Here is a 53,161-nt window from a genome sequence, read left to right on the forward strand (position 1 = left end):
CGACGTGCTTCCCAGCGAGGCCGCTCTGACGAGGGAGTACGGCGTCTCTCGCTGGACCGCCCGGCAGGCCCTCGTCGTGTTGGAGGGTGCGGGACTGATCGAGACGCGTCAGGGCAGGGGGCGCTTCGTGAAGTGAGCCGGCGCCGGTAGCCTCGACGCGTGAAGTCCGTTCCATGGTGGCAACAACTCGCCGAGCACCTGCTCGCAGAGCCGCTTCCGCGCCGCTGGGCGCATACTCAGGGAGTCGGCCGTAAGGCCGAGGCCGTTGCGCACGTCGTTGACGACGCGGCTGATCTGCTGATCGCTTCCGCGTGGCTGCACGACATTGGCTACGCTCCCAAGCTTGCCGCGACAGGTTTTCATCCGCTCGACGGAGCCCGCTTCCTCCGTGACACCGAGCACGCCGACCCCCGCGTGTGCGCGCTGGTCGCCTACCATTCCTGCGCCCATATCGAGGCCCGCAACCGCAGCCTCGGCGCGGAGCTCGCCGCAGAGTTCGAACCTGTCGATGGGCTGCTCGCCGACGCGCTGATCTATTGCGACATGACCACAACCCCGGACGGCGAGCCGGTCAACGTCGAAAAGCGGCTGGCCGAGATCCGTTCGCGCTACGGCCCCACAGATGTCGTCACCGAATCCATCACCGAGGCGACCCCGCACATCGTGGATGCGGCACGGCGCGTCGAGACCCTCCTCGTCAGATGACCGAGCGCCGCGACCGGACGAGCTTCCCCTGCTCGTCGCGGTTCCAGTGGCAACCGGCGCTGTCGAGAAACTCGATCTCCACCGGCTCCGGCTCGACGTACGAGCGCAGCCATTCGCTCGGTGCGGGACGGCGTACGGTCTGGCCGGGCGGGACGAGGCCGATGAACTCGGTACCGGACTCTTCGCCGGCCGGCGCGGGCAGCGGGAGGTCGACCTCGTATATGGGCATGTCACTCGCGTTGTGGACGTGCAGCGCCAGATCTCGGGTGCCGTCGTCGCGGCGGTACGCCTCGACCCACGCGCTGACTCGCGCCGCCTGAGCACGGCGGGCTTCCTCGTCGCGCTCTGCCTCGCGGCGGTGTTCACGCCGGAGAAGAACGAATCCCGTGCCGAAGGCACCGACCGTGCCGATGGAGGAGAAGACGTCGGCCGCCGTCTGGAGCCAGTCGTCACCCAAGCTGGGGAAGCCCCTCGCCTTGCACGTACGCCTCGACGCGCCGACGCATCGAGCGGTCCATCTGCAAATCGGCCACCTCGTGGCGCGGCACCCACACCACTTCGCGAGACTCGTCACTCGGGGTCGGATCGCCGCTGAGGTACTGCGCGGTGAAGACGATGGAGAATTCCTGCCGCACCTCGTCATTACTGGTGTAGTGGATGACGTGCCGCGGATCGGTGTAGATTCCGACCAGTCCATCGATCTGGCAGTGGATGCCGGTTTCTTCGAGGGTTTCGCGCACTGCGGTCTGCGTGATGGATTCTCCGAAATCCATGGCGCCTCCGGGCACCGCCCAGTTTCCGTTGTCGCTACGGCGGATCATGAGAATACGTCCCGCGTCGTCGGTCACGACGACATTCGCCGATGGGACGATGCTGTTGGCCGTAGGCGCGCTCGGATCGTCGAAGTAGTCGAATCGCGTGGGCATTTCCCTCGTCACTCCATTTCCTGGGCTCGACCCCAGACCTGCTCGAAACTCTCCAGGTAGTTGGTGACCATGCTGCCCCCGGCGACCTTGCGCAGATGGACCACCGGGGCCTGCGCCGCGGGGAAGCCGTAGATGTGGGTGTTGACGAGCAGTTGATCGTCCGCCCGGTAGATCGAGTTGTACAGGATCGTGTCGTGCAGCCGGAAGTCGATGCCCTCGACGTTCCGTAACCGCCTGTACATCACGAGAGCGTTTCTGATCTTCGCTGCCATGGCGTCATCAAGGCCCTCGTCCGTGCCTCGCTGGGCCACGGCCCCGCTGTTGGGGTCACCGAGCAGTATCCGCACGCGTACGCCCGTATCGGCCTTGGCGCGTAAGACCCGGTGGATACCGGAGTCCTCGGACAGGAAAAGGCCGCTGAAGACCAGGACACCGATCTCGCGCTCCGCCGTCTCGAACATGCGCCGCCACAGGTCGGACGGCACTGACCAGCGGTGCGGGTAGACGGTGATGATCTCGCTCTCGGACGCTCCCGCGACCTGATCAGGCGTCAGCGCGTCCGGCCACAGATAGGTCTCGTCCAGGCCGAGCTGCGCTGCGACGGCGTACCGATGCCGCCGGTAAGGCGTACGGCCGGTCGTGACCCAACGCTCGACGGTCTTGGCATCCACGTCGATCGTGGTCGCCAACTCGTCCAGGGTGAGCCCGCGTTCGAGTAACGCGGCACGGAGGCGCTCATTCTGCATGCATCGACCTCAAGACGTCACGAGACGATCCAACGATAAGCGGGACGTCTCGCACACGTCCAGCCATGCAGGAGACACGACTGAGGCCCCGCTGCCTGTTGGGCAGCGGGGCCTCGGCCTCACATGGGGTTTGTGGAGATGGCGGGAATCGAACCCGCGTCCAACGGTGCGGAATCAGGACTTCTCCGAGCGCAGTCCGCTTCGCTTTTCTCGGCCCCGGAGATCACGCGGACAAGTCTCCGACGGGCTCAGTCACTGTTTGATTTCCCTGCACGTCCCGTGACCGGGCCTACAGGTTTAGTCCCCTAGCTGATGCCAGGATCCGGGTCGGGAACACTCCCGGGCTGACACTCCGCGGAGTCTTCGCTAGCTGCTAATTAGGCAGCAAGTGCGAAGGCGGAGGAATCGCGCTTAGAATTGGCGATTGTTTTTTGCGACATATGGTTAACGAGATCATTGCCGCTTTCTCGGCTCGCTTCCCCTGCTTCGACATCCGCTGTCGAAACCGATCATCCCCATGTTTTGTTTTCAACTCGCGCACCCGCTACGAGGTGCACGACCCATCGTACGTGATCAACAGGGCCGGGGGCCACCGTATTCCCACTACGGGCGCGCGGCGTCAGGCCTGCTGCTTGCGCTTGACCGCCGAGACCGCCCGGTCCGTCTCGCGCCGGTCCTGGCGCTCCCGCAGCGTCTGGCGCTTGTCGTACTCCTTCTTGCCCTTGGCCAGCGCGATCTCGACCTTGGCCCGGCCGTCCTTGAAGTACAGGGCGAGGGGCACGATCGTGTGACCCGATTCCTGCGACTTGGACTCCAGCTTGTCGATCTCGGCCCGGTGCATCAGGAGCTTCCGCTTGCGCCGGGCGGTGTGGTTCGTCCACGTGCCCTGGCTGTACTCCGGAACGTGGACATGGTGGAGCCATGCCTCATGTCCGTCAATCTGGACGAACCCGTCCGTCAACGACGCCCGCCCCTGACGCAGCGACTTCACTTCCGTGCCCGTGAGCACGAGACCGCACTCGTAGGTGTCGAGAATCAGGTAGTCGTGCCGCGCCTTCTTGTTCTGGGCGATGATTTTGCGCCCTTTTTCCTTTGCCATAGTCCTGCCATTTTCTCACTACGGCGCAAGTTCTTTACGCCGTGCCGCCGAGGCCGCTCAGGACGGTCTGCGCCTGCTGGCTGGCATGGTCGCTCGCCGCGAGGTCCGGGGTGATTCCCGTGCCGTCGACCGTATGCCCGGCGGGGGTCCGGTAATGGCCGACGGTCAGCTCGGCGACCGAGCCGTCCGGCAGCGTGCTCGGCATCTGGACCGAGCCCTTGCCGAAGGTACGCGAGCCGACCGTGATGGACCTTCCCCGGTCCTGGAGGGCGCCGGTGACCAGCTCGGCCGCGCTCATCGTGCCGCTGTCGACCAGCACCACCACGGGCCGGCCGGTGTCCCCGCCCGGGTCCGCGTACAGCGCGCGCTGCGCGCCCTTCACGTCGTACGTGGCGACGAGGCCGCCGTCGAGGAAGGCCGAAGCGGCCTTGACCGCCTCCGAGACCAGTCCGCCGCCGTTGCCCCGCAGGTCGAGCAGTATCCCCGCGCCGCGCGGCGCGGCCCGTACGGCGTCGCGCACCTGCTCGCCCGAGCCCTTCGTGAACGCGTCGACCTTGATCAGCCGAGCCCCGCCGGTCAGCTTGCCGACCGTGACGGACTCGGTCGACAGCCGGGCGCGGTGCAGCGTACGGGTCCAGCGGTGTCCGGCGCGCTCAAGACCGAGGACGACGGGGGTGCCGGCGCCGGCGCTCTCGCCCGTACCGCGCTCCGCCTGCGCGTCGCCGCGCAGCAGCGCCATGACGTCCGTGACGGGCCGCCCGGCCACCTCGGCGCCGTCGATGTCCCTGACCGTGTCGCCCGGCCTGATACCGGCTCCCGCCGCGGGGCCGCCGGGATGCACCCGGGTGACCTCCATCAGCCCCCCGGCCGTACGCCGGGCGCTGAGGCCGACTCCGGTGTACTCGCCGTCGAGGGCCTGCTCGAACTCCTCGTACTCCCCCTTGTCGTACACGGCGCCCCAGCGGTCCCCGCTGCGGCTGACGACCTCCTCGGCCGCTTCCGTGCCCGACTTGCCGTCCGCCATCGCCTTGGCCGCGGCCGCGGCGACCTCGCCGCTGTCGACCGTCGAGGCGACGGCGCGCGTCGGGATGACGGGCGGCGCGGACTCGGCGTGCGGCAGGGAGTTGGTCGCCGCCGCGGTGACGAGCGCGCTCGCGAACACCAATGTCAGGACCGCCCCGCGGCGGACTCCGCGGGGCCCGAAATGGGGTGACTCCGATCCGGACATGGCGTTGAGTCTAGGACAACGCAGGGCGACGGACCGGAGCTTGGCGACACCACGCCAGGGGCGCTTGTCACACCCTGAGGTACTTGCGCAGAGCGACGAGAGCCGCAACGGCCGGCATCAGCAGACCGATCGCGAGCACCAGCGGCAGCTTCGAGAACACCGCGTCCCAGCCGATGAACCTGACCAGCTCCATCTTGTGGGACAGGTCGAGACCGCTGTCGATCAGGAAGTACCGCCCCAGCATGAGCATTCCGCACGCGACCACGCCGCCGATCAGCCCGGCGAACGCGGCCTCCATGATGAACGGCGTCTGGATGTAGAAGCTGGAGGCGCCGACGAGCCGCATGATGCCGGTCTCGCGCCGTCTGCTGAACGCCGATACGCGCACGGTGTTGACGATCAGCATCAGCGCGATCACCAGCATCAGCGCCATGACGCAGAGCGCGGCGATGTTCATGCCGTTCATCAGCGAGAAGAGGTTCTGCAGGATGTCGCGCTGGTCCTGGACGGACTGCACGCCGTCCCGGCCGGCGAAGGCGGTCGCCACCACCTTGTACTTCTCGGGGTCCTTGAGCTTGACGCGGAAGGACTCCTCCATCTGGTCCGGGGTGATCGTGCTGGCGAAGGCCGTGTCGCCGTACTGCTCGCGGTAGTGCTTGTACGCCTCGTCGGAGTCCTCGTGGTGGACGGACTCGACGATGTTGCTCATCTTGTTCAGATCGGCCTGGATCTGGGCCTTCTGCTCGCCTGTGACCGCGCCCTTGGTGCACGCGGGATCGCTCGCCGCATCGCCCTTGTTGCACAGGAAGATGGAGACGTTGACCTTGTCGTACCAGTAGTCCTTCATCGTGCTGACCTGCTCGCGCATGAGCAGCGCGCCGCCGAACAGGGCGAGCGAGAGGGCTACGGAGATGACGACTGCGAAGGTCATCGTGAGGTTACGGCGGAGACCTACACCGATCTCCGACAGGACGAACTGGGCGCGCATGGCGTCCTTTCAGCTTTGGACGGTCAGTGCTCGACGGGCAGCGTCAGTGCTGGTAGCCGTAGACGCCGCGTACCTGGTCGCGCACGAGCCGGCCGCCTTCGAGCTCGATCACACGCTTGCGCATCTGGTCGACGATGTTCTGGTCGTGGGTGGCCATCACGACGGTCGTGCCGGTGCGGTTGATCCGGTCCAGCAGCTTCATGATGCCGACGGAGGTCTGCGGGTCCAGGTTGCCGGTGGGCTCGTCAGCGATCAGCAGCATGGGGCGGTTGACGAAGGCCCGCGCGATGGCGACGCGCTGCTGCTCACCACCGGACAGCTCACCGGGCATCCGGTCTTCCTTGCCGCCGAGGCCGACCAGGTCGAGGACCTGGGGCACCGCCTTGCGGGTCTCCCCGCGCGGCTTGCCGATGACCTCCTGCGCGAACGCCACGTTCTCCGCGACGGTCTTGTTGGGCAGCAGCCGGAAGTCCTGGAAGACGGTGCCGAGCTGGCGGCGCATCTGCGGCACCTTCCAGTTGGACAGCCGCGCGAGGTCCTTGCCGAGCACATGGACCATGCCGTGACTCGTGCGCTCCTCGCGCAGGACGAGTCTGAGGAAGGTCGACTTGCCGGAACCGGACGAACCGACCAGGAAGACGAACTCCCCCTTCTCGATCTCAAGGGAGACATCGCGCAACGCGGGACGGTTCTGCTTCGGGTAAGTCTTGGAGACGTTGTCGAATCGGATCACGAGATGCACCACGGTCGGCCGGGAGTAGGTGAGCGTGACCTTACGCGACCCGGACTGGCCCGCGCAGTCCGCGACCGGAGTTGGGCGGATTATCACGAATGTGGGGCGCCCGCCACCCATGGCGGACCGTACGGAATCGGGTCGGCCGCGCCGAATCCGGCGGGAACTGGCACAGTGGTGAGGGGAACGGTCGCGTTTCCCGGAGCGTTGTGCGGAGAAGGAACACTGTCTGCGGCTGACGCCGCGCGGTGAGGAGGAAAGCGCATGACCTACGACAGATTGGTGTGCGCCAACTGCGCGGGGCCCGTCAGTGAGGGCCGCTGCCGCGTTTGCCGTGCCAGCAGGGAGCGGCTGCAGCAGGAAGGCGGCCCTTTCAGCAACCTGAGCCCGGTGGCGCTGCTGAGCATGCTGCTGCTCCTGCTGGCCGCCGTGGCACTGGTGGCGACGCACCAGACCGCCTGAGCACCGGCTGATTTCCTGAGCACCGCCTGAGATTTCGCAGAAGGGCCCGGACGCCTCGCGTCCGGGCCCTTCTGTCAGCTCTACCGCTCGCTGTGAGTTACGTCTCCACTCAGGCGGCCGTGCCGCCACCGCGGGTCAGGCGGGGCAGGAAGCGGAAGCCGACGCCGCCGGCGATCATCGCCGCGGCGCCGATGAGCAGGAACGAGGTCTCGCCTCCACCGGTCTCGGCCAGCTCGTCCTTGGCCGCACCCTGCTGCACGGGCTTGGAGCCCACGGAGTCGGTGTCGGTGTTGTCCGCGCACTCCACGCCGTCCAGCGAGACGGTGCAGGTGCCCGGGTCGGCGCTGCTGCCGCCGCCACCGGTGCCGGCGCCCTGGGTGGGCGAGGTGCTGGGGTGGGACGGCTTGGTGGGCTCGTCGGTCGGGGAGCCGGTGGGAGGCTCCTCGGTCGGCGGTTCCTCGGTGGGAGGCTCCTCGGTCGGGGGCTCCTCCGTGGGAGGCTCCTCCGTCGGCGGCTCCTCGGTGGGAGGCTCCTCGGTCGGCGGCTCCTCCGTCGGGGGCTCCTCCGTGGGAGGCTCCTCGGTCGGCGGGCCGGTCGGGATCGTGGTGGGCGGGTCGGTCGGGTCGTCGTCCGCCAGCGCGCCACCGGCGCCGAGCTGTACGGTCGTGGCGCCCACCTTGGCGGAGGCGCCGAGGTCGACGAGACCGGCGGCCGAGGCCGCGCCCGCCGCTGTCAGCGAAGCACCCGCGGCGATCACTGCGCCGGCCGCAATGCGCGCCACGCGGATCCGCGTCTTCTTGGTCATCTGCCTGGTACCCCCAGTAGCTTCATTCGTCATGGGTGCAGCGTCCGGGGCTGCGGCCGCTGGGGGTGTCTGCACTGGTCTCCCCCGCCCGCACGCGCCCCAGGAATACGCATGCCACGCGCCAGCTTTCCCAGATTTCATATACACGTCAAGGCGGTTGCGCGTGCGATGACCCGAATCGCGCCGGTTGTCCGGCAGGCCCTGATCTAACTGTGACACAAAGAGGAACTGCCGCTTCCTGAGCGGCAGTTCCCTTGTCGACTTAGCGGCTGACCGGTGCCGGTCGGCGTGGAGATCAGCGGTCGTGCTGCTTGCGCCAGCGAATTCCGGCTTCGAGGAAGCCGTCGATCTCACCGTCAAGTACCGCCTGCGGGTTACCCACTTCGAAGTCCGTGCGCAGGTCCTTGACCATCTGGTACGGGTGCAGGACATACGAACGCATCTGGTTTCCCCAGGAGTTGCCGCCGTCGCCCTTGAGGGCGTCCATCTCGGCCTGCTCCTCCTGGCGGCGCCTTTCGAGCAGCTTCGCCTGGAGGACGTTCATCGCGCTCGCCTTGTTCTGGATCTGCGAGCGCTCGTTCTGGCAGGAGACGACGATGCCGGTCGGGATGTGGGTGATCCGCACCGCCGAGTCGGTGGTGTTGACGCCCTGCCCGCCGGGGCCCGACGCGCGGTAGACGTCCACGCGCAGTTCGGACTCGTCGACCTCGACATGGTCGCTCGACTCGACGACGGGCAGCACCTCGACGCCGGCGAAGGAGGTCTGCCTGCGGCCCTGGTTGTCGAACGGCGAGATACGCACCAGCCGGTGGGTGCCCTGCTCGACGGAGAGCGTGCCGTACGCGTACGGCGCCTTGACCACGAACGTGGTCGACTTGATGCCGGCCTCTTCGGCGAACGACGTCTCGTAGACCTCGGTGCCGTAGTTGTGCCGCTCGGCCCAGCGCAGATACATCCGCTGCAACTGCTCGGCGAAGTCGGCGGCGTCGACACCGCCCGCCTCGGCGCGGATGTTGACCAGCGCCTCGCGCTCGTCGTACTGGCCGGAGAGAAGGGTGCGGACCTCCATCTCGTCCAGCGCCTTGCGCACCGACTCCAGCTCGGACTCGGCCTCGGCGCGCGCGTCGGCGTCGTGCTCGGAGTCGGCCAGCTCGAAGAGGATCTCCAGGTCGTCGATGCGCCCGCGCAGCGTCTCCGTCTTGCGGACCTCGGCCTGCAGATGGGACAGCTTGCTGGTGATCTTCTGCGCCGCCTCGGGGTCGTCCCACAGGGAGGGAACGGCCGCCTGCTCCTCGAGCACGGCGATCTCGGCCCGCAACCGGTCCAGGTCAAGGACGGCCTCGATCGACCCCATGGTCGAGGAGAGGGACTTCAGCTCTTCGGATACATCGACGACTGCCACGGGTCCAGCGTAACGGCTGAGCGGAAGAACCCCTCCCCCGCTGCCCCACCGCAGTCCCCCGGCCGGCAAGACGGCCCGTACAACGGCCGTACGACGGGCCGTACGACAGGCCGTACGACAGGCCGGACCACGCGGCCGTCCTACGGCGCCGGCGAGGTCGTCTGCTTGGAGTCCTGCGGGCTTCCGCCGCCGTCGTCGCTCGTCGCCAGCCAGCCGCCCACGCCGAGCGCCGCGACCACCAAGACGGCGGCGACGCCGAGGGTGATCCGGCGCTTGCGCACCGCGCCCGCCTTGTGCCGGGCCGAGCCGGGTCTGCGCTGGCTGCTGCTGCGCGGCGCGCGGGCCGTACCGCGCGCACCGCCCGCCAGCTCGTCGGGGCCCGGCACGCGCATGCTCGTGTGGGTGTCCCGGTTGGAGTCCGGAGCGGCGCCGGGCACCAGCGGTACGGCGCCCCGGCGGCGCGGTTCGCCGCTCTCGGCGGAGCCTGCGGTGCCGGGACGCGGTTCCTCGTGCGGCTGCTCGGTGGGCTCGGCGTCGGGCTCGTCCACGTCCAGCGGCGGGATGCCGGCGAGCAGCGGCAGCAGTTCGCGCAGCCGGGCGGCGAGTTCCGAGGCGCGCAGCCGGGAGGCCGGGGCCTTGGCCAGGCACTGGACGAGGAGCTGCCACAGCTCCTCGGGGATGCCGGGCAGCGGTACGACGGACTCCGTCACATGGCGGCGCAGTACGGCGCCGGGGTGGCCGCCGCCGAAGGGCGTGAACCCGGCGAGGAGTTCGTACAGGACGGTGGCCAGGGCGTAGATGTCGACGGCGGCGCGCGGCGGCAGGCCCTCGACGATCTCGGGCGCCAGATAGTCGGGGGTGCCGATGATCCGGGACGCCTTGGTGCGCCGGGGGGTGTCGATGAGCTTGGCGACACCGAAGTCGGTGAGCAGCGCGGGGTGCGCGCCGCCGGGTCCCAACGGGCCTTCCATGTCGAGCAGGATGTTCTCCGGCTTGACGTCGCGGTGGACGATCCCGGCCGCGTGGGCGGCGGCGAGGCCGTCCGCCACGTCGGCGACGATCGCGACGGCTGCCTCGGGCGCCAGTCTGCGTTCCCGGTCGAGGCGGGTGCGCAGGTCGGTGCCGCGTACGAGTTCCATGACGAGCGCGAGGTCGTTGCCGTCCACGACGAGGTCGCGTACGGCGACCACCCGGGGGTGGTCGAGGCCCAGCAGGGCGGTGCGCTCCTGGACGAAGCGGCCGACCAGCTCCTGGTCGGACGCGAGATCCTCGCGCAGCAGCTTGATGGCGACGGCGCCCTCGGGCCCCTCGCCCAGCCACACCGTGCCGGCGCTGCCGCGTCCAAGGATCTGGTGTGCGGTGTACCGGCTGCCGATATTCCGTGCCAAGACTGCTCCCTCAGCGGCTGGCTTTGCCATCAAAGTACGCGTGTATCGGGGTGTTCCGTGCCCACGACGGCGCCAACCTTCACTTCTGCGGGCGAATTGCCCCCGCAGAAGTCGACATAGCTACAGCGTCAGTTCATCGCTGCGGCGTCAGTTCGTCCCGCTGGTTCCGCCCGTGCCGCCCGTACCGCCGAGCTCCGAGATCCAGCCCGACACCTTCGAGATGCCGTCGCCGATCGCCTGCCAGTAGCCCTCGCCCTGGTCGACCCAGTCCTGGAGGGGGGTCAGCTCCCAGACGAGCCAGCCGGCGACCACGATCAGCACGATCACGACCAGGCAGCCCTTGAGGCAGCCGAGACCGGGGATCTTCATCGGGTTGGCGCTGCGCTGCCGGGGCTCGCGCGGCTCGCGCGGCGGGCGGGGAGCCGGCTGCTGGGGCCGCTGCTGCTGCGGCGCGTACTGCTGTTGCTGCGGGGGCGGCGCGTACCGCTGCTGCTGGGGCTGCGCCTGCGGCGCGTACTGCTGCTGCGGCGGGTACGGCTGCTGGCGCTGCGGCGGTCGCTGCTGCTGCCGTCCCCGGCCGCCCTGGCCCTGCCCCTGCCCCTGGCCCTGCGGCGGCTGCTGGCGGTGCGGGCGGTGGCGCAGCGGGTCCTGGCTCGGGTCGAGGTACTGGACCTGCGTCTGCTCGTTGCGGTCGCGTGCGGCCTGGAGCTGGCTCTGCCAGGGGTGCGGGCCCTCGGGCTCTGCGGGCACCGGCGGCATCCCCGGCGGGTTGCCGGGGGGCGCCCCTGCCCCGGTGGACGGCAGGACGCTGGTGGCGCCGTTGGGGTCGTACGAACCGGCGTTGCTCGGCAGGACCTGCGTCGGGTCGGCGGCGCCCGGCATCTCGGGCACCGTCGCGGGTGACGGGTCGGGCGCGAGCAGCGCCGCGACGCCGAGGGCGGCGTCGATCTGGGCCGGGGTGGAGTGCACCCCGATGCCGGCGGCGACGGTGCGCAGGGCCGTGGCGAGGTTGGTGGCGCTGGGCCGCTGGTCGGGGTCCTTGCGCAGGCAGCGCTCGATGACGGTCCACAGCGGTTCGGGCACGGTGCTGGGGCGGCGCGGCTCCTCGCTGAGATGGCGGTGGAGCACTTCGAGCGCGGTCGCGCCGGAGAACGGCGGGCGTCCGGTGACCAGTTCGTAGAGCAGGATGCCGGCGCCGTAGATGTCGACGGCCGAGGTCTGCGGGCGGCCTTCGGCCGATTCGGGCGCGACGTAGGCGGGTGTGCCGACGAATTCGTGGGTCCGGGTCAGGCCCGGGGAGTCGGCGAGGCGCGCGATGCCGAAGTCGGTCAGCATCGGGTGCATCTGCTCGCCGTCTATTTTGAGCAGCACGTTGGCGGGTTTGAGGTCGCGGTGCACGACGCCCTGCGCGTGGCTCGCGCCGAGCGCGTCGGCGATCTGCGCGGTGAGCAGGGACGCGGCGACCGGGCTGAAGGGGCCGCTGTCCCTGAGGTAGCGGTGCAGGTCGGGGCCGTCGACGAGGTCCATGACCAGGGCGAGCAGATCGCCCTCCACGACCAGGTCGCGGGTGCGCACGATGTTGGGGTGGGTGAGCCGCAGCAGGACGGAGCGCTCGCGCAGGAAGCGCATCACCACGTCCGCGTCGTTCGCCAGCTCCTCCTTGAGGACCTTGATCGCGACGGTTTCGCCGGGCTGTCCCGCGACGGCCGCCTCGGCGCCCGCGGTCTCCCGCTGGCTTGCCCGCCAGACGGTGCCGGTGGCGCCGCGTCCGAGCGGTTCCTCCAACAGGTACTTGCTGCCTACCGGCCGCACGTCATGCACTCCCTGCTGATCGTGATCGCTCCATGGTCCCCGTCGTCCAGGGTGTCCGGCCCACTTTAGTGCCGCCGAACGTGTCGTTCGTAGGTCGGAAAGACGCCGACACCGCTCGAATGGTTGCCGAACGGCAGTTCCGAGGGTGACAGGGATGATCCCAAGCAGGCACTTTTGCACCCACAGCCGACCAATCAAGATCACTTAATTGTGGCCCCCGGGCGTGTTGTCAGTGGCAGGTGCGAGGATGCCCCCAGCACGTGACGGGTGGAGTCGGGGATCACACCGGACGTGCCGACCTGTACCGGACGACGCGTCCGTGCGTGGTGGGGGGAATCACAGGGCAGTTCCCCTGCCGCGCACCCCGCGCAGAAGGGACCGCTGACGGCGATGCAGATCCGGCTGACCGTCCTCGCGCCGCGCAGCGGCCACGCTGTCGGGCAGGTGTGTGACGTGCTCGTCACCGCCCCCGCAGGTACGGCGCTCGCCGCCGTCGCGTCCGCGCTCGCCACCGCGGTCTCGGGTCCTGACGCGTCGAATTCGGTCATTCTCTACGCGGGCCGCGAGCGGCTCGACGGGCAGCGCTGCGCCTTGGGCGAGCCGCCGCTGATCGACGGGGCCGTGCTCTCGCTCCAGGTCCCGGGCGACGACGACATCCCGACCGGGTCCGCGCCCGCCCAGCTCCATGTGGTGGCGGGGCCCGACGCGGGCGGGGTCCATCTGCTGCACGGCGGGCAGATCAGGATCGGCCGCTCGGCCGACGCCGACGTCCCGCTGGACGACCCGGACGTGTCCCGGCTGCACTGCGCGGTGACGGTCGCCGACGACGGCACGATCTCGGTCGCCGACCTCGGCTCCACGAACGGCACGGCGCTGGACGGTGTCGAGGTGGGCCGGCTGCCGGTCCCGCTGCCGCCCGGCGCGCTGCTGCGGCTCGGCGAGTCCGCGCTGCGGCTCACCAGGGGCGAGCGCGCGGTCGCGCTGCCGACCACCCCCGACGGCGAGGGGCATCTGCGCGTCGCGCGGCCCGCTGCCGACGAGAAGGCCCGGCAGGGCCGCCCGCCGTACGGGTCCGAGGCGGCCCAGGGCGTCGCACCGGCGCCGGGCGGCCATGGCGGCGGGCGTACGGTCCCGGCGTTCAACCCCGGATCCCCGACCGAGACCCACGGCGGCGGCGCCGACTTCTCGGCGGCCACCAGGGACGCCGCCGCCAGAGAAGCGGCGGCCAGAGACGCGGCGGCCAGGGACACGTCGGGCTGGGACACCGGCAGCAGGGACACCGGGCCGCACACCGGGCAGTACGGCAGCGCGCCGGGCTCCCCCCGGGCGCCCGAGCCGCGCATCCCGGACCCGCGGGCGGGCGACGGCACCCCGGCGCACGGCAGAGCGGCGGCGGCCGACCCGGCGGATCCCGCCGACGGCGCGCAGTCGCACAGCAGGGACCCGGGCTCGCGCCGGCAGGGCACGCCCACGCGCGGCACGGAGCTGTCGGAAGCGGCGGCCAGGCGGCGCGGCGGTCTGGGCGCCTGGGCGCGGCGGCTGGCCGGCGGCCGTGACGACGTACCGGAAGCGGTGCCGGGCCCCCGGCGGCCCGCCCCCGAAGGTCCGGTGCGCCGGGCGGAGCTGTGGCCGGATCCGGCCGAGATCCTGCTGACGGCGCTCGGCCCCGGGCCCCGGCTCTGGGAGCGCGACAGCCGGCACCCGGAGGCGCTCGTCGTCCGGCTCGGCACGGCCGACGGGCGGGAGCAGGGCACGGCGGCCGCCGCGCCGGTGACGGCCGGGCTGCGCACGGCGGGGTCGCTCGGTCTCGCCGGGCCGAGGGAGCGGCTGACCGGCCTCGCGCGGTCGGTGGTGGCCCAGCTCGCCGCGCTGCACTCGCCGTCGGATCTGGAGATCGTCCTCATCAGCACGGACCGGGTCAGGAGCGTGGAGCAGCATCGCGCTGAGTGGGGCTGGCTCGGCTGGCTGCCGCATCTGCGGCCCGCCCACGGCCAGGACTGCCGGCTGCTGCTGGCCTACGACCGGGACCAGGCCGCCGCCAGGACGGCCGAGCTGTCCCGGCGTCTCGACGACGGACCGCTGGGCCCCGGCTGGGCATCGGCGCCGCCCGCTGCGGTGGCCGAGGCTGCCGCCGCGTACAGCGGACCCCGTACGGTCCTGGTCGTCGACGGCGATCCCGGCTCCGCCGCGCTGCGCGAGGCGACGGCCCGGCTGGCCGGCGCCGGTTCGGCCGTCGGCATCCATCTGGTCTGTCTCGCCGAGACCCCCGCGGCCTCGTCCCTCTTCCCGATCTCGGCCGCCTACGAGGCGGCGTGCGCCGCCTCGCTGCCCTTCCGCGAGTGCGGGACGGTCGCGCTGCTGAGCGGCGATGTGGCGACGGCGCTGCGGCTGCTGCGTACGGCCGCCGTGGGCCGTGGCGGCGGCGAGGGGACGGTCGCTGTGGTGGACGCGGTGTCGCCGGCCTGGGCCGAGCGCTTCGGCCGCGCGCTGGCCCCGCTGCGGACGACCGCGGGGCCGCACGACCGGAGTCCGGCCGCCGCGCTGCCCCCATCCGCCCGGTTGCTGGACGAGTTGGGGCTCGCGAGGGCCACCCCGGCGTCGTTGATGGCGCGTTGGGCCTCGGCCGCCGACAGTACGGGCGACTGCACGGCGGTGCTGGGCGCCGGGCCGCGCGGCCCGGTGAGCGTGGATCTGACCGTGGAGGGCCCGCACTTGCTGATCGAGGGCCCGGCGGGCAGCGGCCGTACGGAACTGCTGCGCTCGGTCGCCGCCTCGCTGGCGGCGGCCGGGCGGCCGGACCGGCTCGGTCTGCTGCTGGTGGACGGTGCGGGCGGCCAGCGCGGCGGGGAAGGGCTCGGGGTCTGTACCGAACTCCCCCATGTCACCGAGCATCTGATCGCCTCCGACCCGCTGCGGATGCGGGAGTTCGCGCAGGCGCTCGGCGCCGAACTGAAGCGCAGGGCCGAGCTGTTGGGCCATCTCGACTTCGCCGAGTGGCACACAGGCCGTGCGGTCTCCGACCGGATGATCGGGCAGCGCCCGCCGAGCGATCAGCGCGGGGATGTCGAGACGCCCGGCTCGGGCAGCACGATGCGGCTCAGGACGACCTCGGGCCGTACGGCGCCCGCGCAGTCCGGCGCTTCGGGCGCGGCCACCCCGCTGCCCCGGCTCGTGGTCCTGGTGGACGATTTCGACGCGCTGGTGGCGCCCGCGCTCGGCAGCCCCGGCCGGCCGGCCGCCGGTTCCGTCGTACGGGCCCTTGAGGCGGTCGCCAGGGACGGTGAGCGGCTCGGGGTGCATCTGGTGGCGGCTTCCGCTTCCCCGGACCGGACGAGCGACACGGACCTCGCGCAGCGCACCCGGCTGCGGGCCGTGCTGGACGCGCCGCCCACCGCTCCAGGGCCTGACGACCCGGCGCCCGGCCGGGGCAGGCTCGGCTATCCGGACGGCCGGGTGGTCCCGTTCCAGGGCGGCCGGGTCACCGGCCGGATTCCCCGTACGGCCACCCTGCGGCCCACGGTGCTGCCGCTGGAGTGGGAGCGCATGGGCGATCCACCGACCCGCCGCCCGGTCCGGGAGCTGGGCAACGGGCCGACCGATCTCGCCCTGCTCGCCAGCGCGTTGGAGCGGGCCGCCCGCTCGGTCGACGCGGTGCCGGTCGCACCGCTGACCCCGGCCCATCCGTGAAGATCGCCGGGTAAGGCTGTCGTCCACCGCAGTATTCGCGGTCGAACGGCGCGTCGAGCCACGTCACGAGCCCATTACGATCATCGAGTTGACCGCGGGCACAGTATTGCGGCCCCTGGGTACCCGGCGTAGGACTGTCGGCACGGACCGACGGCAACGCCGGTTCCGCATGCGTAGATTCGTACGCGCACGGGAGAGACGGGGAAGTAATGCGCACAACTCGCAAGACAAGCAGGGCTCTTGGCACCCGCAGAGCGGCAGTGGCACTGGTGGCCGCAGGCGCCGTGGCGCTGACGGGGTGCGGTGGCTCGGACGACGACGGTGGCGGCGGCAAGGACTCGGGCGCCGGCGCGAGCAAGGAGCCGTCGGCCGCGGGCGTCCAGTTGCCGAAACTGGACGGCGTGAAGCTGGAGATCGCCGCGGTCTGGACAGGGCCCGAGCAGGCGAACTTCACCAAGGTCCTCAAGGAGTTCCAGAGCAGGACGGGCGCGACGGTCACCTTCGTGCCCGCGCAGGACCCGATCGTGAACTTCCTCGGTACGAAGATCGCCGGCGGCAGCCCGCCCGATCTGGCGATGCTCCCGCAGGTCGGGGCGATCCAGCAGGCCGTGGAGAAGAAGTGGGTCAAGCCCGCGGGCCCCGAGGCCAAGGCGGAGCTGGCGAAGAACTACAGCAAGGGCTGGCAGGACCTCGGCGCCGTGGACGGCACGCAGTACGGCGTGTACTTCAAGGCCGCCAACAAGTCGCTCGTCTGGTACAACGACGCGGCCTTCCAGAACGCGGGCGCCACGGTCCCGAAGACCTGGAAGGAGTTCCTCTCGACGGCCGAGACGATCTCGGCCTCCGGTGTCACCCCGGTCTCGGTGGCGGGCGCCGACGGCTGGACCCTGACGGACTGGTTCGAGAACGTCTATCTCTCCCAGGCGGGGCCCGAGAAGTACGACCAGCTCGCCCAGCACAAGATCAAGTGGACCGACCCCTCGGTCAAGGACGCGCTGACGACGCTCGGCCAGCTCTTCGGCAAGCCGAGTCTGATCTCCGGCGGCGCCGACGGCGCGCTGCAGACGGAGTTCCCCGCCTCGGTCACCCAGACCTTCACCGGTGGTGACACGCCGAAGGCGGCCATGGTCGCCGCCGCCGACTTCGCCGGGGCGAATGTCGCGGAGACCGACGCCAAGGTCGGTACGGACGCGAAGATCTTCCCGTTCCCCGCGGCCGGCACCACGCCGCCCGTGGTCACCGGCGGCGACGCGGCCGTGATCCTGAAGGACTCCAAGGGCGCGCAGGCGCTGCTGACCTTCCTCGCCTCGACCGACGCGGCGAAGATCTGGGCCGAGGCCGGCGGTTTCGTGTCGCCGAACAAGGCGCTGGACGGCGCCGCCTACCCGAACGACGTCCAGCGGGGCATCGCGAAGGCGCTCATCGACGCGGGTGACGACTTCCGCTTCGACATGTCCGACCAGATGCCGCAGTCGTTCGGCGGTACGCCCGGCAAGGGCGAGTGGAAGGACCTGCAGGACTTCCTGAAGAACCCGAAGGACGTCGCGGGGACCCAGCAGCAGTTGGAGTCCGACGCGGCCAAGGCGTTCAAGAGCTGACGGCATGACTGCTGTGGTCACGGAAGGCGTCGGCGAGAAGCCGGCGCCTTCCGGCGGAGGCAAACGTAAGAGCGTGACAGGCACACGTAAAACGATCGCGGTCGGCTTCCTGCTGCCCGCGCTGGTGCTGCTCGGCGCGCTCGTGGTCTACCCGATCGGGTACTCGGTCTACCGGTCCTTCTTCGACAAGTCCGGCAGCTCCTTCGCGGGCTTCGACAACTATGTGGAGATATTCACCGACGACACGATCCTGACCGCGGTCAAGAACAATGTGATCTGGGTGATCGTGGCGCCCGTCGTGGCCACCGCCCTCGGGCTGATCTTCGCCGTGCTCACCGAACGGGTGCGCTGGGGAACGGCCTTCAAGCTGGTCATCTTCATGCCGATGGCGATCTCGATGCTCGCTTCGGGCATCATCTTCCGGCTGGTCTACGAGCAGGACCCGGCGCGCGGTGTCGCCAACGCCGTCTGGGTGGGCGTGCACGACACGTTCGCCGAGTCGGCCGGCTACCCCAAGGCGCATCCGCTGCCGGTCCATCCGCTCAAGGCGGGCGGCGGCGGGTCGTTCATCACCAAGCAGCCGGTCGAGGCCGGCAGTCCCGTCCAGCTCCCGCTCGTGGGTGTGGTGCCGGCGAAGATGCCGTCCGACGCGAAGCCCGCGGAGGCGGCCAAGCCGGCCGACGGCAGGATCACCGGTACGGCCTGGCTGGACTTCACCCCCGGTGGCGGCGGCAAGCCCAACATCATCGACAGCAAGGAACTCGGCCTCAAGGGCATCAAGGTGGAGGCCGTCAAGGACGGCAAGGTCGTCGCGACGGCCACCGCCGCCGACAACGGCACCTTCAGCCTCCCCGACTCGGCGGCGGGCGCCCAACTGCGGCTGCCCGCTTCCAACTTCCGCGAGCCCTACAACGGCGTCGACTGGCTGGGGCCCAATCTGGTCACCCCCGCCATCATCGGCAGCTACCTGTGGATGTGGGCCGGGTTCGCGATGGTCCTGATCGCGGCCGGACTCGCGGGCATGCCCCGTGAGCTGCTGGAGGCGGCGCGGGTCGACGGGGCCAACGAGTGGCAGGTGTTCCGCCGGATCACCGTGCCGCTGCTGGCGCCGGTGCTCGCCGTCGTCATGGTCACCCTGATGATCAACGTGCTGAAGATCTTCGACCTGGTCTTCATCATCGCGCCGGGCTCCTCGCAGGACGACGCCAACGTGCTGGCCCTCCAGCTCTACCGCTCGTCGTTCGGCACGGACGCCGACCTCGGCGTGGGCAGCGCCATCGCCGTCCTGCTGCTCCTGCTGGTCATCCCGGTGATGCTCTTCAACGTACGACGCATGAGAAGGGAGACGCGCCGATGACCGCGACCGACGGTGTGGTCAAGGCGGAGCAGTCACTCCCGGCCCGGATAGCCGCCAAGCTGGGCGGCGGTGCGGTGCGCGTCGTCCTGATCCTGGTCGGCCTGTTCTGGCTGATGCCCACGATCGGGCTGCTGATCTCCTCGCTGCGTGACTCCAAGGACATCAACGCCACCGGCTGGTGGAAGGTCTTCACGGCCCCCACCCAGCTCACCACCGAGAACTACTCGCACCTCCTCGACAACGACATCATCACCAACTCGCTGCTCTCCACCGTGCTGATCACGGTCCCCGCGACGCTCCTCGTCGTGGTGATCGGGTCGCTCGCCGGCTACGCCTTCGCGTGGATGGACTTCCCGGGCCGCGACTGGTGGTTCCTGGTGGTCGTCGGGCTGCTGGTGGTCCCGGTCCAGGTGGCGCTGGTCCCGGTCTCCAAACTGTTCGGCGAGATAGGCATCTTCGAGACGACGTTCGGTGTCGTCATCTTCCACGTCGCCTTCGGTCTGCCCTTCGCGATCTTCCTGTTGCGCAACTTCTTCGCGGAGATACCGAGGGAGCTGCTGGAGGCGGCGCGGCTCGACGGGGCAGGTGAGATCCGGCTGTTCACCCGGGTCGTGATGCCGCTCGGCGGTCCCGCCATCGCCTCGCTCGGCATCTTCCAGTTCCTCTGGGTCTGGAACGACATGCTGGTCGCGCTGGTCTTCGCCGACTCGAAGAACCCGCCGATCACCGTGGCGCTCCAGCAGCAGGTACGGCAGTTCGGCAACAACGTCGACGTGCTGGCGCCCGGCGCCTTCCTGTCGATGGTGATCCCGCTGATCGTGTTCTTCGCGTTCCAGCGGCAGTTCGTCTCCGGCGTGATGGCGGGCGCCGTCAAGTAGCGCCCGCGCTCTCACACATACGGGTGAGGGCTCACGCGTAGAGGTGACAGTACGGGGGGCCGGTCAGGGCGACCGGTCCCCCGTATGCCATGGCGCGCGTAACCAGGCCGCCGCCCGTGCCGTTCCAGAGCCATGCCCCGGTTCAGTGTCATCGTCCCCGCCTACCAGGTCCAGGCGTACCTCACGGAGTCCCTCCGGTCGGTACTGACCCAGTCCTACGACGATCTCGAACTCATCGCTGTGGACGACTGCTCGCCCGACGCGTGCGGTGCGATCATCGACGAGTTCGCAGCCGAGGACCGCCGGGTCGTCGCGGTCCACCTCCCGGCCAACGCCGGCCTCGGGCCCGCGCGCAACGCCGGGATCGCTCGGGCGACCGGTGACTACCTGATCTTCCTCGACGGCGACGACACGCTCGTGCCCGGCGCGCTCCAGGCGATCACGGACCGGCTCAAGGAGACGGGCGGACCCGACGTCCTGGTCCACGACCACGCCCGTACGTACTGGACGGGTGAGAGCGTACGGGGCGGGGTCGTCGCACCCCTCACCGAAGAGGGGCCCGCGGCCTTCCAGCTCGCGAACCGGCCCGCCCTGCTGACCACACTGCTCGCGGCCTGGAACAAGGCGTACCGGCGGGAGTTCATCGAGCGCGAGGGCCTGGCCTTCCCGCCGGGCCGGCACGCTGACGTCGCCTGGGCCTACCCCGTGCTGATGACGGCCGGCACGATCGCGACGCTGGACCGCGTCTGCGTACGGGACCGCAGGCACCGCACCGCGCGCGAGCGCACACACCTCGACCTCTTCGCCCAGTACGACCGGGTCTTCGCGTTCCTCGACGAGCGGCCCGAACTCGCCCGCTGGCGCCCGGTCCTGCACCGCCGCATGCTCGACCACTTCGCGGCGCTGGCCGCGACGGAGGGCCAGATGTCACGCAGCGCCGAGTTCTTCCGCAGGGCCCGCGCCCACCACCGCCGCTACCGCACCCCGGGCGCCGCCCGGCTGCGCCACGCGCTGCTGCGGCTCGGTGCGCACCGTACGTATCTGACGCTGCGCGCCGCGCGCCAACTGCGCTGCCACGCCGCGCGGTTGTGCGCGGGGCTCGGCCGGCTGGCCCGTACGGCGGCGCTGCGGCTGCACTACCGCGTACAGCGGCAGCTCCCCGTCCGCTCGGACCGCGCGGTGTTCGCGGCGCACGGCGGCTACGCGGGTGACCCGGCGGCCATCGAGGAGAAGGTGCGCGAGCTGGTGCCGAGCGTGCGCACCGCCTGGCTGGTGGCACCGGCGCTCCAGCACACCGTCCCGGCCGGGACGCGGCGGCTGCGCCCCGGCACCTTCGGCTACTGGACGGCGCTGGCCCGCTCCCGCTACCTCGTCACCAACACCACGCTGGCGGTGGCCAAGCGGCCCGGCCAGATCCTGCTCCAGACGCACCCGGGCACCCCGCTCAAGTCCGTCGGCCTCGATCTGCTGGACCGGCCGGCGGCGGCCGGGCCCGCCGACATCGCGCGGCTCCTGGACGACGCGGACACCTGGGACTACTCCCTCTCGGCCAACCGCCACTCCACCCTGGTGCGGGAGAAGGCGTTCCCCGCGAGCTTCACGACGCTCGAATACGGCCACCCGCGCAACGACGTCTTCCAGCGGGCGACCGCCGCCGACGTGGCGCGGCTGCGCGAGACGCTCGGCATCCCCGAGGGGTACACCGCAGTGCTGTACGCGCCCACCCGGCGCGACTACCGGCGCAGCCACTACCTGCCGCTCGACCTGGAGCGCGTCGTCCAGTGCCTCGGCCCGCGCTTCGTCCTGCTGACCCGGGCGCACCCCGGCTACGGCGAGCCGCTGCCGCACGCGCCGCACCCGAGGATCATCGACGTCTCGGCGCACCCGTCCGTCGAGACGCTGTGCCTGGCGTCGGACGCGCTGGTCACGGACTACTCGTCGCTGATGTTCGACTACGCCAACCTGGACCGGCCCATCGTCATCCACTGCGACGACCAGCCGGCCTACGAGGCGGCCCGCGGCACCTACTTCGACCTGCGGGCCTTCTCACCGGGCGCGGTCGCCCGCACCGAGGACGAGCTGATCGACATCTTCACCAGCGACCACTGGCGCGGCTCGCGCTCCAGCCAGTTGCGGACGGCGTTCCGTACCCGCTTCTGTCCGTACGACGACGGGCAGGCCGCCGAGCGCGTGGTGCGCCATGTCTTCCTCGGCGAGACGGCCGGGCTGCCCGTACCGCTGCCGCAGGAGGAGCGCAGGCCCGCGCCCCGGCCGGTGTTCCTGCCGCACCAGGCGCACCAGGCACCTTCAGCGCCGGTCCGGGCGGCGGCCTTCGGGGAGAACGGGCGCGAGGCGCTCAGTCTCGACTGAGCGCGGCCACCGCCGCCGACGCCAGGTCGTCGAGATAGCCCTTGGGCAGCTTGTTGCGCACCACCACGAGCCGCCAGTACAGCGGCCCGACCGTCAGATCGAGCAGCCGGTCGGGCTCCGTTGCGGCGGGCAGCTCGCCGCGCTCGACCGCCTCACGGACGATGACGGCCGCGATCCCGCGCTGGCCGTCGGTCAGCGCGGCCTTGATGGTGTCGGCGATCTCGGGGTGCCGGGCCGACTCCACCAGCAGATCGGGAATGACCTGCGAGGCCACCGGGTGGCGCAGCGCGTGCGAGGCCACTTCCAGCAGCGCCCGCACGTCCCCGTACAGCGATCCGGTCGCCGGGGCGGGCAGCCCCTGGTCGGCGAAGACGGACATCAGGTCGAGGACCAGCGCCAGTTTGGACTTCCAGCGGCGGTAGACGGCCGTCTTGCCGACGCCCGCCCTGCGCGCGATGCCCTCGATCGACATCCGGGCGAATCCGACGGCTGCCAGCTCCTCGAAGACGGCGGCGCGGATGGCGTCGGTCACGTCTTCCCGGAGCACGGCTGCTCCTGCGGGGACGCGGCGTGAGGTGCGCGGGTCCGGGCTCATAGGACTTGAGCATACCTTGACGACGGAACGGTTGCGTTGCGACGTGAAACCGTCCTACTCTCAGCGTTGCGACGATACGGATCCGTTCCATCGCAACATGCGCCACTCCGGCCGTCGCCGCGAAGACTCAGCTACGTCGAAAGCGACTCCAGTGAGCGAGACGATCGCACGGACCCATCCCCCCACCCCGCCCCGGCCGGCGACGGCCGACGAGGAGCTGGACCCGGCCGCGCTGGCGGCGAAGTACGGTCTGTCCGTCAGCGGGGCCCGCCCGAGCCTCGGCAGCTACACACGGCAGCTCTGGGGCCGGCGCCACTTCATCACCGCCTTCGCCACGGCGAAGCTGACCGCGCAGTACAGCCAGGCGAAGCTCGGCCAGATCTGGCAGATCATGACCCCGCTGCTCAACGCGCTGGTCTACTACTTCATCTTCGGGGTGCTGCTCGGCACCAAGAAGAACGTCGAGGACTTCATCCCGTTCCTGGTGACCGGCGTGTTCATCTGGAGCTTCATCTCCAGCGCCGTCACCGCGGGCACCCGGGCCATCTCGTCCAACACCGGGCTCGTGCGGGCCCTGCACTTCCCGCGCGCCGCGCTGCCGATCTCACTGGCCCTGCAACAGCTCCAGCAGTTGCTCTTCTCGCTCGGCGCGCTGTTCGTGATCCTGCTCGCCTTCGGGCAGTACCCCACGTATAGCTGGCTGCTCGCCGTACCGTCGCTGGTGTTCATGTCCATGTTCGCCACGGGCCTGTCGATGATCGTGGCCAGGCTCGGCGCGAAGACGCCGGACATCGCGCAGCTCACACCGTTCGTGCTGCGCACCTGGATGTACATCTCCGGCGTGATGTACAGCATCGACAACGTGATCGACAAGGTGCCGCACGCGGTCGGCGTGGCCCTGGACTGCAACCCGACCGCGATCTACATCGACCTGATGCGCTACTCGCTGATCAGCAGCTTCGGCGCCGACAAGCTGCCGCCGCACGTGTGGCCGCTGGCGCTGGGCTGGGCGGTGCTGCTGGGGGTCGGCGGGTTCGTGTACTTCTGGAAGGCCGAGGAGGAGTACGGACGTGGCTGAGCGGATTCCGACCGTCGTCGTGGACGACGTCCACATCACGTACAAGGTGCACGGCACCCGGGGCGGCAGAGGCGCCGCCACCTCGGCCCTCAGCCGGATCGTCTCGCGGCGCGGCGTCCCCGGGGTGCGCGAGGTGCTCGCCGTACGCGGGGTGAGCTTCGCCGCGTACAAGGGCGAGGCCATCGGGCTGATCGGCTCGAACGGCTCGGGCAAGTCGACCCTGCTCAAGGCGGTGGCCGGACTGCTGCCGCCGTCGCGGGGCAAGATCTACACCCAGGGCCAGCCCTCGCTCCTCGGCGTCAACGCGGCGCTGATGGGCGATCTGACCGGCGAGCGCAACGTGGTGCTCGGCGGGCTCGCGATGGGCATGTCGCGCGGGCAGGTGCGCGAACGCTACGACGACATCGTGGAGTTCTCCGGGATCAACGAGAAGGGCGACTTCATCTCGCTGCCGATGCGCACGTACTCCTCGGGCATGGGCGCCCGGCTGCGCTTCTCCATCGCCGCCGCCAAGAACCACGAGGTGCTGCTCATCGACGAGGCGCTGTCGACCGGCGACGCCAGGTTCCAGAAGCGCAGCAAGGAGCGGATCGAGGAGCTGCGCGAGGAGGCCGGCACGGTCTTCCTCGTCAGCCACAGCAACAGGACGATCACCGAGACGTGTGACCGCGCCCTGTGGCTGGAGTCGGGGACGCTGCGCATGGACGGCCCGGCAAAGGACGTCGTCGCGGCGTACGAGCAGTTCACCGGCGGGCCCGCCGGAGCGGGCAAGAAGCGGAAATAGCGACAAAACGGTCTAGGCTGCCGGTCGATGACAAACCGTCGGACCGGCACGACCGGCATCCCGTTCCCCGTTTCCGTGGCGCCGCCGCCCGGCTTCGGGCCGCTGCTGACCGTCGGGTACGACGGCAGGCCGCCCGCCGCCGGCGCGCGGCCCTGGCTCGCGCTCGGCGGGGTCTGGGCGGTGACGAGGACGGCGATGGTCGTCCTGCTCGTCCAGGACAACCTCGGCGGCGGCGGGGTGACCGGCGAGGTGTACGACCTCTACCGGGGCTGGTACGAGCAGCTCAGCCGGGGGGCGTTCCCTTCGGGCGACACGAGCTGGCAGTACCCGCCGGGGGCCGGCGCCGTGCTCCTCTCGCCCGCGCTGCTGCCGTGGTTCACGTACTTCCAGGCGTTCGTCGCGCTGACCCTGCTCGCCGACGCCGTCGTCACCTGCGCGCTCGCCCGCGCGGGGCGCGGCTCGGGGTCACCGCTCGACGGGGCCTGGGCCGACCAGGCGGGCGCGGGGGCCGGCGCCGCCGGGGCCTGGCTGTGGGTGTGCGGGCTGCCGCTGCTGCTGCACATCCCGCTCGCCCGGTACGACGTCCAGGTCACCGCGCTCGCCGTCCTCGCGCTGCTGGCGCAGCGCGGGAGGCCGCGGCTCGGCGGGGCGCTCGCCGGAATCGGCGCGCTGGCGAAGGTCTGGCCGGTGCTGACCCTGCTGGGCACGGCGCCCGGCCGCACGACGCGCGCGGTGTGGACATCGGCGGCGGTCAGCGCGCTGGCGCTGTTCGGGGTGCTGGCGCTGTTCTTCTCGCACCCGCTGGACTTCCTGCGGCAGCAGGACGGCCGCGGTGTGCAGATCGAGTCGGTCGGCGGCACGGCCCTGTCGCTGGCGAAGCTGGCCGGCTGGTCCGGCACGGTCTCCTACCGGTACGGGGCCTTCGAGTTCACCGGGCCCCAGGTGCCGGACGTGGCCAGGGCGGCGCTGCTGCTGACCGCGCTGGCCTTCTGCTGGCTGCTGCTGTGGCGGGTGCGGGCGGCGCGCTGGACGGCTGCCACGCCCTTCGACGCCGCGCTGACCGCCGTCCTGCTGTTCACCGTCACCAGCAGGGTGATCAGCCCGCAGTATCTGATCTGGCTGCTGGGCCTGGCGGCGGTCTGCCTCACCTCGCGGCACACCACCCAGCGCCCGGTGGCCCTGCTCCTGCTGCCGGCGGCGGCGCTGAGCGCGCTCGGCTTCCCGCTGCTGTACGGGGACGTCATGGCGGTCACCCCGCTCGGCTGCGCGGTCGTGGCGGCCAGGAACGCGCTCCTGCTGACCGCTGCCGCACTGGCCTGCCGCCGGCTGTGGGCGGGCGGCCGACCCCGTAAGGAACTGGGCCTCCACCTGCGCTGACGCGGGAGCGCCGACCGGAGAGAGCGGGAGGCGCCCGGCAGTTGTGCCGGGCGCCTCCCGCACGTCAGTGGTGGGTGCGCAGCAGCGTCCGCATCGTGCGCATCGCGACCGACAGGTTCGCCAGGTCGAACGAGTCCGAACTCTGGATCTCCTCCAGCGTCGAGCGCGAACGGCCCAGGATCGCCGCGTTCTTCTCCTCCCACGCCTTGAAGCGCTCCTCGGGACTGGCACTCGCGTCACCGGCCGACAGCACATCCGCCGTCAGCGCCGCGTGCGCCGAGTACAGGTCCTCGCGGATGGAGGCGCGGGCCATGGACTGCCAGCGGTCGGCGCGCGGCAGCTCGATGATCCGGTCCATGAGCTGGCTGATCCGCAGCCGGTCCCCGAGGTCGTAGTAGACCTCGGCGACATCCAGCGGGTCCTGCTCGGTGCGCTCGGCGATGGCGACGATGTCGAGCGTCGGGAAGGCGGACGAGAACCCGGCCACCCGCAGGGCCAGTTCCTCCGGGACCCCGGCACCGGTCAGCTCCTCCAGGAGCTTCTGGTACCACTCCAGCTCGGCGCCGAGCAGCAGCGTGGGCAGCTTCGCCCAGACCCGCGCCACGCCCTCGGCGAAGAACTCGATCGTCCCGGCGATCTCCAGCGGCTGCGGCCTGTTGCCCAGCAGCCAGCGCGTACCGCGCTCGACGAGCCGGCGCGAGTGCAGCCTGATCCGGGTCTGGACGGCCGCGTCGACCTTGTTGTCGAGCGCCTCGACCTCGTCCCAGACCCCGCTCAGACCGAAGATCTCCCTGGCCGCCGTCTGCGCCCTGACGATCTCCTCGATCGAGGCGCCCGTCTCCTCGCGCAGCCGGTGCAGGAAGGTCGAACCGCCGGAGTTGACGGTGTCGTTGACGAGCACCGTCGTGACGATCTCGCGGCGCAGCGCGTGCGCGTCGATCTGCTCGGCGTACTGCTCCTGGAGCGGCGCGGGGAAGTACGCGTGCAGCAGCTTGCGCAGATACGGGTCGTCGGGGAGCCCGGTGTGGATCAGCTCGTCGGCGACGGTGATCTTGGTGTAGGCGAGCAGCACGGCCAGCTCGGGCTGCGAGAGCCCCTTGCCCGCGCTGAGCAGTTCGCGCACCTGCCGGTCGGTGGGCAGGAACTCCAGCGCCCTGTTGAGGTGTCCGTCCCTGCTCAGCCGGCGCATGTAGCGCTGGTGGGCGTGGAGGAGGGAGGGCGACTGGGCGACGGCGTTGGCGAGGGCGGTGTTCTGCGCGTAGTTGTTGCGCAGCACGAGCGCGCCGACCTCGTCGGTCATCGCGGCGAGCAGTTGGTTGCGCTGCTTGACGGTCATGTCACCGCTGGTGACGAGGCTGTTGAGCAGGATCTTGATGTTCACCTCGTGGTCGGAGGTGTCCACGCCCGCGCTGTTGTCGATGGCGTCGGTGTTGATCTTGCCGCCCTCGCCGCCGGCGCCGCGCCGGGCGAACTCGATCCGGCCGAGCTGGGTCAGACCGAGGTTGCCGCCCTCGCCGACTACCTTCGCCCGCAGATCCTCGCCGTTGACCCGGATCGCGTCGTTGGCCTTGTCGCCGACGTCCGCGTGGGTCTCGGTGGTGGCCTTCACATACGTACCGATGCCGCCGTTCCACAGCAGGTCGACCGGGGCCTGGAAGATCGCCTTCATCAGATCGGCCGGGGTCAGCTTCGTGACCCCTTCGTCGATGCCGAGGGCCTCGCGCACCTGCGCGTTGACCGGGATCGACTTGGCGGTACGGGGATGGATACCGCCGCCCTGCGACAGCAGCTTCTTGTCGTAGTCGGCCCAGGACGAGCGCGGCAGCTCGAAGAGCCGGCGGCGCTCCGCGTACGAGGTCGCGGCGTCCGGCTTGGGGTCGAGGAAGATGTGCCGGTGGTCGAAGGCCGCGACCAGCCGGATGTGCTCGGAGAGCAGCATCCCGTTGCCGAAGACGTCCCCGGACATGTCGCCGACGCCGACGACCGTGAACTCCTCGGACTGCACGTCATGGCCCAGCTCGCGGAAGTGCCGCTTCACGGACTCCCAGGCGCCGCGGGCCGTGATGCCCATGCCCTTGTGGTCGTAGCCGGCGCTGCCGCCGGAGGCGAAGGCGTCACCGAGCCAGAAGTTGTACGCGACGGCGACTTCGTTGGCGATGTCGGAGAAGCTGGCCGTGCCCTTGTCGGCGGCGACGACCAGATACGTGTCGTCCTCGTCGTGCCGGACGACGTCGGTCGGCGGCACGACCTCGCCCGCGACGAGATTGTCCGTGATGTCGAGCAGCGCCGAGATGAAGATCTTGTACGAGGCGATGCCCTCGGCCAGCCAGGCGTCCCGGTCCTCGGCCGGGTCGGGGAGCTGCTTGGCGACGAAGCCGCCCTTGGCGCCGACCGGCACGATCACGGTGTTCTTCACCATCTGCGCCTTGACCAGGCCGAGGATCTCCGTACGGAAGTCCTCACGCCGGTCGGACCAGCGCAGTCCGCCGCGGGCGACCTTGCCGAAGCGCAGATGCACGCCCTCGACGCGCGGCGAGTACACCCAGATCTCGTACGCGGGGCGGGGCGCCGGCAGGTCGGGGACGGCCTGCGGGTCGAACTTGACCGAGACGTAGCTGTGCTGCTTGCCGTCCTCCCTGAGCTGGAAGAAGTTGGTCCGCAGCGTGGCCTTGATGAGGGTGAGGAACGAGCGCAGGATCCGGTCCTCGTCCAGGCTCGCGACCTGGTCGAGCGCTCCGTCCAGCTCCTCCATCACCCCGTCGATCAGCTCCGTGCCGGCGCGCTGGCGGCCCGGCGACATCCGCGCCTCGAACAGCGAGACGAGCAGCCGGGCGGTGTGGACGTTGTTGCAGAGGGTGTCCTCCATGTAGTCCTGGCTGAACGTGGACCCGGACTGGCGCAGGTACTTCGCGTACGCCCGCAGGACCATCGCCTGGCGCCAGTTGAGGCCCGCCCGCAGGACGAGGGAGTTGAAGCCGTCGTTCTCCGCCGCACCGGTCCACACGGCGGCGAAGGCGTCCTGGAAGCGCTCGCGGGCGTCCTCGGCGAGATGGGCGCTGCCCGCGCCGCTCTTGGGCAGCCGCAGACCGAAGTCGTAGATCCAGGCGAGCGAGCGGTCGGTGCAGCGCAGCTCGTACGGGCGCTCGTCGACGACCTCGACGCCGAGGCGCTGGAGGACCGGCAGGACGGCGGAGAGCGAGACCTGCTCGCCCGTCCGGTAGATCTTGAAGCGGCGCTCATCGGCGGCGGCGCCGACGGGCTCGTACAGCGAGAGGGCGAAGTCCTTCTCGGTCCTGGCGAGCGCTTCGAGATGGACGAGGTCGGCGACGGCCGAGCGCGGCGAGTGGTCGGCCTTGTACCCCTCGGGGAAGGCGTTCCCGTAGCGGCGCAGCAGCTCGGCCGCGCGCTCCTCGCCGCATTCGGCGTTCAGCGCGTCGGCGAAGGCGTCGGCCCAGGAGCGGGCGGCCTCAACGAGCCTGGCCTCGATGCGGTCGGTGTCGGCCTCGGTCAGCTCCGTCAGCTCGGTGCCGGTCGGTACGCGCACGACGAAGTGCAGCCGGGAGAGGATCGACTCGGTGTTCCAGGCGGTGAAGTCGACGCTGGTGCCGCCGAGTTCGTCCTTGAGGATGTCGATGAGCCGCAGCCGCACCCCGGTGGTGTAGCGGTCGCGCGGCAGGTAGATCAGGGCGGAGTAGTAGCGCCCGTACTCGTCCTGCCGCAGGAAGAGCCGCAGCCGCCTGCGCTCCTGGAGGTACAGCACGCTCGTGGCGATGGTCCTGAGCTGGTCGGCGGGCGTCTGGAACAGCTCGTCGCGCGGGTACGTCTCCATGATCTGCATGAGGTCGCGGCCGTCGTGGCTGTTCGGGGAGAATCCCGCGCCTTCCAGCACCTCGGCGACCTTGCGGCGGACCACCGGCACCCGGCGCACGGACTCGATGTACGCGGCGGACGAGAACAGCCCGAGGAAGCGGCGCTCCCCGATGACATTGCCCTTGGCGTCGAACTTCTTGACGCCCACGTAGTCGAGGTAGCTGGGGCGGTGCACGGTGGCGCGGCTGTTGGCCTTGGTGAGGACGAGCAGATTGTGCTCACGGGCCTTGGCGCGGGCATCGGCGGGCAGCCTGCTGAAGGAGTGGCTGGCGGGGTGGTCCTCGTCGTCGCCGTGCTGCGGGTCGGCGCGCAGGATGCCGAGCCCGGTGCCGGGGACCGCGGTCAACGCGTCGGCCTCCGTCAGCTCGTACTCGCGGTAGCCGAGGAAGGTGAAGTGGTCGCCGGCGAGCCAGCGGAGCAGTTCGCCCGCCTCCTCGACCTCTTCGGGGCGCACATCGTCGGCGGTCGGCTCGCCGGGCAGCTCCTCGGCGACGCGCAGCGCTGCTTCGCGCATCTTCTCCCAGTCCTCGACGGCCTCGCGGACGTCGGACAGGACGCGCAGCAGATCGGCGGTCATCTGCTTGAGGTCGGCGCGGTCGGTCTCGCGGTCGACCTCGACATGGATCCAGGACTCGACATGCGTGTCGTGCGGGCGCTGCGTCCCGGGCGGCAGACCGCCGGGCAGGACCTCCAGCAGCTTGCCGGTGATGTCACGGCGCACGGTGATCTGCGGGTGGACCACGGCGTGGATGCCGCGGCCCTGGCGGGAGAGTTCGTTGGTGACGGAGTCCACGAGGAAGGGCATGTCGTCGGTCACCACCTCGACGACGGAGTGCGAGCAGGACCAGCCGTCCTCCTCGACGGTCGGCGTGTGCACCCGCACGTTGGCCGTGCCCTGGGGGCGATTCTCGGCCAGTCGGTAGTGGGAGAGCGCCGCCCCGAAGACGTCGACCGGGTCGCGGTCGGCCAGGTCCTCCTGGGCGGTGTGCAGGTAGTAGCGCTGGAGGTAGGCGAACAGCGTGTCCTCGCCGGGTCCGCCTCCGCTGTCGGTTCCCCCCGCCGGGCTGTTCTCAGCGACCCGGGCCGCCCGGGTGAGCAGTTCGGCCTTGGCTTCGTCCAGCTTGGTCTGCATGTTCTTCTCTGGCTCCTGTCGCGCGCCGTTGCGTGACGTCGGTGAAAGAAGCGGCACGACGCCACGACGCGGGGTTTCCGGTCGGGGTCGACGTTATGCCGCGATGAGAGATGTCCGGGACGTTATTGGCCAATTTTGGCTTCGGGTCCGGATCCGGGGGACCAGCCATCACCCGGACGCTGTGGCGCTCCGGGCGTGCACCGGGGGCTTCGCTGCCCCCTCGGCGTATCGCGCTGATCACGGCCCCAGGCTATCCCTCTTCACAGGGGCGCGGTCACGAGCCGCATGTGTACAAAAGCGGGCCCGAACTTTGACACTCTGGACAGGCGACACCGACCCTGGCGCGCCCCCTCGGCACACCGCCCGGAGGCGGCCGGCCGCCGACCGGCCGGCGGCTCCCGCCGACCGGTCGAGGCGAACGGCTCAGCTCGCCAGGCGCAGTGTCAAGGCGAACGGCTCAGCTCGCCAGGCGCAGTGCCGTGTCCACGGCTTCCTTCAGGCTGTCCACGACCGGCACCCCCGCCGTCTCCAGGGTCACCCTGCTGTTGGAGCCCCCGGTGTACAGGACGGCGCGCGCGCCCACATGCTCGGCGGCCAGCGCGTCGTCCAGCGCGTCCCCGATCACGACCGTCCGCGCCGCGGATATGGCACCGCCCTCGGCCAGCGCGGCCAGATGGCGCTCCATGTGCTCGGCCTTGCTGCCGCCGGAGGGTCCCGTGCGCCCGTCGACCCGGACGAAGTGCCCCTCGATCCCGTGGCCCCTGACCACGGGCACCAGCTCCTCGTGCCCGTACATGCTCAGCAGCGACTGGCTGCGGCCGGCCGCCCGCCACTGCGTCAGCAGCTCCTCGACCCCCTGGGTGAGCCCGCAGGCGGCGCGCCGCTCCGTGTAGTGGCGATGGAACGTCTCGTCCATGAGCAGCCATTCGGCCGCCGTGGGGCGGCGGCCCATCAGCCGCTCGTAGAAGACCGGGACCGGTACGCAGTACAGCTCCCGGTAGCGGTCGAGGGTGATCGTCTCCAGACCTATCTCGGCGAACGCGGCGTTGGTCGCGCCCATGATCGCCTGCATGTCGTCGAACAGTGTGCCGTTCCAGTCCCAGACCAGATGTGTGGTGTGCGTCCCCATGCCGAAAACGGTACCGGCAGGGTCTGACAGCGGACACCCCGGGCGAGCGGCGCGCCGGGCAAGGCGGGGCAGGCGATAAGGGCGGATCAGGCGATGAGGTTGGGGATCTCCTGGACGCCGTACCAGAGCAGCTCGTGGTCCTCGGCGCCGTCGACGGTGAAGCGGGCGTCGTCGTCGCCGTGGTCGGCTGCGCCGAGCGCGGCCGCGGCCGCTGTCACATCCGCGTCCGCCTCGTCCGCGTCGACGTGCACGGCGGCAGCGGCGGTCATCGGCACGGCGGCGGCGATCCGCACCTCGCCCAGCGCGGCGGCGTCCAGCCCGCGGTCGGGGTCGGAGACCGCTTCCCTGTCCGGTACGTCGACGGCGACGACCACGCGCCGGCGCGCGATGTCGGGGGCGGCGGCGAGCCGGCGCAGCGAGGCCGCCGCAGCGCGGTTGAGGGCCGCGTACTCCAGCTCCTCGATGTCGTCGGATACGTACCACTCGCGCAGTCCCGGGGTCACCGCGTAGGCGGTCAGCGGTCCGGGGCCCAGCTCGCCCGTCTTGTGCGCCTCGGCGAGGCCGGGAAGCGTCAGGGGGACGTAGACGCGCATGAGCGGACCGCTTTCGTAGTCTTTCGTGGCCGGGAGGAACGCCGGAAGAACGTCTAAGGATACGTGCGCCAGTCCCTCTTCGGGGTGACGCGGACGGAGCACCCCGGCGTCCACCGAGTACCGCGTCCCGCCCCCGGGCCTGGCCCGATACGGCGGTCCCGTCACTCGGATAGGTGATACTGCCCCGCTCTGCTCCGTACGCGCACGGGCCTTGCGATGCTCCCTCCGCGCCCCGTAGAAGATGCCCACACAAGTTACCGATCGGTATTCGACCGGTCGGGCAGAACGGGGGCGATCTGCGTGAGCACGACAGGCACCAACAACCGAACCGGCACCGGCGGCAGCGTGGACGCCACGGCGGCGCGGGTGGTCGCGGGGGCGCGGCCCCCGGGCCGCCGCGACCCGCGCAGGCCCGGCACCGGATCTCCGCGACGGCGCCCGCACCTGCCGCCGCACCAGCTCTTCGCCGAGCGGCTGCTCGCCGTCCTGAGCGGCCGGAAGCCGGTGCACTGGATGCTCGGCCAGACGATCGGCGAGGCGTACGAGCAGCTCGTCCTGCTCGCACCGGGCACCCCGCTCAGGGCGACCGGCACCCTGCCGGTGATCAGGGCCTGCCGGGGCTTCTCGCCACGGCGCGGCGTGATCGAGGCGTCCGCCAGCATCGCGGCGGGCGAGCAGGTCCGGGCCATGGCCTTCCGGCTGGAGCAGGGCGCCGATCTGCGCTGGCGGTGCGCGGCGGTGGAGATCGGCGGCGTACGGGTCTGACCCGGCCCGATCCGACCCGGGGGCACGGGAACAGGGCCCGGGAACAGGCCACAGGGCCGGGACACGCCCCGAAGGACGTGCACCCGGCCCTGTGGTCGAGCCCGCTACCGGCTACTTCTTGCGGCGGCGGCCACCGGTCGTCTTCTGCGCCTTGCGCCGCTCGGCGCGCGTCAGACCGTCCGACGTGGACCGCGTCGGGCCACCGGCCTCGGCGCTCTGGAAGTCGCCCTCGACGACGCCGCCCTCACCGTCCACCGTGGGGGCGGAGAAGTGCAGCCGGTCGGGGCGCTGCGGCGCGTCGAGACCCTTGGCGCGGATCTCGGGACGGCCGCCGGAGCCCGCCGGCACTGCGTCCTCCTTGACCAGCGAGGTGCGCTCGTCCTCGTCCTGCACCGGCACCTCCTCGACCTGCTGCTCGACCTGGACCTCCAGGTTGAACAGGTAGCCGACGGACTCTTCCTTGATGCCGTCCATCATGGCGTTGAACATGTCGAAGCCCTCGCGCTGGTACTCGACCAGCGGGTCCTTCTGGGCCATCGCACGCAGGCCGATGCCCTCCTGGAGATAGTCCATCTCGTAGAGGTGCTCGCGCCACTTGCGGTCCAGCACGGAGAGCACCACACGCCGCTCCAGCTCGCGCATGATGTCCGAGCCGAGCTGCGCCTCGCGCTCCTCGTACTGCTCGTGGCAGTCGTCCTTGATGGACTCGGCGATGAACTCGGAGGTGATCCCCGCGCGGTCGCCCGCCGCGTCCTCCAGCTCCTCGACCGTGACCTTCACCGGGTAGAGCTGCTTGAACGCGCCCCACAGCCGGTCGAGGTCCCACTCCTCGGCGAAGCCCTCGACGGTCTCCGCCTGGATGTACGCGTCGATCGTGTCGTCCATGAAGTGCCTGACCTGCTCGTGCAGGTCCTCGCCCTCCAGGACGCGGCGGCGCTCGCCGTAGATGACCTCGCGCTGGCGGTTCAGCACCTCGTCGTACTTGAGGACGTTCTTACGCGTTTCGAAGTTCTGCTGCTCGACCTGCGACTGCGCGGACGCGATTGCGCGGGTCACCATCTTGTTCTCGATGGGGACGTCGTCGGGCACGTTCGCCATCGACATCACGCGCTCGACCATCTGCGCCTTGAACAGCCGCATCAGGTCGTCGCCGAGCGACAGGTAGAACCGGGACTCGCCGGGGTCGCCCTGACGTCCGGAACGGCCGCGGAGCTGGTTGTCGATACGCCGCGACTCGTGCCGCTCCGTACCGAGGACGTACAGCCCGCCCAGCTCCTTGACCTCTTCGAACTCGGCCTTGACCGCGCCCTCGGCCCGTTCGAGCGCCGCGGGCAGGGCGGCCGCCCACTCCTCGACGTGCTCGACGGGGTCGAGACCGCGCTGGCGCAGCTCCGCCTCGGCGAGGTCGTCGGGGTTGCCGCCGAGCTTGATGTCCGTACCGCGGCCCGCCATGTTCGTGGCGACCGTGACAGCGCCCTTGCGGCCGGCCTGGGCGATGATCGTCGCCTCCCGGTCGTGCTGCTTGGCGTTGAGCACCTCGTGCTGCACACCGCGCTTGCTGAGTTGCTGCGAGAGGTACTCGGACTTCTCGACCGAGGTGGTGCCGACCAGGATCGGCTGGCCCTTCTCGTGCTTCTCCGCGATGTCGTCGACGACGGCGGCGAACTTGGCGACCTCGGTGCGGTAGATCAGGTCGGACTGGTCCATGCGGACCATGGGCCGGTTCGTCTGGATCGGCACCACGCCCAGCTTGTAGATCTGGTGGAACTCCGCGGCCTCCGTCATGGCCGTACCGGTCATACCGGAGAGCTTGTCGTAGAGGCGGAAGAAGTTCTGCAGGGTGATCGTGGCGAGGGTCTGGTTCTCGTCCTTGATGTCCACCCCTTCCTTCGCCTCGATCGCCTGGTGCATGCCCTCGTTGTAGCGGCGGCCGGCGAGGATACGGCCGGTGTGCTCGTCGACGATCATGACTTCGCCGTCGATGACGACGTAGTCCTTGTCGTTCTTGAAGAGTTCCTTGGCCTTGATGGCGTTGTTCAGATAACCGACGAGCGGGGTGTTCACCGACTCGTACAGGTTGTCGATGCCCAGCCAGTCCTCGACCTTCGACACACCGGGCTCGTGGATGGCGACGGTGCGCTTCTTCTCGTCGACCTCGTAGTCGCCGGTCTCCTCGATGCCCTTGAGCTGGTTACCCGCCTCGCCCCTGGTCAGCCGGGTGACGAGCTTGGCGAAGTCGCCGTACCACTTCGTGGCCTGGTCGGCGGGGCCCGAGATGATCAGCGGGGTACGGGCCTCGTCCACGAGGATCGAGTCGACCTCGTCCACGATCGCGTAGTTGTGACCGCGCTGGACCAGCTCCTCCTGCGACCACGCCATGTTGTCGCGGAGGTAGTCGAAGCCGAATTCGTTGTTCGTCCCGTACGTGATGTCACAGGCGTACTGCTCGCGGCGCTGCGCGGGCGCCATGTTGGCGAGGATGCAGCCGACCTCAAGTCCGAGGAACTTGTGGACGCGGCCCATCAGCTCGGAGTCACGCTCGGCCAGGTAGTCGTTCACCGTGATCAGGTGGACGCCCTTGCCGGTCAGCGCGTTGAGGTAGGCGGGGAGCGTACTGACGAGGGTCTTGCCCTCGCCGGTCTTCATCTCGGCGACATGGCCGAAGTGCAGCGCGGCGCCACCGGCCAACTGGACATCGTAATGACGCTGGCCGAGGACGCGCTTGGACGCCTCACGGACGGTCGCGAACGCCTCGGGAAGCAGATCGTCCAGACTCTCACCGTCGGCGTAGCGCTCTTTGTACTCGTCGGTGAGCGCCCTCAACTCGGCGTCGGAGAGGTTGACGAAGTCCTCTTCGATGGAGTTGACCTGGTCCGCGATGCGGTGCAGTTTGCGCAGGATCTTGCCTTCGCCTGCACGCATGAGCTTGTTGAAGACGGACACTGAGGTTGGTCTCCTTGCCGGTCGGGCCTGGCACTGGATCGTGTATGGACACGGGCACGGGCACGGCAGGCGGACCCCACCGCATCGGCCATCGTAAGCGAGGACCGGGCTGCGCCGGGAGGGCCGCCGTCGAAGGCGCCTGCTGTTACCCGTATCAAGAACGCGCGGAACGCGTGGAAGGTGCCGGTGAGATACGAAAAGTGCTCGCATCCGGCGATCTCCGACAGCAGAATCCGAGTATGGAACCCCTCACCCTCACCAGCCCCCGACTGCTGCTGCGCACGCTGACTCCGGACGACGTCGACGCGGTCCACACGATCTGCCAGGACCAGGAGATCCAGCGCTGGGTGACGATTCCCTCACCCTACGAACGGCAGCACGCGCAGTACTTCGTCGAGCAGCTCGTCCCGGACGGCTGGCAGACCGGGACGATGTGCACCTTCGGGATGTTCCCGGCCGGCGGGGGGCCGCTGATGGGCGCGGTGAACGCGCACAGCCAGTCCGGCATCTGGGAGACCGGCTACTGGACGGCGAAGGAGTACCGGGGGCGCGGCTTCACCACGGAGGCCGTGACCGCCGTGGCCCGCTGGGTCTTCACCGCGCTGGCCGCCGAGCGCCTCGAATGGCGCGCCGAGGTCGGCAACACGGGCTCGCGGGCCGTCGCCGAGAAGGCCGGCTTCGTGATGGAGGGCGTGCTGCGGTCCGCGATGCTCAACCGGGGGACGCTGCGGGACGTCCGGATAGGCTCGCTGCTCCCGTCCGACCTGGGGCTGCCGGGCCCGCACCCGTACCTGCCGTCGGACGCGGCGTAACCGCCTCGGGCCGAGCGGCGTAGCCGCCTCGGGGCGGCCGTCAGGCCCGTGGCCGGTGGAGGCCCGTTGTCAGTGGCTGCGTCTATCGTGCCCACCATGACGACTGTGCCGCCCGCCGCCGCCGAGCTGTCCGCCGACGAGGCCCGCCGTATCGCGCTGCGCGCGCAGGGATTCATCGGCGCCCCCGACCGCCGTGGTGGGGTGCGGGGCGTGCTGCGCCATCTCGGCGCCGTCCAGCTCGACACGATCTCGGTGCTGGCCCGCTCGCACGAACTGGTGCCGTACGCGCGCCTGGGCGCCGTCGGCCGCAAGCCGGTCGAGGACGCGTACTGGACGGCGGCGCCCACCCCGCCGCACGCGTTCGAGTACTGGTCGCACGCGGCCTGTGTGCTGCCCATCGAGGAGTGGCCCCACTTCGCCTTCAGGCGCCGGTCCTACCGCTCCCGTCCGCACTGGAACCACGCCCTGACGGACGGGGTGTACGAGACGGTGGTCAAGCAGCTCCGCGACGAGGGCCCGCTGACGGCCACGGAACTGGGCGGCGCCAAGAACGGCGGCCTGTGGTGGGACTGGTCCGAGTCGAAGGTCGCCGTCGAGCGCGCGCTGATGTTCGGTGAGGTCGTGTGCACGGGGCGGCGCGGCTGGAAGCGGGTGTACGACCTCGCGGAGCGCGCTGTGCCGGACGCGCTCCTCCACGACGATCTGGACGACGCGGAGTGCGTGCGCCGGCTGGTGCGGCTGGCCGCCCGCTCGCTCGGTGTCGGTACGCGCGCCGACATCGCCGATTACCACCGGCTGAAGGGCGAGTGGGTCGACGCGGTGATCGCCGACAGCGGTCTGGTGCCGGTGACCGTCGAGGGCTGGGGGAAGCCGGCCTGGGCGGATCCGGAAGCGCTGGCGAGCGTGCCGCGCGGGCGGCACCGTACGACGCTGCTGTCGCCGTTCGACTCGCTGATCTGGGAGCGGGCCCGTACCGAGCGGATCTTCGGCTTCACGCACCGGCTTGAGGCGTACGTGCCCAAGCCCAAGCGGATCTACGGGTACTTCGCCATGCCGCTGCTGGCCGGCGGCCGGCTGCTCGGCCGGGTCGACCCGGCCCGTGAGGGCAGCACGCTGGTCGCGAAGCAGGTGTCGATCGAGGGCCCCAAGGCGGTCGCGCCGATGGCGCAGGCGCTGCTGGAGGCCGCGCGGTGGGTGGGGTGCGACGCGGTGCGCGTCGAGCGGGTCTACCGCCCGGAGCTGACGGCTGAGCTGGTCCGCGCGGTCTCCTGACCGCGCCGGCCGTCATCCGACTCACCGGCCGTCATCTGACTCCACCGGCCGTCATCTGATTTCGAGGATCTTCTCCCGCATCGCGTAGACCACGGCCTCCATGCGGGAGTGCAGTTGCAGCTTCTCCAGGATGTTGCGCACATGGTTCTTCACGGTGTTCTCGGAGATGAAGAGCTGTTTGGCGATGTCCCGGTTGTTCATGCCCGTGGCGACGAGCTTGAGGACTTCCAACTCCCGCTCCGTCAGCCGCGGCGCGGGCACGAGTCTGCGCTCGTCGGTGCGCTGGATCATCGACTTGAACTCGGTGAGCAGCTTGGACGCCATGGACGGGCTGATCTGCGACTGGCCGTCGGCGACGGCCCGGATCGCGGTGGACACCTCGTCGGTGGAGATCTCCTTCAGGAGATAGCCGGTGGCGCCGGCCTTGATCGCGTCGTAGAGGTCGGCCTCCTCGTCGCTGATCGTCAGCATGATGATCTTGGCGCTGGGGGCCACCTCCTTGATGGAGGTGCAGGCCTCGATACCGCCGCGCTTGGGCATCCGCACATCCATCAGCACGATGTCGGGCAGCAGGTCGGCGGCCTTGTCGACGGCCTCGGCGCCGTCGCCCGCCTCGCCGACGACCTGGATGTCCTCCTCCTGGGCGAGGACGATCTCCAGACCGCGGCGAAACAGCGCGTGGTCGTCGACGACGAGGACCCGGATGGGTTCCTTGCGGGACCCTGCCCGTTCCGCGTCGGCGTCGGGCCCCGTACCGACGACCCTCTCGTCGGCACTGTGCACGTGCACCGGCCCGAAGCTGTCCGCCATCGTTCCTCCACCTGAAGGTCGTGCTCCGCATTCGGATGAGCCGGCCAACCGCTGTTCGCAGACCACCTGTTGTCTTGCGACGCCATGATTTCATGCCTGGGCGGCGGTTATGGGTGCCTCGCTCGCACAGAGGTGCCCCCGAGGTCGTCATGAGCACTCAGGGGCACCTTCGGAACCGGCGGATCCCAGCCGGTTCCCAGCCGTGTCTCAGCCGTTCACACGCCCTTCTCAGCCGCCGAGATGACCTCCGGCGCCCTCCGCGTCGGAACCGGCCAGCGGGTCGGTCCTGAGATGGATCACGCCGTAGTCGTACGCGTGGCGCCGGTAGACGACGCTCGGTTCCTTGGTGTCGGAATCTACGAAGAGATAGAAGTCGTGTCCGACCAGCTCCATCTCCTCAAGGGCCTGGTCGAGCGTCATCGGCGCTGCGACGTGGTTCTTCTCCCGTACCACCAGCGGACCTTCGCCCTGCACCTGCAGGGGACCGACCATCGTCGTCGGGACGGCGTGCGCCGCCTCTTCAGCGGCGGTCTCGCCGTCGCTGTTCAACTCCGCCACACCGGGGACGACATCGGCGACCTCGGCGGCGGACAGCCGGCCTGCGCCGCGGCGGTTGTGGCGCTTCTCGTTCTGCTTGCGCAGCCGCGCCTCCAACTTGCCGGTGGCCAGGTCCAAAGCCGCGTACGGGTCGCCTGCCGCGGCCTCCGCCCGGATCACCGGACCACGTGAGCGCAGGGTGATCTCCACCCGGTCACAGCGGTCCGCCTGACGGGGGTTGTGTTCCTTGGACACCTCGACGTCCAGGCTGATCACCTTGCCGTCGAGCTTCTGGATCTTCTCCAGCTTCAGCTTCTCGGCCACGTGCTTGCGGAACCGCTCAGGCACCTCTGTCTTGCGGCCCTTGACGACGATGTCCACGCAGAACTCCGTTCCCGGACCGCCCCGCTTCGCTGCGGGGCGTCCCCACTGTTGCACCAGACCCCAGTTGTCACCGGAGTCTCGGACTTGGTGACTTTCACCTCCCCTTCCCCATCGGCAAGGTCTCCACCCCAAGAAGCGAGGAACTCCGTAAATGACGGCTGTACCGGCTTTCGCCAACCCGTACAACCGAACATAGCCCTCATGGTGGGGTGTCGGCACCCGCTACCAGCGCGTACGCCCGTTCAGGTGTTTCTCTGCCCGGTTTACCTGCGGAGATGCAAAATGCTGATCAGTTCCGGTTTATTTCGAAGGACAGGGGCGGTGCGGCGATCACCGCGGCGCTCACCTGACCGAATCCCGCAATGCCCGGCCGGGTCGCGGAACGCAGTGCCCGAGCCGCCTCGGCGAGCGAAGCGCCGGTCGTCATGACATCGTCCACGAGCACCGCCCTGCCGCCCTCCAGGAGCCGCGCGCCCCCCACGGCGACCTCCAGCGCCCCGGACAGATTCGCCTGCCTCTGACGGGCACCGAGGCCCGCCTGGTCGGCCACCACCCGGCGCTGCCGCAGCACCGGCAGCACCCGGGCGTCCCGGCCCGCGCGCCGCAGCTCACCCGCCGCCGCCAGCGCGATCCGGCGCGCCGCGTCATGCCCGCGCGCCGCCACCGCGCGCCGCGTCGAGGGCACCGGGACCAGCAGCAGCGGCCCCACCCCCGTGCCCGGCGGCACAGCGGCCTCCACGGCCCCGGCCAGGGCCCTGCCCAGCGGGCCGGCGAGACCGAGCGCGCCGCGCTCCTTGTGCGCGAGCAGCACCGCCCGCACCGCGTCCTCGTACGGCGCCGCCGCATGGACCGCCGGCAGCCCGGCCGGCTCCGGCACCGGTCGCACCCGGCACGGCCACATCCCGTACAGCGCCCGGCCGCAGTCCTCGCACAGCGCCGTCCGGGGACTGCCGCAGCCCCCGCAGGCGACCGGGAGCACCAGACCGCTGATCTCTCGCCACCACCCCCGCATGGCATTCACTCTGCCAACCCCGGGAGGATCCGGCCAGCCCTGTGGACAACCTCGCGGCCGAGCCTGTGGACAGCCGTGCTCACCCGGGATAGACGGGCGAGGAACCCGTCTCCACCATCGTCTGCCAGTTGGCGCCCGACGGAAGCTGGACGATCCCCGCGTCCTGCGAGTCGGCCATCACCGGCTGCTCGTCGTTGTCGGCGGCGGCGATGGCCGTCACCTGGTTCAGCCCCGGCAGCACGCCGGCCGCCGAGGTCGACCCGTCGGTCTGCATGTAGCGCACCTGCTGCACACCGCCGGACTCCTTGCCGACGACGACCAGCCGGCTGGGCCCCGCCCAGGACACCGCGGTCACCGTCTCCATCTGCGGCGCCGCCGACTGCAGTTCCACCACGGAAACCGTCTCGTCGGCGCCCGAGCCGTGCCGCTCCACGCGGCCGATCTCCAGGCTCGTGCGGCCCTCCTGCGTCAGCAGCAGCGCGATCCGCACCCCGTCGGCCGACACCCGCAGCGCCTCGATACGCCGCCCGTCGAGCCCGTCGACCGGCACCTCCTTCGGCGGTGCCACACCCCCGGCGAACCGCAGCAGCCGCGGCTGCGCGGGATCCCGGTCGGCGACCCACAGATCGCCGCCGCCGTCCCAGCTCGGCGCGGAGAGCCGGTCCTTGGGCTCCTTGGCCGCGCTGCTCAGCAGCGGCTCCACCGGATCGCCGTCGTTGACGATCGACGTCACGTACAGCGACTTGCCACCGCCGCCCACCCCTGCGGCGCGCCGCTCGTCGCGCGCCACGGCGACCGTGTCCAGCTTCGTCCTGCCGTCACCGAACGGCCCGTCCACCGGAACGGGCACGACCGGATCGGAACCGTCGATCTTGAGCTGCGCCAACCGCCCCTGGGCGTTGACGAAGTACGGGTCCTCGCCGCCGCCCGCGCCCTGGTCGGGCGCGAACTCGGCGGCCTGGTCCTCGCTCAGCACGCACAACGACGAACCGCCCGCGAGCAGTTCGATCTGCCCCACCCGGGTCGACGTCAGGTCCCGCAAGGTGAAGAACAGTTGCGCCGCCATCTTCCGGCACTGCGCCCGGCCCGCCTTCGCCGCGTTCTCGTTGAGCGGCACCTTCAGCGCGTTCCGGTCGTCGAACTCCAGCGACCTGGTGCCGCGCGCCAGTTGCGTACCCGTCGGGAACGGCGAATCGACCACCGGCTTCAGCCAGTTCGTCGGCCCGTCGAGCAGCGACTTGACCGCCTGCGTGAACGGGTCCATCCGGGTCGTGGGATCTATCCGCTGCCGGATGTAGACCGGATCGGCGACGAGCTGCTTGCGGCCGGAGGCGAAGTAGTACTTGTCCACGGAGCGGTAGTTGCGCTGGAAGTCGTACTCACCGAGCACCAGGCCCGGCGGCAGTTCGTCGATGCGCCACTCCTTGGTGTCGCCCGTCTTCTGCTGCACCAGATGGATGGTGCCCTTGTACGAGGTCGGCGTGACCGGCTGGTACGAGTGCGAGGAGTTCACCTCGGCGATCCGCTCGCCGTACAGCGGGTACTTCAGCCCCGAACCGCCGGCCTGCGCCGTCCCGTCCGCGTCCGCGCGGTCGGGCGCGTCCTGCAACACGGTCGTGCTGTCCTCGGGACGCCAGTCCTTGGACGCCTGCTTCGTCAGATACTTCCTGGCCATCGCGAAGTCGGGGTCGTCACTCGTCATCGCCTCGAGGAAGCCGTCCACGATCTCGTCGGGACCCGCCTTCTCCTTGGGCGGCACCGCGTACACCCGCACCTGGGACTCCCCGTGCGGGGACTGCGTGACCGGCTCCACGTCACCGCTGTGCGGGATCGTGGCACAGCCCGCCAGTGTCAGGGACCCGGCGGCCAGCAGAACCGGCAGGCGCGCCACGCCTCTGGTGCCTCCCCTGCGGCGGTCAGCGCCCACGAGTCGTGTCCTCCCGCTCCGATGCCCGGCGTGCCGTGTCACGTTCTCCTCCAGCATCGCGCACGGAGTCGTCGGCGGAACCGTCGCCCGCCCGCTCGCCCGTCGGACGCGCCACCACCCGCGAGCCGCTGCCGGGCAGCGCCGCCGGGTCGACCGACGTCGCGGTGCGGTCCGGCTGCGGCGGCACCGGCAGCGCCGGGCGGTCCAGCCTCGGCTGCGCCGGCACGCTCGCCAGCCGGTGCGGATTCTCCTGGGCGTCGCCGACCGCCGACCGCTCGCGGTTGCGCCGCGAGTCCTCGGGTTCCAGGGGTATGGGCGAGCCGCGCAGCGCCTCGTCCGCCGTACGCGGCAGGGTCAGCCGGAACTGCGAACCGCCGCCCGGCTCCCCCCACGCCTGGAGCCAGCCGCCGTGCAGCCGCGCGTCCTCGACGGCGATCGACAGACCGAGTCCGGTGCCGCCCGTGGTGCGCGCCCTGGCCGGGTCGGCGCGCCAGAAGCGGTTGAACACCCGGGTCGCCTCACCGGGCTTCAGGCCCACGCCGTAGTCGCGTACGGCGACGGCGACCGCCCCGCCGGCGACGGCCATCCGGACCACGACGTCCCTGCCCTCGCCGTGCTCGACGGCGTTGACGACGAGATTGCGCAGCACCCGCTCGACCCGGCGGGCATCCGCCTCGGCGACGACGGGCTGCTCGTCACCGACGACCCGGATCCGCGTGCCCTTGCGCTCGGCCAGCGGCTCGGCGCCGCCGATGACGCGCCGTACCACCACGCGCAGATCTATCGGCTCGGCCTCCAGCGCCGCCGCACCCGCGTCGAAGCGGCTGATCTCCAGCAGGTCCGACAGCAGCGACTCGAAACGGTCGAGCTGGTCCCCGAGCAGCTCGGCCGAGCGGGCCGTCACCGGGTCGAAGTCCATCCGCGCGTCATGGATGACGTCGGCCGCCATCCGCACCGTCGTCAGCGGGGTCCGCAGCTCGTGCGAGACGTCGGAGACGAAGCGCCGCTGCATCCGGGACAGCTCCTCAAGCTGCTGGATCTTGAGCTGGAGGTTCTGCGCCATCTTGTTGAACGCCTCGCCGAGCCGCGCGATGTCGTCCTCGCCGGTGACCTTCATCCGCTCCTGGAGGCGCCCCGCTGAGAGCCGCTCGGCGATGCCCGCCGCCATCCGTACGGGGGTGACGACCTGCCGGACCACCAGCCAGGCGATGGCGCCGAGCAGCACGACGACGAACAGCCCCGCCGTCGCGAGGGTGCCCTTGACCAGGTTGAGGGACTGCTCCTCCTGGTTCAGCGGGAAGAGGTAGTACAGCTCGTACGAGTTGCGGTCGACGTCGTTGAGCCGCTTGCCGATGATCAGGCCGGGCTCCGGCTTCCGCGCGTCGGACGCGTCGGTGTACTTGATCTGGGCGTACCGCTCGAACTCGCCCTTGCCGCCGCCGACCTGGGCCCGCAGATCCGCCGGGATGCTCCCGAAGTCCACCCCGCCCGAGGCGCGCGGCGCCCGGTTGGTGGATCCGGGGTCCGTCGCGTCGCCGCTGAGCGCCACCACGTTGAACGCGCCGGGACCGCCACTGGCGAGCTGCTCGACCAGCTCGGTCCGCCAGGAGTTACGGCCCGGCGTACCGCCCGAGCCGCTGTCGCCCCTGGTGCCCGGCGCGGCGGGCGCGTCGGCCTTCTCCTGCGCCACGGTGAACCCGCCGGCCGCCTGGCTCTGCGCCGCCTTCTCCTTGGCCTCCAGCAGGCCGTTGCGGACCTGCCCGATGACCACGAACCCCAGCAGCAGCACCACACCGAGCGACATCAGCAGCGTCGCCGCGACGACCCGAAGCTGGATGTTGCGCCGCCACAGCCGCACGGCGGGCAGCAGCGGCCGCCGCACCCAGCGCACCAAGAGCCGTACGACGGGCCCGCCGGGCGCACCGTCCTGGAGCAGCCGGCCGGGCCGGCCGAACCAGGCGGACACCCGTCCGGCACCGGCAGTCCGCCCCGTACGGACTCCCGGCCCCCCGGGCTTCGGAGCAGCGCTGCCGCCGGACATGTCAGCTCGGTCCTGCCTTGTAGCCGACACCGCGGACGGTCACCACGATCTCCGGCCGCTCCGGGTCCTTCTCGACCTTGGAGCGCAGCCGCTGCACATGGACATTGACCAGCCGGGTGTCCGCCGCGTGCCGGTACCCCCAGACCTGCTCCAGGAGCACCTCACGGGTGAACACCTGCCACGGCTTGCGGGCCAGCGCGACGAGCAGGTCGAACTCCAGCGGCGTCAGAGCGATGGACTGCCCCTCCCGCTTGACCGAGTGCCCCGCCACATCGATGACCAGATCGCCGATGGTGAGCTGCTCCGGAGCCGGTTCCTCGGACCTGCGCAGCCGCGCCCTGATACGCGCCACCAGCTCCTTGGGCTTGAACGGCTTGACGATGTAGTCGTCGGCGCCTGACTCAAGACCGACGACGACGTCGACGGTGTCGCTCTTGGCCGTCAGCATGACGATCGGCACCCCGGACTCCGCCCGGATGAGCCGGCACACCTCGATGCCGTCCCGGCCGGGAAGCATGAGATCCAGCAGCACCAGGTCGGGCTTCGCCTCACGGAATGCGGCAAGCGCCTTGTCACCGTCCGCCACGAACGACGGCTCGAACCCTTCACCACGCAGCACAATCCCGAGCATCTCGGCCAGTGCGGTGTCGTCATCGACGACGAGGACGCGTCCCTTCATATCGACATCATCCCATTTTCATTTCCGTTGCGTAGACATGCGTGATTTGTCTCACTGAACAGCGACGACATGCACCGATCAACCGGGCTCACTCCCCATCGCCCCCACACGGTAGTGGAGTGAACAGGGTTTATGGATGTTCGGACCGCAAACGGGACGCCTGCGGGCAGCCCCGTCAACCCGTCGTCACTCGACGTGACCTGGCCGCCAACTCGGCGAGCGCGGCCCCGGTCACCGGCGAGAGCACGCCCTGCTCGGTCACGATCGCCGTCACCAACTCCGGCGGCGTGATGTCGAACGCCGGGTTGTACGCCTGCGTCCCCAACGGCGCGACCGGCATCCCACTCGCCTCGGCCCCCGCCGAAGCGAGCTGCGGCGCCGTGAGCTCCGTCACCTCCTGCCCCGGCCGCTGCTCCACCTCGATCGACGCCCCGTCCGGAGTCTCCAGATCGATCGTCGTCGTCGGGGCGACCACCACGAACGGCACGTTGTGGTACTTCGCGAGCACGGCGAGCGGATAGCTCCCCACCTTGTTCGCCACCGAACCGTCGGCCGCGATCCGGTCAGCGCCCACCAGGACCGCGTCCACCTCCCCGGCGGCGAACAGCGAACCGGCGGCGTTGTCCGTGAGCAGCGTGTACGCCATCCCGTTCCGCGCCGCCTCGTACGCCGTCAGCCGGGAGCCCTGGAGCAGCGGACGCGTCTCGTCCACCCACAGGCGCCGCAGCCGGCCCGCCCGGTGCGCGGACAGCGCCACGGCGAACGCCGTACCGTCCCCGCCCGAGACGAGCGCCCCGGTGTTGCAGTGCGTCAGGATCCGGTGGTTGCCGCCCGGCAGGAGTTCGTCCAGCAGCGTCAGCCCGGCCTCCGCCATCTGGGCGCTGGCCTGCGCGTCCTCCTCGTGCAGCAGCCTCGCCTCGGCGAGCGCGGCAGCCGCCGCCTGCTCCAGATCCGCGCCCTTGTCCGCCGCGGCCCGGTACGCGTCGCGGGCCCGCCGTACGCCGTAGCCGAGATTGACCGCGGTGGGCCGCGCCTGCGCCAGGATCTCCGCCGCGTCCTCCACGTCGAAGCCCCGCGCCGCCGCGAGCGCCACCCCGTAGGCACCGGCGATCCCCAGCACCGGCGCACCCCGCACGACGAGCGTCCGGATCGCCTGCACCAGGGCGGGCACGTCCGTACAGACGAACTCCGCCTCTTCGACCGGCAGTCTCGTCTGGTCGAGGAGGACCAGCACAGGCCCCTCCGGCGGCTCGTCCCAGCGAAGCGTGGGGAGCATGGACGGCTCTGCGCCGACGGGCTTCGGTACGTACTGATCAGCCATCCGCCCAGTCTGCCCGCTCCGGCACCGACATTGAAGGCAACGAGTGGCGGGGAACAGGGTGATAAGGAGATACCGCGCCCGGCCCACCAGCCACCCACGCGTGGCACGATGGCTGCCAGCCCGCCGCCCGGTGGGCGGACGGACGCTCTCATCGCGCCCGATCGCCGAGCCGGCCCCGCAACCAATCCACGAGGTGGACGACCGTGAACGACACTCCGGGCTGGGCATCGCCCGGATCTGCCCCGTCCGACGGCCAGAACAGCGGCGTGCCCCGCCCCGCCGGCCCCACCGACGAGGCCGGTTCGCCTCCTGGCTGGTCCGCCACCCAGCCGCCGCCAGGACAGTGGGCCCCGCCGAGCCAGCAGGGCGCGGGCCCCGTCCCGCAGCCCAGGCCCGCACCGGGCTGGGGCGGCGCCCCCGGCCCCGGCGGCCCCGGCGGCCCCGGCGGCCCCGGCCCCTTCTGGGGACGGCCGCCTGCGGCCAAGCCCGGCGTGATCCCGCTCCGCCCCCTCGGCGTCGGCGAACTCCTCGACGGCGCCGTGTCCACGCTGCGCGCCCACTGGCGCATCGTGCTCGGCGTGACCATCGCCGTCGCCGTGGTCACCCAGATCGGCGACCTGCTCGTACAGCACTACCTGCTGCCCGAACCGGCGGAGATCGACCCGAACGCCTCGCCGTCCGAAGCACTGGACCAGGCCGTCGACTCCATGCAGTCGAGCCTGCTCGCCCTCGCCCCCTCCGTGATCATCACCCTGATCGGCACGCTCTTCACCACGGCCGTCCTGACCGTCGTGATCAGCCGCTCCGTCCTCGGCCGCCCCGTCTCCCTCTCGGAAGCCTGGCACGAGGCCAAGCCCCGGCTCCCGCAACTGCTCGGGCTGACCCTGCTGCTGCCGCTGATGTACGCCGCCGTCCTGGGCGTCGGCGTCCTGCCCGGCGTGCTGGTGGGCGTACTTGCCGGAGGCGGCGGCGGAGCCGTCGCGCTCGGCGTCCTCGGCGGACTCGCCGCCTGGGTCGTGGTCGTCTGGCTCTGGGTCCGCCTCGCCCTCGCCTCCCCCGCACTGATGCTGGAGCGCCAAGGCATCCTGGCGTCGCTGCGCCGCTCCGCCAAGCTCGTACGCGGAGCCTGGTGGCGCACCTTCGGCATCCTGCTCCTCACCCTGGTGCTGACCTTCATGGTCTCGATGATCATCGGAGTGCCGTTCAGCCTGATCGCCTCGGCCGTGGACGGCGAGAGCCTCGGCGGGCTGTTCACCGGCTCCACGCCCGACTTCGGCTGGCCCTTCATGATCATCACGGGCATCGGATCCGTGATCGCCTCCGCGATCACCTATCCGATCTCCGCCGGCGTGACCGTGCTCCTCTACGTCGACCAGCGCATCCGGCGCGAGGCCCTCGACCTGGAACTGGCCCGCGCCGCCGGTATCACCCCGGACGGCAACGGCCGCCCTGACCAGGGTCCTTCGGGGTACTGACCCGGTGTCCACCACGGGGGAAACGGCAGCGGCATGGCTCATGACGGGCGCGCGGGGAGACATCCCGGTGGACACCCCGCGCGACCCGGCCCGTGAGGCCGCCAGACGCGAACTGTCCAAACCGCTGTACCACCAGAACGACCCGAACCTCCTCCAACGCGCACTGGACCGGTTCTGGGACTGGGTCAGCGACCTCTTCAACTCCGCCTCAGGCGCGACCCCCGGCGGCACCCTCGGACTCATCGCCGTCGCCGTGATCGTCCTCGCGCTGACAGCCGCCCTCTGGTGGCGCCTCGGCACCCCGCGCCGCATACCCGGCACAGCGGGAACACTCTTCGACGAGGGCCCCCGCAGCGCCGCCGAACACCGCACCGCAGCGGAAGCACACGCGGCGGCCGAACGCTGGAACCAAGCCGTCCAGGAACGGATGCGAGCCGTCGTCCGCTCCCTGGAGGAACGGGCCCTGCTCGACCCGCGCCCCGGCCGCACCGCCGTCGAGGCCGCCCTCGACGCCGGACGCCCACTCCCCGCACACGCCGACCGGCTGCGCACCGCCGCCCGCGAGTTCGACGCCCTCACATACGGCGGCCGCACCGCCGGCCAGGACACATATCTGCGGATGCGTGAACTCGACCGCGACCTGCAACGGGCCAAGCCCCAACTGAGCCCGGCCGCCGCCGGAGCGGGGGAAACGGCCTCATGAGCGCCATGACCGACCCCGCTCCCCCTGTCGCCGCGCCCCCGGCCACCTCCATCTCCCCCACAGCCCGGCAGATCTGGACCCGAAGCCGCGGACTGCTGCTGGCCCTCGTCATCCTGCTGGCCGCCGGAATCGCCCTGGCCGCCTTGAACTCCGGTGAGAAGCACGGCCGGCTCGACCCGCGCTCCGCCGACCAGTACGGCAGCCGCGCCGCCGCCGAACTCCTCAAAGCCGGCGGCGTCTCCGTCGATGTCGCCACCACACTCCACGAAGCAACAGCGGCCACAGGGCCGAACACCACACTCCTGGTGACCACACCCGATCTGCTGACTCCCGCTCAGCAACGGTCCCTGCACACCGCGGCAGCGTCCTCCGGAGGCCGCACTGTCCTCCTCGGCGCCGGACCCGCTTCGGTCGACATCCTCGCCCCCGGCGTCCGCACGGACGCCCCCGTCCCGGTCTCCGCCCGCGCCCCCCACTGCGCCCTCCCCGCCGCCCGGCGCGCGGGCACCGTCGACATCGGCGGCGAGCGCTACACCACGGACAGCACAGCCGCCGACACCAGCAGGACGAACGCCTGCTACCCGAGCGACGGACTGCCCAGCCTGCTCATCACCGGCACAGGAACGGACACCGACACCCGCACCGCCGACACCGTGCTGCTCGGCTCGCCCGACCTCCTCTACAACGAGCGCCTCGACAAGCAAGGCAACGCGTCGCTGGCCCTTCAACTCCTCGGCTCCCGGCCTCATCTCGTCTGGTACCTCCCCTCGCTCACTGATCCATCGGCAAACAGCAACGGCGACGACGGCGAAAAGACCTTCATCGACCTCATCCCTTCCGGCTGGCTCTGGGGCACCCTCCAACTCTTCGTCGCCGCGCTGCTCGCCGCCGTCTGGCGCGCACGCAGGCTCGGCCCGCTCGTCGCCGAACGGCTCCCCGTGGCGATCCGCGCCTCGGAAGCCACCGAGGGCCGCGCCCGCCTCTACCGCAAAACCAATGCCAGGGACCGCGCGGCAACGGCACTGCGCTCGGCGACTCGAGAACGGCTCGCCTCCCTTCTCGGCGTCCCGCCCGCTGACGCCCACTCCCCCCATGTTTTGACCTCCGCCGTCTCCGCGCGGCTCCCCCACACCTCCGTGAACCCGTCAGCGCTGCTGTTCGGCCAGGCACCGGCCGACGACGCCGCTCTCGTCCGCCTGGCAGACCAACTCGACGCCCTCGAAAGAGAGGTACGCACCTCATGAGTGCCCCGACCCCTGAGACCGCTGTGAACTCGGACAGCGCCCGCGCTTCCCTGGAGGCCCTGCGCACCGAGATCGCGAAGGCGGTGGTCGGCCAGGACTCCGCCGTCACCGGTCTGGTCGTCGCTCTCCTGTGCCGGGGCCACGTCCTGCTCGAAGGCGTCCCAGGAGTCGCGAAGACCCTGCTGGTACGCGCACTCGCGGCCTCCCTCGATCTCGACACGAAGCGCGTCCAGTTCACCCCCGATCTGATGCCCAGCGACGTCACGGGCTCGCTCATCTACGACTCCAGGACCGCAGAGTTCTCCTTCCAGCCCGGCCCCGTCTTCACCAATCTGCTGCTGGCCGACGAGATCAACCGCACCCCGCCCAAGACCCAGTCGTCACTGCTGGAGGCGATGGAGGAGCGGCAGGTCACCGTCGACGGCACCCCGCGCCCGCTGCCCGACCCGTTCCTTGTGGCGGCGACGCAGAACCCGGTCGAGTACGAAGGCACCTACCCCCTCCCGGAAGCCCAACTGGACCGCTTCCTCCTCAAGCTCACCGTCCCGCTTCCGGGCCGCGAGGACGAGATAAACGTCCTGACCCGCCACGCGGACGGCTTCAACCCGCGCGATCTCAAAGCCGCCGGGATAGGCCCCGTCGCAGGCCCCGCCGACCTGGAAGCGGCCCGCGCCGCCGTCGCCAAGACCTCGGTCTCACCCGAGATCGCCGGCTATGTGGTCGATATCTGCCGTGCCACCCGTGATTCCCCCTCACTCACACTCGGCGTCTCCCCACGAGGCGCCACCGCCCTGCTCTCCACCGCCAGGGCCTGGGCCTGGCTCACCGGCCGGGACTACGTCACCCCCGACGACGTGAAAGCCCTCGCCCTCCCCACGCTGCGCCACCGCGTCCAACTCCGCCCCGAGGCCGAGATGGAGGGAGTCACAGCGGACTCCGTCATCACCGCTCTCCTCGCCCATGTCCCCGTCCCCCGATGAGGCGATGACCCATGGCCCTCACCGGACGAACCGCGCTTCTGGCGGCTCTCGGCTCCATCCCGGTCGGCATCTTCGCGCCAAGCTGGACCGGGATCCTGGCCGTCGAAGCCCCCCTGTCTCTCGCAATTCTGTGCGACTACGCCCTGGCCGCGCCAGTGCAAAAGCTCCAATTCACCCGAAGCGGTGACACCTCAGTTCGACTCGGTGACGGCGCCGAGGTACAGCTCACCGTCACCAACCCCTCCCGGCGCACGCTCCGCGCCCAACTCCGCGACGCCTGGCCGCCGAGCAGTTGGCAGGCAGGCACCGAACAGGCCGCCTCCCGCCACACATTGACCGTGCCGGCAGGCGAACGCCGCAGACTCACCACACTGCTGCGCCCCACCCGCCGCGGCGACCGACGCGCGGACCGGGTCACGGTGCGCTCGGTCGGACCGCTCGGCCTCGCGGCCCGGCAAGGCAACCACCAGGTGCCCTGGACGGTGCGCGTGCTGCCGCCCTTCACCAGCCGCAAACACCTCCCGTCACGACTGGCCAGACTCCGCGAACTCGACGGCCGCACAAGCGTCCTGACCCGCGGCGAGGGCACCGAATTCGACAGCCTGCGCTCCTACGTACCCGGGGACGACACCCGGTCCATCGACTGGCGGGCGACAGCTCGCCAGTCAGCGGTCGCCGTACGCACCTGGCGCCCCGAACGCGACCGGCACATCCTCGTCGTCCTCGACACCGGCCGGACGTCGGCCGGCCGCGTCGGCGACATCCCGCGCCTGGACGCCTCGATGGACGCCACACTCCTGCTGGGCGCACTCGCGTCCCGCGCGGGCGACAGGGTGGACCTGCTGGCCTACGACCGCACGATCCGGGCCCAGGTGTCCCGCAGGTCGGCGGGTGACGTACTTCCTGCCCTGGTGGCCGCGATGGCCACGCTCGAACCCGAACTGGTGGAGACGGATGCCCGTGGCCTCACATCAGCGGTACTGCGAAACGCCAGGCGCGGTTCGCTGGTCGTGCTGCTGACCACGCTCGACGCGGCCGCGATCGAGGAGGGCCTGCTGCCCGTACTCCCGCAGCTCACCCAACGGCACACGGTCGTCGTGGCGTCGGTGGCCGATCCGCACGTAGAGGAAATGACCGGCGGACGCGGAACAGTGGACGCGGTGTACGAAGCGGCGGCAGGCAGCCAGGCCCAGGCCGGCCGACGCCGCACAGCGGAGCAGTTGCAGCGCTACGGCGTGACAGTCGTGGACGCCACCCCGGAAAAGCTGGCGCCTGCGTTGGCGGATGCGTATCTGGCATTGAAGGCGGCGGGTCGGCTCTAGCGGGCTCTCAGCCCGAAAGGGCCGGGCCGGTTAGGCAACTTGTTTTGAACGCAGAAAAGCCCCCGCACCGTGAGGTGCAGGGGCTTCCCTGTTCTTACAAAGATTGTTCGGCGGCGTCCTACTCTCCCACAGGGTCCCCCCTGCAGTACCATCGGCGCAATGAGGCTTAGCTTCCGGGTTCGGAATGTAACC

At 70.6% G+C, this 53,161-nt stretch carries 42 protein-coding genes, 1 rRNA gene and 1 other RNA gene (1 of these 44 cut by a window edge); 19 read left to right on the forward strand and 25 right to left on the reverse strand.

Annotated features, from left to right (window positions below):
- Positions 1-136, forward strand: the 3' portion of a protein-coding gene (locus tag ACZ63I_RS16415; RefSeq protein ID WP_469339156.1) for a GntR family transcriptional regulator. It extends 299 nt beyond the left edge of the window; only the last 136 of its 435 coding nucleotides appear in the window; the start codon falls outside the window, past its left edge; the stop codon is at positions 134-136.
- A gap of 23 nt (positions 137-159) precedes the next feature.
- Positions 160-705, forward strand: a complete 546-nt coding sequence (locus tag ACZ63I_RS16420) for an HD domain-containing protein (protein WP_469339157.1) — start codon at positions 160-162, stop codon at positions 703-705.
- Here the strand turns inward: ACZ63I_RS16420 and ACZ63I_RS16425 are convergent.
- The 8 genes from ACZ63I_RS16425 to ftsE form a co-directional block, all read right to left on the reverse strand.
- Positions 698-1,162 (reverse strand): hypothetical protein, encoded by a 465-nt coding sequence (locus tag ACZ63I_RS16425; RefSeq protein ID WP_469339159.1) that lies wholly within the window; start codon positions 1,160-1,162, stop codon positions 698-700. The genes ACZ63I_RS16420 and ACZ63I_RS16425 overlap by 8 nt on opposite strands.
- Complete coding sequence (locus ACZ63I_RS16430) at positions 1,155-1,631, reverse strand: NUDIX domain-containing protein (RefSeq protein ID WP_469339160.1); 477 nt, start codon at positions 1,629-1,631, stop codon at positions 1,155-1,157. The genes ACZ63I_RS16425 and ACZ63I_RS16430 overlap by 8 nt, the downstream gene beginning before the upstream one ends.
- An 8-nt stretch (positions 1,632-1,639) precedes the next feature.
- Complete coding sequence (locus tag ACZ63I_RS16435) at positions 1,640-2,377, reverse strand: DUF5919 domain-containing protein (RefSeq protein WP_469339161.1); 738 nt, start codon at positions 2,375-2,377, stop codon at positions 1,640-1,642.
- 130 nt (positions 2,378-2,507) lie between these two features.
- Positions 2,508-2,894: a transfer-messenger RNA gene (ssrA, locus tag ACZ63I_RS16440) on the reverse strand.
- 102 nt (positions 2,895-2,996) lie between these two features.
- Complete coding sequence (gene smpB / locus ACZ63I_RS16445; protein ID WP_041989112.1) at positions 2,997-3,476, reverse strand: SsrA-binding protein SmpB; 480 nt, start codon at positions 3,474-3,476, stop codon at positions 2,997-2,999.
- A 34-nt stretch (positions 3,477-3,510) separates the two neighbouring features.
- Positions 3,511-4,704, reverse strand: coding sequence for a S41 family peptidase (locus tag ACZ63I_RS16450; RefSeq protein WP_469339163.1), 1,194 nt, complete (start codon positions 4,702-4,704; stop codon positions 3,511-3,513).
- Positions 4,705-4,771: 67 nt separating this feature from the next.
- On the reverse strand, positions 4,772-5,692 hold the full coding sequence (gene ftsX, locus ACZ63I_RS16455; protein WP_469339164.1) for a permease-like cell division protein FtsX: 921 nt from the start codon (positions 5,690-5,692) through the stop codon (positions 4,772-4,774).
- 43 nt (positions 5,693-5,735) lie between these two features.
- A complete protein-coding gene (gene ftsE, locus ACZ63I_RS16460) occupies positions 5,736-6,425 on the reverse strand; it encodes a cell division ATP-binding protein FtsE (RefSeq protein WP_041996136.1) in 690 nt (229 codons plus the stop codon).
- Positions 6,426-6,689: 264 nt separating this feature from the next.
- Here ftsE and ACZ63I_RS16465 point away from each other — a divergent pair, with 264 nt between their 5' ends.
- Positions 6,690-6,887: a hypothetical protein gene (locus tag ACZ63I_RS16465; protein WP_469339166.1), complete on the forward strand. Its 198-nt coding sequence runs from the start codon at positions 6,690-6,692 to the stop codon at positions 6,885-6,887.
- Positions 6,888-6,996: 109 nt separating this feature from the next.
- Here ACZ63I_RS16465 and ACZ63I_RS16470 read toward each other — a convergent pair whose 3' ends face one another.
- The 4 genes from ACZ63I_RS16470 to ACZ63I_RS16485 all read right to left on the reverse strand — a co-directional run bounded on the left by ACZ63I_RS16470 (position 6,997) and on the right by ACZ63I_RS16485 (position 12,294).
- Positions 6,997-7,692 carry a hypothetical protein gene (locus ACZ63I_RS16470; protein WP_469339167.1) on the reverse strand — a complete coding sequence of 232 codons (696 nt, stop codon included), beginning with the start codon at positions 7,690-7,692 and terminating at the stop codon, positions 6,997-6,999.
- Between the two features lie 295 nt (positions 7,693-7,987).
- A complete protein-coding gene (gene prfB / locus ACZ63I_RS16475) occupies positions 7,988-9,094 on the reverse strand; it encodes a peptide chain release factor 2 (protein ID WP_469339168.1) in 1,107 nt (368 codons plus the stop codon).
- Positions 9,095-9,234: 140 nt separating this feature from the next.
- Complete coding sequence (locus ACZ63I_RS16480) at positions 9,235-10,482, reverse strand: serine/threonine-protein kinase (RefSeq protein ID WP_469339170.1); 1,248 nt, start codon at positions 10,480-10,482, stop codon at positions 9,235-9,237.
- A gap of 147 nt (positions 10,483-10,629) precedes the next feature.
- Positions 10,630-12,294 (reverse strand): serine/threonine-protein kinase, encoded by a 1,665-nt coding sequence (locus tag ACZ63I_RS16485; RefSeq protein WP_469339172.1) that lies wholly within the window; start codon positions 12,292-12,294, stop codon positions 10,630-10,632.
- A gap of 390 nt (positions 12,295-12,684) precedes the next feature.
- Here ACZ63I_RS16485 and ACZ63I_RS16490 point away from each other — a divergent pair, with 390 nt between their 5' ends.
- The 5 genes from ACZ63I_RS16490 (at position 12,685) to ACZ63I_RS16510 (ending at position 22,184) form a co-directional block, all read left to right on the forward strand.
- The gene (locus ACZ63I_RS16490; RefSeq protein ID WP_469339173.1) at positions 12,685-15,981 is read left to right on the forward strand and encodes an FtsK/SpoIIIE domain-containing protein; all 3,297 of its coding nucleotides are present in this window, start codon (positions 12,685-12,687) and stop codon (positions 15,979-15,981) included.
- Positions 15,982-16,190: 209 nt separating this feature from the next.
- Entirely contained in the window at positions 16,191-17,579 is a 1,389-nt protein-coding gene (locus tag ACZ63I_RS16495; protein ID WP_469339174.1) for an ABC transporter substrate-binding protein, read from the forward strand.
- A gap of 4 nt (positions 17,580-17,583) precedes the next feature.
- Positions 17,584-18,936, forward strand: a complete 1,353-nt coding sequence (locus ACZ63I_RS16500; RefSeq protein WP_469339176.1) for a carbohydrate ABC transporter permease — start codon at positions 17,584-17,586, stop codon at positions 18,934-18,936.
- Complete coding sequence (locus tag ACZ63I_RS16505) at positions 18,933-19,814, forward strand: carbohydrate ABC transporter permease (RefSeq protein ID WP_469339177.1); 882 nt, start codon at positions 18,933-18,935, stop codon at positions 19,812-19,814. The genes ACZ63I_RS16500 and ACZ63I_RS16505 overlap by 4 nt, the downstream gene beginning before the upstream one ends.
- Positions 19,815-19,946: 132 nt before the next feature.
- Entirely contained in the window at positions 19,947-22,184 is a 2,238-nt protein-coding gene (locus tag ACZ63I_RS16510) for a bifunctional glycosyltransferase/CDP-glycerol:glycerophosphate glycerophosphotransferase (RefSeq protein WP_469339178.1), read from the forward strand.
- Here ACZ63I_RS16510 and ACZ63I_RS16515 read toward each other — a convergent pair.
- On the reverse strand, positions 22,171-22,779 hold the full coding sequence (locus tag ACZ63I_RS16515) for a TetR/AcrR family transcriptional regulator (RefSeq protein WP_469339179.1): 609 nt from the start codon (positions 22,777-22,779) through the stop codon (positions 22,171-22,173). The genes ACZ63I_RS16510 and ACZ63I_RS16515 overlap by 14 nt on opposite strands.
- A 97-nt stretch (positions 22,780-22,876) precedes the next feature.
- Between ACZ63I_RS16515 and ACZ63I_RS16520 the strand changes: the two genes are divergently transcribed.
- The 3 genes from ACZ63I_RS16520 to ACZ63I_RS16530 are packed head-to-tail and all read left to right on the forward strand — an operon-like array spanning position 22,877 to position 26,018.
- Positions 22,877-23,857 carry an ABC transporter permease gene (locus tag ACZ63I_RS16520; protein WP_469339181.1) on the forward strand — a complete coding sequence of 327 codons (981 nt, stop codon included), beginning with the start codon at positions 22,877-22,879 and terminating at the stop codon, positions 23,855-23,857.
- Positions 23,850-24,641 (forward strand): ABC transporter ATP-binding protein, encoded by a 792-nt coding sequence (locus ACZ63I_RS16525; protein WP_469339182.1) that lies wholly within the window; start codon positions 23,850-23,852, stop codon positions 24,639-24,641. Before ACZ63I_RS16520 ends, ACZ63I_RS16525 begins: the two co-directional genes overlap by 8 nt.
- 27 nt (positions 24,642-24,668) lie before the next feature.
- The gene (locus tag ACZ63I_RS16530; RefSeq protein WP_469339183.1) at positions 24,669-26,018 is read left to right on the forward strand and encodes a glycosyltransferase family 87 protein; all 1,350 of its coding nucleotides are present in this window, start codon (positions 24,669-24,671) and stop codon (positions 26,016-26,018) included.
- Positions 26,019-26,082: 64 nt separating this feature from the next.
- On the opposite strand, the gene ACZ63I_RS16535 is transcribed toward ACZ63I_RS16530, so the two are convergent.
- The 3 genes from ACZ63I_RS16535 to ACZ63I_RS16545 all read right to left on the reverse strand — a co-directional run bounded on the left by ACZ63I_RS16535 (position 26,083) and on the right by ACZ63I_RS16545 (position 32,742).
- The gene (locus ACZ63I_RS16535; protein WP_469339185.1) at positions 26,083-31,020 is read right to left on the reverse strand and encodes an NAD-glutamate dehydrogenase; all 4,938 of its coding nucleotides are present in this window, start codon (positions 31,018-31,020) and stop codon (positions 26,083-26,085) included.
- Positions 31,021-31,477: 457 nt separating this feature from the next.
- Positions 31,478-32,149 carry an HAD family hydrolase gene (locus ACZ63I_RS16540; protein WP_469339186.1) on the reverse strand — a complete coding sequence of 224 codons (672 nt, stop codon included), beginning with the start codon at positions 32,147-32,149 and terminating at the stop codon, positions 31,478-31,480.
- Positions 32,150-32,235: 86 nt separating this feature from the next.
- Positions 32,236-32,742: a DUF6912 family protein gene (locus ACZ63I_RS16545; protein WP_469339188.1), complete on the reverse strand. Its 507-nt coding sequence runs from the start codon at positions 32,740-32,742 to the stop codon at positions 32,236-32,238.
- A gap of 366 nt (positions 32,743-33,108) precedes the next feature.
- Here ACZ63I_RS16545 and ACZ63I_RS16550 point away from each other — a divergent pair, with 366 nt between their 5' ends.
- Positions 33,109-33,507, forward strand: coding sequence for an Rv3235 family protein (locus tag ACZ63I_RS16550; RefSeq protein WP_469339262.1), 399 nt, complete (start codon positions 33,109-33,111; stop codon positions 33,505-33,507).
- A 111-nt stretch (positions 33,508-33,618) separates the two neighbouring features.
- On the opposite strand, the gene secA is transcribed toward ACZ63I_RS16550, so the two are convergent.
- Positions 33,619-36,450 carry a preprotein translocase subunit SecA gene (secA, locus tag ACZ63I_RS16555; RefSeq protein ID WP_469339189.1) on the reverse strand — a complete coding sequence of 944 codons (2,832 nt, stop codon included), beginning with the start codon at positions 36,448-36,450 and terminating at the stop codon, positions 33,619-33,621.
- Between the two features lie 239 nt (positions 36,451-36,689).
- Between secA and ACZ63I_RS16560 the strand changes: the two genes are divergently transcribed.
- Both ACZ63I_RS16560 and ACZ63I_RS16565 read left to right on the forward strand, forming a co-directional pair.
- Positions 36,690-37,262: a GNAT family N-acetyltransferase gene (locus ACZ63I_RS16560; protein WP_469339191.1), complete on the forward strand. Its 573-nt coding sequence runs from the start codon at positions 36,690-36,692 to the stop codon at positions 37,260-37,262.
- Positions 37,263-37,358: 96 nt separating this feature from the next.
- Positions 37,359-38,534 carry a winged helix-turn-helix domain-containing protein gene (locus tag ACZ63I_RS16565; RefSeq protein ID WP_469339193.1) on the forward strand — a complete coding sequence of 392 codons (1,176 nt, stop codon included), beginning with the start codon at positions 37,359-37,361 and terminating at the stop codon, positions 38,532-38,534.
- Positions 38,535-38,585: 51 nt separating this feature from the next.
- Here the strand turns inward: ACZ63I_RS16565 and ACZ63I_RS16570 are convergent, their stop codons facing one another.
- The 7 genes from ACZ63I_RS16570 to mtnA all read right to left on the reverse strand — a co-directional run bounded on the left by ACZ63I_RS16570 (position 38,586) and on the right by mtnA (position 47,245).
- Positions 38,586-39,344: a response regulator gene (locus tag ACZ63I_RS16570; RefSeq protein WP_469339195.1), complete on the reverse strand. Its 759-nt coding sequence runs from the start codon at positions 39,342-39,344 to the stop codon at positions 38,586-38,588.
- A 228-nt stretch (positions 39,345-39,572) separates the two neighbouring features.
- Positions 39,573-40,262 (reverse strand): ribosome hibernation-promoting factor, HPF/YfiA family, encoded by a 690-nt coding sequence (hpf, locus tag ACZ63I_RS16575; protein WP_469339197.1) that lies wholly within the window; start codon positions 40,260-40,262, stop codon positions 39,573-39,575.
- 292 nt (positions 40,263-40,554) lie between these two features.
- Entirely contained in the window at positions 40,555-41,277 is a 723-nt protein-coding gene (locus ACZ63I_RS16580; RefSeq protein ID WP_469339199.1) for a ComF family protein, read from the reverse strand.
- A 79-nt stretch (positions 41,278-41,356) separates the two neighbouring features.
- Entirely contained in the window at positions 41,357-43,204 is a 1,848-nt protein-coding gene (locus ACZ63I_RS16585; RefSeq protein ID WP_469339201.1) for an LpqB family beta-propeller domain-containing protein, read from the reverse strand.
- Positions 43,194-45,245 (reverse strand): MtrAB system histidine kinase MtrB, encoded by a 2,052-nt coding sequence (mtrB, locus tag ACZ63I_RS16590; protein WP_469339203.1) that lies wholly within the window; start codon positions 45,243-45,245, stop codon positions 43,194-43,196. The genes ACZ63I_RS16585 and mtrB overlap by 11 nt, the downstream gene beginning before the upstream one ends.
- 1 nt (position 45,246) lies before the next feature.
- Positions 45,247-45,924 (reverse strand): two-component system response regulator MtrA, encoded by a 678-nt coding sequence (mtrA, locus tag ACZ63I_RS16595; RefSeq protein ID WP_003968748.1) that lies wholly within the window; start codon positions 45,922-45,924, stop codon positions 45,247-45,249.
- 175 nt (positions 45,925-46,099) lie between these two features.
- Positions 46,100-47,245: an S-methyl-5-thioribose-1-phosphate isomerase gene (gene mtnA, locus ACZ63I_RS16600; protein ID WP_469339205.1), complete on the reverse strand. Its 1,146-nt coding sequence runs from the start codon at positions 47,243-47,245 to the stop codon at positions 46,100-46,102.
- A 203-nt stretch (positions 47,246-47,448) separates the two neighbouring features.
- On the opposite strand from mtnA, the gene ACZ63I_RS16605 reads away from it, so the two are divergent.
- The 5 genes from ACZ63I_RS16605 to ACZ63I_RS16625 are packed head-to-tail and all read left to right on the forward strand — an operon-like array spanning position 47,449 to position 52,969.
- Positions 47,449-48,720, forward strand: a complete 1,272-nt coding sequence (locus ACZ63I_RS16605; protein ID WP_469339206.1) for a DUF7847 domain-containing protein — start codon at positions 47,449-47,451, stop codon at positions 48,718-48,720.
- Between the two features lie 40 nt (positions 48,721-48,760).
- Positions 48,761-49,423, forward strand: a complete 663-nt coding sequence (locus ACZ63I_RS16610) for a DUF4129 domain-containing protein (RefSeq protein ID WP_469339264.1) — start codon at positions 48,761-48,763, stop codon at positions 49,421-49,423.
- Positions 49,420-50,667: a DUF4350 domain-containing protein gene (locus ACZ63I_RS16615; protein WP_469339208.1), complete on the forward strand. Its 1,248-nt coding sequence runs from the start codon at positions 49,420-49,422 to the stop codon at positions 50,665-50,667. The genes ACZ63I_RS16610 and ACZ63I_RS16615 overlap by 4 nt, the downstream gene beginning before the upstream one ends.
- Complete coding sequence (locus ACZ63I_RS16620; protein ID WP_469339210.1) at positions 50,664-51,647, forward strand: AAA family ATPase; 984 nt, start codon at positions 50,664-50,666, stop codon at positions 51,645-51,647. The genes ACZ63I_RS16615 and ACZ63I_RS16620 overlap by 4 nt, the downstream gene beginning before the upstream one ends.
- Positions 51,648-51,658: 11 nt before the next feature.
- On the forward strand, positions 51,659-52,969 hold the full coding sequence (locus tag ACZ63I_RS16625) for a DUF58 domain-containing protein (protein ID WP_469339212.1): 1,311 nt from the start codon (positions 51,659-51,661) through the stop codon (positions 52,967-52,969).
- Positions 52,970-53,074: 105 nt separating this feature from the next.
- Here the strand turns inward: ACZ63I_RS16625 and rrf are convergent.
- Positions 53,075-53,161, reverse strand: a 5S ribosomal RNA gene (gene rrf / locus ACZ63I_RS16630); the annotation flags it as partial.

Source organism: Streptomyces sp. NPDC087906 (assembly GCF_055584925.1).

Coding starts and splice junctions, on each gene's coding strand:
- ACZ63I_RS16560 (WP_469339191.1), top strand. CDS start 36,690: ATGGAACCCCTCACCCTCACCAGCCCCCGACTGCTGCTGCGCACGCTG.
- ACZ63I_RS16540 (WP_469339186.1), bottom strand. CDS start 32,149: ATGGGGACGCACACCACACATCTGGTCTGGGACTGGAACGGCACACTG.
- ACZ63I_RS16565 (WP_469339193.1), top strand. CDS start 37,359: ATGACGACTGTGCCGCCCGCCGCCGCCGAGCTGTCCGCCGACGAGGCC.
- ACZ63I_RS16510 (WP_469339178.1), top strand. CDS start 19,947: ATGCCCCGGTTCAGTGTCATCGTCCCCGCCTACCAGGTCCAGGCGTAC.
- ACZ63I_RS16430 (WP_469339160.1), bottom strand. CDS start 1,631: ATGCCCACGCGATTCGACTACTTCGACGATCCGAGCGCGCCTACGGCC.
- ACZ63I_RS16580 (WP_469339199.1), bottom strand. CDS start 41,277: ATGCGGGGGTGGTGGCGAGAGATCAGCGGTCTGGTGCTCCCGGTCGCC.
- ACZ63I_RS16505 (WP_469339177.1), top strand. CDS start 18,933: ATGACCGCGACCGACGGTGTGGTCAAGGCGGAGCAGTCACTCCCGGCC.
- ACZ63I_RS16520 (WP_469339181.1), top strand. CDS start 22,877: ATGCGCCACTCCGGCCGTCGCCGCGAAGACTCAGCTACGTCGAAAGCG.
- ACZ63I_RS16530 (WP_469339183.1), top strand. CDS start 24,669: ATGACAAACCGTCGGACCGGCACGACCGGCATCCCGTTCCCCGTTTCC.
- mtnA (WP_469339205.1), bottom strand. CDS start 47,245: ATGGCTGATCAGTACGTACCGAAGCCCGTCGGCGCAGAGCCGTCCATG.
- ACZ63I_RS16535 (WP_469339185.1), bottom strand. CDS start 31,020: ATGCAGACCAAGCTGGACGAAGCCAAGGCCGAACTGCTCACCCGGGCG.
- ACZ63I_RS16465 (WP_469339166.1), top strand. CDS start 6,690: ATGACCTACGACAGATTGGTGTGCGCCAACTGCGCGGGGCCCGTCAGT.
- ACZ63I_RS16500 (WP_469339176.1), top strand. CDS start 17,584: ATGACTGCTGTGGTCACGGAAGGCGTCGGCGAGAAGCCGGCGCCTTCC.
- ACZ63I_RS16625 (WP_469339212.1), top strand. CDS start 51,659: ATGGCCCTCACCGGACGAACCGCGCTTCTGGCGGCTCTCGGCTCCATC.
- mtrA (WP_003968748.1), bottom strand. CDS start 45,924: ATGAAGGGACGCGTCCTCGTCGTCGATGACGACACCGCACTGGCCGAG.
- ACZ63I_RS16450 (WP_469339163.1), bottom strand. CDS start 4,704: ATGTCCGGATCGGAGTCACCCCATTTCGGGCCCCGCGGAGTCCGCCGC.
- ACZ63I_RS16435 (WP_469339161.1), bottom strand. CDS start 2,377: ATGCAGAATGAGCGCCTCCGTGCCGCGTTACTCGAACGCGGGCTCACC.
- smpB (WP_041989112.1), bottom strand. CDS start 3,476: ATGGCAAAGGAAAAAGGGCGCAAAATCATCGCCCAGAACAAGAAGGCG.
- ACZ63I_RS16495 (WP_469339174.1), top strand. CDS start 16,191: ATGCGCACAACTCGCAAGACAAGCAGGGCTCTTGGCACCCGCAGAGCG.
- ACZ63I_RS16610 (WP_469339264.1), top strand. CDS start 48,761: ATGACGGGCGCGCGGGGAGACATCCCGGTGGACACCCCGCGCGACCCG.
- ACZ63I_RS16515 (WP_469339179.1), bottom strand. CDS start 22,779: ATGAGCCCGGACCCGCGCACCTCACGCCGCGTCCCCGCAGGAGCAGCC.
- ACZ63I_RS16620 (WP_469339210.1), top strand. CDS start 50,664: ATGAGTGCCCCGACCCCTGAGACCGCTGTGAACTCGGACAGCGCCCGC.
- ftsX (WP_469339164.1), bottom strand. CDS start 5,692: ATGCGCGCCCAGTTCGTCCTGTCGGAGATCGGTGTAGGTCTCCGCCGT.
- ACZ63I_RS16615 (WP_469339208.1), top strand. CDS start 49,420: ATGAGCGCCATGACCGACCCCGCTCCCCCTGTCGCCGCGCCCCCGGCC.
- ACZ63I_RS16545 (WP_469339188.1), bottom strand. CDS start 32,742: ATGCGCGTCTACGTCCCCCTGACGCTTCCCGGCCTCGCCGAGGCGCAC.
- ACZ63I_RS16570 (WP_469339195.1), bottom strand. CDS start 39,344: ATGGCGGACAGCTTCGGGCCGGTGCACGTGCACAGTGCCGACGAGAGG.
- mtrB (WP_469339203.1), bottom strand. CDS start 45,245: ATGTCCGGCGGCAGCGCTGCTCCGAAGCCCGGGGGGCCGGGAGTCCGT.
- ACZ63I_RS16470 (WP_469339167.1), bottom strand. CDS start 7,692: ATGACCAAGAAGACGCGGATCCGCGTGGCGCGCATTGCGGCCGGCGCA.
- ACZ63I_RS16490 (WP_469339173.1), top strand. CDS start 12,685: ATGCAGATCCGGCTGACCGTCCTCGCGCCGCGCAGCGGCCACGCTGTC.